The organism is Lysinibacillus sp. G1-3, assembly GCF_056322905.1.
Map to the genome: position 1 here is coordinate 57,672 of NZ_JBWHYQ010000003.1, position 57,671 is coordinate 115,342.

A 57,671-nucleotide genomic window follows, 5' to 3' on the forward strand; every position below is an offset into this window, starting at 1 on the left:
CTCGCATGATCATTATTCGTCACCTCTGTTACGAAAACACCAATGAGATAATCTCCAGAGCTGCTGTACACAATCCCAGCATCATGATCTACTGTTTCAAGACCACCTGTTTTATGAGCAAGTTTCACATCATCTACTAAATAACGACTTAATGATTCGTGTATTCGTTGGCGACTTAAAATATCGATTGTTAGCTCACAAAATGCTGGTGATAACAAGTCCCTACGATAAATTCGTGAAAATAATAGTGCCATATCACTTGCCGACGTTGTATTATCAAAGCCTTTTACAAGCTTTTCAAAATCCATCATCTTCCGTTGAATGGTTGTTTGCTTAAGCCCTATTTGACGAAAATAATGATTGAGTGCATCCATCCCTAGAAAATCGATTAATACATTTGTTGCTGTATTATCACTCGTAATAATCATCCATACTAAAAGCTCATAGATGGTACTTTGTTCTAGACGCTGCTCACTAATAACACTAAAATCAACCCACTCTTCTGGCGCTATCTCAATCTCTTGCTCTAAAGATTGGTTGTTGCTTTCTATATAGTTCAGAACAGCTAGCAGTATAGGCACCTTTATTAAGCTAGCACTAGAAAACGCGTCTTCTAGCTTTTCACTAATGAAAAATTGCTCAGTCTTACAGTCTTTCACAAACATATGCACTTTATAGGGAGCATTTTGAAGAATCTCTGTTATCGTTTGCTTCATATTTCACCTACTCTATCACTTTTATCATTTGATTCTCCGTATCCATCGTGATCGTACGACCTAGTGGCAGCGACATCGTCGGTAAGATGTGACCACAAGTGATATCCTTAATGATAGGTTTATTGAATGGACCTAAAATTTCTTGGAAAATCGTTTGTAGTGATAGGCTATGCTCTGGATGTTTTGGTTTTTCAGGACTACAATTTGTCCAAGCTCCTAGTAAGATACCTGCCACCTCATCTAGTTTGCCTGCTAGTTTTAGCTGCGTAAGCATCCGATCAACACGATGCTCACTCTCGTCTACTTCCTCTAAAAATAATATTTTGCCCTTTGTATCAATTTCATAAGATGTTCCAAGAGATGCGGTAACTAATGTTAAGTTCCCACCAATAAGCTGTCCTGTCGCTTTTCCAGCTACAAGCGTTGTCATTGTACGTCCAGGTGGATTTTCAAGACAGTAGTCAGTTCGTTCTGTTGCTGTCACACTTTCGATAAAGAAATTCCATGTATATGGATCCATCTCTGGCCGAATAAATTCTGTAGAGGGCATTGGTGTATGATATGTGACAAAGCCACATCTTTGGTTAAAAGCGATATGTAATGCTGTCACATCGCTATAGCCAGCAAATACTTTTGGGTTTGCCTTGATCATATCGAAATCCAGAAGCGGTAAAATTTTCGTTGCTCCATAACCTCCACGTATGCAGAAGATGCCATCAATAGTAGGGTCTCTAAACATTTGATTAACTTCAGAGGCTCTTAGCTCATCAGAGCCTGCTAAGTAGCCATGCCTTGCTCTACACGTTTCCCCAGCAACTACCTTAAAACCTAGTTTTTCAATACTTTTAACTGCAGGGAGAAATTTTTCTGGTGGGGTTGCACCTGAAGCACTTATCAAACCAATAGTGTCACCTTTTTTCAAAGCCTTCGGACGAATCATTTGCTTACCTCCATTGTTCGTGAAGTTCGGTATCTTTCCAATTCCTCTTCATTTGCTAATACAAAATGACCTTCCTCTATTTCGAAAAATGACGGTGGCTGAATGTCATAGTTGTGCTGTGACGGATCATAGATTTCTACGACTTTATCACGCTCCTTATAAGGATTTGGCTCAGGTACTGCCGATATTAACGCCCTTGTATACGGATGAATTGGATTAGAAAACAGCTTTTCTGTCTCAGCTAGCTCAACAATTTTACCTTTATAAATTACAGCCGTCCGGTCTGTAATAAAACGGACTACCGATAAGTCATGCGCAATGAATAAATAAGTTAAATCATTTTGCTGCTGTAAGTTTGCTAGTAAATTTAATACTTGTGCACGAATGGATACATCTAATGCTGAAATTGGTTCGTCTGCAATAATAAACTCTGGCTCCATTACTAGTGCACGTGCGATTCCGATACGTTGTCGCTGCCCTCCTGAAAATTCATGTGGGAAACGGCTAGAAAACTCCGGTAATAATCCAACATTTAACAATGCACTGCGTACCTTCTGTTGACGATCGGCTTCATTTTTGACTTTTTTTGTATTAATAAGTCCCTCGGAAATAATATAGTCTACCTTTGCTCGTTCATTTAGCGATGCCATAGGATCTTGAAAAATCATTTGGATTTTCTGTGTAATTTCTCGATCCCACTCTTTTGATATTTTGCCATTTAGCTTCTTACCGTGATACAGTATTTGTCCTTCAGTGACTTCATTGATTCGCATAATAGCTCGGCCGATTGTTGTTTTTCCAGAGCCAGATTCACCTACTAAACCGAACGTTTCACCTTTGCAAATATCAAAGCTGACATCATCAATAGCTATAAATTTATTTTTACCTTTACCAAAAACGACTTTTAAATTTTTCACCTCAACTAACATTTCTTTATGACTCATGGGCGTATCGTCTCCCTTCTGCGAAAAAGGCTTGTAATGCTTCAGGTGGCTTTACTTTCGGAGCAAGTGGATCCAATAGCCAAGTACGTGCAAAATGTGTGTCACTCACCTGAAAAAATGGAGGACGTTCCACAAAATCAATCTTTAACGCATATTGATTGCGAGGTGCAAAGGCATCTCCTTTAATTTCTTGAAAAAGATTCGGAGGAGTACCTTTGATGGAATAAAGCTGCTGTCCTTTTGAGCCTAGTTGCGGCAATGAAGAAATGAGCGCCCAAGTATAAGGATGCTTGCCATTAAAGAAAATTTCATGTGTCTTGCCCACCTCGATAATATCGCCCGCGTACATCACTGCAATACGGTCGGCAACTTTCGCAACAACGCCTAAATCATGGGTTATATAAACGGTTGTTAGTCCATATTTTTGTTGGAGATTTTTTAGCAGCTGTAAAATTTGTGCTTGGATTGTGACATCTAACGCAGTTGTTGGCTCATCACAAATTAATATTTTGGGCTTACACGCTAGTGCAATTGCTATCACGATTCGTTGACGCATACCACCGGAAAATTCGTGTGGGTATTGCTTATAGCGCTTTTCCACATCGTGAATACCAACATCTTTTAACAATTTTAAAGTTTCTTCGTATGCGGCTTTCCCCTTTAATCTCTGATGTAAATGAACACATTCCTCGATTTGCTTACCAATCGTTTTAAGCGGATTTAAAGATGTCATTGGGTCTTGTGTCACCATTGCCACTTCTTTTCCACGAATGCTTAGCCACTCCCGCTCGGTTCTATACTGTGCTAAATCTTGATTATTGTAGAGGATTTGCCCTTGATCAATGTGGCCATTTTTATCGAGCAAGCCCATGATGGATTTCATGAGAACTGATTTTCCTGAACCTGATTCGCCAACGATTGCAAGGCTTTCACCTCTGTATAAATCAAGAGAAATATTGCGAATAGCCGTTAGCACTCTTCCACGAAGTGTAAATTTAATGACAAGATTTCGGATGGTTAAAATAGGTGATTTAGTTTGTGTCACTTCCATCATCCCCCTTTATACGTGATTTTTCGGATCTGCTGCATCTGCAAATGAATTCCCAATAATATAAAATGCAATCGTAATGATACTTAATACAATACTTGGGAAAATGAGTTGATATCTTAATTCTGGAGACATCATGAGCACTCGGCCTTCATTGATTAAATTTCCTAAAGACGGCTCACTAATCGGTAGCCCTAATCCGATGTATGTTAAAAAAACTTCCGAGCCTATTGCAAATGGAATAGCTAAACTCATTCGTAGCATAATGACAGAAATAAGATAGGGTAATAGATTTTTCACTATAATTCGGTAATCAGGTGTTCCTAAACATTTTGAGGCTAAGTTATATTCACGATCTCGTAAAATAACAATTTGATTGCGTATAAACCTCGCCATTTCTACCCAACCAGTAATACACATAGCAATAATGATGGTTGAAATATTCGGTCGCAAAATATAGGACATTAAAATTAGTACGATAGTCGTCGGTATATTATCAACGACGTTGTATAGCTGCGTGATAGGTAGCTCTAATTTACGCGAAAAGCCCCAAAGCGTACCGATCGTAATGCCTACAATAGCTTCTACTAAAGCAACGACACAGCCAATAAATAGCGAGGTCCTTGTCCCTGCCCAAATACGTGACCATAAATCCTGCCCAATGGAGTTTGTTCCAAACCAAAATTCAGTGCCTGGCGCAATATTACGTGCTTGGAGACCTGTTTGCTCATCAAGATATATTTCAGTCGGTGATTTTTGCGCTGGTAAATACGGCTGTAAAATTGTAAAGGTTACGATAATAAGCACGCCAACTAATAAAAAAACAGCGATGCGGTTTTTCAAAAAGGATTTCCAAGTTGAACGCCAATAGGAGTAATTAGAGTAGGCTGTTTCTTCAGCTTGACGCTCATCCACTTCCGCAAACTCGAACAAAGTTTCACGTGATTTGTTTGAAATATTGTTTATTTCTTCTGAATACATTCCCATTAACGTACACTCTCCCCTTTCCCTAATTTAATCCGCGGATCAACAAGGGCCATTGCAATATCCCCTAAAATGAGTCCGATAATTCCAAGTGAAGAGAAAACTAGCACTAAGCCTTGTACAATCGTATTATCTTGTCGTTGTATGGCATCTACGAGTAAGCCCCCCATCCCAGGAATGGAATATAAGGATTCAATATAGATAGAGCCTGTAATCGTAAAAAGGATGGTTGCAGGTAAATATTGTGCCATCGGAATAAAGGCATTTCGTAGTACATGTTTAAACATTAATGTACGTTCTTTAACACCTTTCGCCTTTGCTAGCTTAATATAATCCTTATTTAGTTCATCCACCATATAACGCCGCATCCACATCGCATAGGAAGCAGTCGGAGCTAGTGCCATTGATGTAAGTGGTAATATCCAAGTAATGGGCTGATACTCATCAAAAAGCATTGGCAAGTGTAAAATTTCTGTAATATACATTTGAATGACTAAATAATAAACGGCGGCTGGCACTGCAACAACAATGACAATGTAGCCAGTTCCCAAACGGTCCAGCCAGCGTCCCTTCATCTGGGCCATCAATATTCCGAGCGGAACCCCAACTAATAGAGATAGTGCAACCGCACCTAAACCAAATAGTAAGGAATACATAATCTTATCTGCAATAATCGTGACGACTGGTACATCTGTCCGATATGTAACGGATTTACCTAAATCACCTTGAAACAGATTCGTGTAAAAGTTCCCCAATTGTACAAGTAATGGGTCCCGTAAACCTAAATTCGTTAAATAGATCTCTTGTTGAGCAGGAGACATCTTATCCGCTGCTGCGCCTAAATAACCTTCTTCAGGCATTAAACGGAGTAATGAAAAAACAATCGTAATAATAATAAACAGTGTTAAAACTGATTGTAATAAACGTTTACCTATATACCCCAGCATCACTTCATCCTCCTTTTTCAGAAAGACTAAAGGAGATCCCGACTTTTCTATTTCGGTATCTCCTTCATCAATACTCACTACTTTTGAATATTTATCTTGAATGGAGCCATCATGTTTTTTCAACATTAACTACCCTAATGATCGATTCATTTAACTAACAATTATCGGGACGGGATAGGGTTTTAAATAATTGAATTTTCAATTATTTTACCGCATTAGCTAACGCTTCCGCCCGTTCTTGCTCCCACTTCGCTAAAGCTTCTTTAAACTCCTCATTACTCATTGGTTTTTCTAAAACTCGCTGACCTTTAAACTTCTCGGCCGTCACACCAAATGGGGAGTATTGAGCCTCAAATGGATTTAATTTAGAAGCAACATAGCCACTACCTCCTACTGAATAAGGAATGACAAATGCCTCATCAATTAAGAACGCTTCCGCTTTCGCAAACAGCTCGTAACGTTTTGTTGTATCGATCGTCACTTTTGCTTCGTCTACTAAGTTTTGATATTTAGTTTTTCCGTTTGCTTCTGTATAACCTTCAGCTAACTCCGGTTTATTATAAGTACCGTCTGCAGTGAATGGATCCGTATACGTTGATGGATCGGCATAGTCTGGACCCCAGTTAGCTTCAAGGAATGCAAATTTACCAGGTTTACGAACCTCTGCTAAAAAGCCTGTTGATGGTCCGGCCTCTACAATAACGTCTACATAGTCAGTTCCTAATAATTTTTCAATCTGCTGTTCCACGACTTGTGAACGATTTGCCCAATCTGGACTACCAGAGTTATAAGGCATTAACACTTTTACCGGGAAAGTTACTTTCCCTTCTAATGCTTTTTTCGCTTTTTCCTTGTACTCTAATGCCTTTTCCTTATTAAAGGAGTCGGTGTTCGTTAGATTAGCTAATGGTTTTAATTGTGTATAGTCAACTCCCTCTATGTTGACAAAGTTTTTAGGCGTAATTGTGTTGCTCAGTAAATCTTTTGGATTATAAGGTTCTAACGTAAGCATCGCAGATTCACGGTCAAGCGCATGGAACAATGATTTTCGGAAATCTTTATTATTGACCGCTTTCTTCCAATTTTCAGGCTCGTATTCTGCATCAAACTGCGGATTAAAGTTTAATGCAAAGAAGTACGTATAGAAGTTATTTTGTGTTTGACGGATTTGTGTTTTTTTCTTTTCGTCTTTAAACCACTCATCAATAATAGAAGTTGGAATACTCGCTGAATCGATTTCTCCTCGTAAAAATAATTCTGGTGCTACTGTAGCCGCTTCTTTATTATATTTATAGCGAATACGATCAATCAGTACATTGTCTTTATCCCAATACTTATCATTTTTCACAAGTACTCGCTCATTTTGCGGTTCAAATTTATCTAAAATAAACGATCCGTTATAAAGGAAATTTTCACGAGTTGTACCAAAACTATCACCTTTTTCTTCTATAAACTTCCCGTTAACTGGGAAGAAGCAGACGTAGTTCAACATCGACAGGAAATAAGGTGTAGGCGTTTCTAAAGTATATTCCACTGTCTGCTTATCTACCGCCTTAATGCCTACCTTCGTAAAGTCAGTCATATCACCGTTATAGAAGGCTTCCCCATTTTTTACGACCGTCGCAATCCAAGCTGTCGATGATTCATTTTTTGCATCAAGTACATAATGTAAGCCATCTACGAAATCTTGAGCAACAACATCCGCATACTCTTTACCGTCATGTGTAACCCATTTTGCATCGTCACGAAGCTTGAACGTCCAAACAGTAGCATCTTCATTTGATGACCATTCTTTCGCTAAGCCCGGTTGCACAACACCATACTTATCATACTCAATTAATCCATCAACTAAGTTCGCTGCAACAGCAAACTCATTCGTTTCAGAAGTCTTTAAGTAATTTAGCGTTTTTATTTCCCCCGAATAAACAACCCGATACTCTGATTTTTTCTCACTTGATGAATCGTCACTACAGGCTGCACAAAGCATTACAACTAGACACGCGAAAAGCATCCAATATCTTTTCATAATAAGCATCCCCCTAGCAATCTTTTTATCTCGCATAAACGGGTAGAGATTTATATGTACCGTAAGCGAAAGCGTCAAGTACAAGACTCCCACTTCAAGATATATAAGCAGGGATTAACTACCCGTAAAAGCCCTTTTTGTTCATCAGTGGAGGATGAAACACTTCCACTGGAGAAACTACGTTGAAAATCCTACCCCAACGGCATCTGTCATCCTAATTCGATCATTTTCAAATTTTGGACCCCCAGCAATAGGATCTTTCACACATAAACTCGGTCCATCTAAATCTACCATCGTGATATTTTTCTGTGATGCGGCAAAATGTGCAGCAGCACTTACGCTAATTTTTGTCTCTAACATACAGCCAATCATGCATTGTATGTCGTTTGCCTCCGCAATGTGGCAAATTTTCTGTGCTTGATAAATGCCTCCTGATTTCATGAGCTTAATATTAATCAAATCCGCAGCTCGCTTTTCAATAATTGTATAGGCATCTTTTGCAGTGAAAACACTTTCATCCGCCAAAATATTTGTCTTTGTATTAGCCGTCACGAATTGCATTCCTACTAGATCATGGCAATGAACAGGCTGCTCAACCAATTCAACATTCGTACCTGCATCTTCAAGTGCGCCAATAATTTGTACAGCCTGCTTTGATGTCCAGCCCTGATTCGCGTCCACCCGTAATGTTATGGCGTGTCCAACTGCATCACGAATAGCAACAACTCGCTCTACATCACCTGCTGGATCTTTCCCCACCTTGATTTTTAAAATTTGAAAACCTCGCTGAACAGCGGCTATACTATCCTTCACCATTTCTTCAGAATCATTTACACTTATCGTAATATCTGTAATTAATTCTTTCCGATAGCCTCCTAGTAATTTATACAGAGGTGTTTGATAGTGTTTCGCCAATAAATCATAAACCGCCATATCTACGGCGGCTTTCGCACTGGTGTTTTGATAAATGCTGCTGTCGATTCGCTCCATGATTGCTGTCAATTCTTCAATATCCATCCCGATAACGGCTGGCTTGATATACTCTTCTATCGCGTGCGAAATGGACCCTAGAGTTTCACCAGTAATAGCAGCAGTCGGTGCCGCTTCACCGATGCCTATTTGCCCATCATCAGTGTGAACATAGACGGCAATATTGTGAATGCTATGCACTGTTCTTAAAGCTGTTTTAAACGGTGTTATAAGCGGTGCTTCTACTTTCCCTACGATAATATCTTTTATTTTCATCTATTCACCTACCTTTTCATTGCTTATGTTAAGAATTGTAATATTCGAAGCACCTCATAAAAATTATCCGTTACGAATTCCACTGTATTATGTGGTTTAAACGTAGCATTCGGATAGAACGAGTTTCGATATGCACGCGTATGATCACGATAAATGATTTCCACTACAAAGCGCTCCGGTAATGGTAATTGCAAATCTTCCCGAGGAACTTTCATTGAGTCCTCAACAAGTCGTTTCGTTTCTTTAATCGTCAGCTGTGGGCTAACACTAATAGTTGCATTTCCGATCCCTTCTTTTGTAGCAAATGTGAGGATATGATCATTGATTGATTGAATTTCCTCTGTTAACCCCACATCTCCACTAACAAATGAAACTGGAACACCATGTAAAGCAGCCGCGTACGTATTAATTAAAAATTCACTCGCATACTCCCCATTAATTTTCACATCCGCAAAAACACAAAGCGTATGTGCCAAAGGATTACGCGCACTTCCCCCTTTACTGTGGTAACCAATAAAAATCGCTCGATCAAAGCTCTTATCAAGTCCCGCGACCATACACATCGGGTCATACGTCCAACCTCGAATAATCTTGCAATTTACTGGTAAATTAGAAATATCTAGATTACGTGCTGAATCATGGGCATCCTTTAGTAAAATTTCGGTTGCTCCACCACGAATAGCCCCCTCTATAGCGGCTTCTACTTCCTTTGTCATTTGCTTTTGGAAAAACTGATAATCCGGCGCGTTTAGCTCCGTCTCACTCCATGCTGTTGTACCAGTAATTCCCTCAATATCTGCACTAATATAAACCTTCATAGAAATCGAAACTCCTTTAAATTATTGTCTTGGATAATGGCTTCCGCAGCCCCATAACTAGCTTCTTGCGCACCAACACGTCTTGCCCATGAAACATTATTAAAATCGTAATGCCACCATTCCTCTGAATAATTCGTAAAGCCAACCATCGTCATACAGTTATATAGAAGACGTCGATGTACACAGGCTTCCCAATCTTCCTCTGGCTGTTGTTCAAAATAGCGTGTCGCAGACTTTCCACTGAGTTCATCAAATGCTGAACCTAAATTTAAGGCATTCCCCTCCAAATCTCCTAGTGTCAGATCAATCGCTCCACCTGTTAAATGAGGGGCGAAATGAGCATGATCTTTGCTAGGAAACGCAACATATTTACGAGTTTCACTTACAACCTCTTGCTCAGTAAAATGGGGATAAAGCTGTGCGATTTGTTTTGAAAAACTCTTAAACAAAAATTGCTGCACTTGGAACGGACGATAGCCATCATATAAGATCATGCTAAAATTTTCAGGTAATAATAATAGTGCTTTTATCAATCGGTCATAGACACCTTGACGTAAATAAATAACTTGTAAACTATTTGGTATTTTTTGATGATAGTATATTGGCTCAATAAAAATTCTTGAATGTTCTTCTCCAATTTGAATGATTGGCTCACCATTTTCACAAATTGCTGGCGTTGATTCCCTCATTGAAGTTTTATTTGCCTCAATAGGTTGAAAAATGGGGTCATGTATAGTTCACACCTCCAATTTCAGGTTTCGATAAATTTTTTAGATAATTCAGTTTTATCGAATGTATCACACCTTAAATTTATTGACTAGATAAAAAAAAAAATCTTACAGAGTAATAGCTAATCTCTGTTTTTTAAACAAGATGCGCCAAATCATTGATGCAAGGAGTCGAAAGGGGATGTTTTTTCACCTATTTAGGAATTTTATTCGTGGATAGGGTAGAAGATTACCGAAATACAATAAAAAATGAAACCCATCACCTTCTTCAAGGTTTCCAACCATAACGTGTGGTTGATTTCCGTTCCGACTTGACGTTTTCCAGGGGCGTGCAATCAGAACGGAAATCAGCTTATATAAATGGCATACGTTTTATGAAATGACATCCACCATCTGTGATAAGCCTTAGTAATTGGTTATAAAAAATCCTCCATTTTGATATTAATCAAAACAGAGGTAAACTCTTCTAATTATTTCGAGATTACTATACGGTCCAATAGCCAAGTAAATAGTATTTTTATTACTACTTCGAGCACTAAAATTAAAAATGTTTCATGCCTATTTATAGAGCTAAAATCGATAGGCTTCAACTTTATGTCCATCTCGACCAATTGTAGTCTGTGCCTGTGATAATGAATTTAAAATGGCTTCCTCTGTTGCTTCTGCAGCTGCTGCAAATAATTGATTCATGATAGGGTGATCCTCACGTAGCTGTGTACGTGTTTCAACAAGTTGATCTGATAGATGTGCGATATGATGTGCTGTTGTAAAGCCAATGACTATATCTCCGCTGCCATGTGAAAAGTGACTGCCTGTACGTCCTAGTCCAATACCGCAACGTTTAATGACACGTGTTAGTTGACGACTACTAAGCGGAGCGTCTGTAGCAAGTACGATGATAATGGAGCCATCTGTCGGAGATAATGTCGATTCACTTTGACCGTTCGAAGTAATATATCGATGTGCTAGAAACTCTGAGCTTTGCCCGAAATTACTAAGGACCATACATCCTATCGTATAGTTCGTTGACTCATGTGTCACAATTCGGGAAGATGAACCAATTCCACCTTTATAGCCAAAGCACATCATTCCTTTTCCTGCACCAACTGCCCCTTCCTTTGCTGTTTCATTTGATGCGTTGCGGATCGCTTCCTCAGCATGTTCAGGTGTGATAGGACATTCTCGAATAGAATTTAAATAGCTATCGTTACATTCCCCGACTACGATATTAATAGTTCCTGTTGAATGACCTATTTCACTATTCGAATCTAGCATAAATTGTAACGTTCCTTGTGTTACAGCCGGAACGCCAAATGTATTCGTTAGCATAATTGGTGATTCAATAACCCCTAGTTCATTCACTTGAACGAGCCCTGTCGTTTTCCCAAAGCCATTTATGACATAGCTTGCCGCAGTAACTTTTTGCTGAAATAAATTGCCATCATGCGGTAAAATCGCCGTTACTCCTGTACAGGCATAAGCGCCGTCTTGATTCATCTTCTCATCGAGCGTTACATGACCTACATGCACGCCAGCTACATCGGTAATACAATTTTTCTCGCCAGTGGATATTGTTCCAATAACGATTCCCATTTCTCGTACTTTCATATTACTCCCCCTTATGAATCGCCATATTTACTGCAGCATTTGCATGGAGAATTGTTGTATCAAAAACAGGTACTTTCAGATCTTCCTGTTTAATAAGTAATCCAATCTCTGTACAGCCTAATATAATTCCTTGTGCTCCCGACTGCACAAGGTTTTCAATCACCTGTAAATAATATTCCTTCGATGTTTGTTCAATTTGGCCCAAACATAATTCTTCATAAATGATACGATTGACCTCAGTACGCTCGTCAACAAGTGGAACAATCACATCAATGCCAAATCCTTCTACTCTAGCTTTATAGAAATCTTGTTCCATCGTGTACTTTGTCCCAAGAAGGGCAACTTTTTGTAAACTAGCTTTTTCTATTTGATTTGCTGTCGCATCCGCTATATGTAAAATCGGTAATTGGATTTTTGCGGCAACGATATCTATAACTTTGTGCATTGTATTTGTACAAATGATAATAAAATCTGCCCCTGCACGCTCTAGAGATTGCGCGGCTTCTCCCAGCACTTGCCCCGCCTTCTCCCAATCTCCCTCAGCTTGGTAATGCTCAATTTCTTGAAAATCTACACTATACAAAATACATTTGGCTGAATGTAAGCCTCCTAATTGTGTCTTTACCTCTTGATTCATAAGACGGTAATACTCAGCAGAAGACTCCCAGCTCATACCACCAATCATGCCAATAGTTTTCATACAAATTCCCCCTTTAATTTGACTGATTACACATAATATCATGTTCATTTCTGCTCCAACTTGGTTTCAATAATTGTCATACCTATCTTTTGTTGATTAGCCTATAATTTAATTATTATACTAAAAAGCCAGCCTAAATAAGAGAATTTTCTAAAACTTCACTAATTGAAACTACCTTCCTCCATTTCTTCCGCTTTTCTTTTTAAGAAGTGTAAATATCTAATTAATAAAATGGGGATAGAACTAACAACAAGATTAATACTAATAAAAAAGAAACTGGCATCCTTATAATCAATGAATATAGAATATACAAAGCCGATTAGACCACTCAAAATCAATAAAACAATAGATGAAAACCAGGGAAACAAAAAAGTAATCATTCCTGCAAATATGATCACTAACATAATCATAACTAAAAAGTGCCAATACAAAAGTAAGTAAAACACCATACCGAACCTCCTTTTCATACAACTTGCATTTTTCTTTCATCTCATTCTATTTATCCGGTAAAATTCCTACAAAACAATCCATACTAACCAACATCTAGGGATATGTATTTCAAATATTGTAAAAATATTACGTCGCACACAAAATTAATATAATTCAGTATTTTCAAAAAGTGGATATATTACAAAAAAACAGTGTAGACTAAAGCGTATTGAGATTGGAGGAAAGCAAATGGAATGGTTAACGAATATTGTAGGTGATACTAATAATATTTTATGGACATATTGCATTATTACATTGTTAATAGCTGCTGGATTGTATTTTTCATTTGGCACAAAATTTGTCCAAATTCGACTTTTCCCTGAAATGTTTCGTTTAATAGTGGAGAAAAGAGAGGGAGATTCAGGTGTTTCTCCGTTCCAAGCCTTTACGATTAGCGCAGCCTCACGTGTAGGTACTGGGAATATTACAGGTGTTGCATTAGCAATCGGTGTAGGTGGACCTGGAGCAGTATTTTGGATGTGGATTATTGCCATCTTAGGAATGGCGACTGCCTTTATTGAAAGTACGCTTGCACAGGTGTACAAAGTAAAGGATGGCGATACGTTCCGTGGTGGACCAGCATATTATATGGAAAAAGCTTTAGGTCAACGTAAATTAGGGATTATTTTTGGTATTCTTTTAACGTTAAGCTTTGGCTTTATATTTAATGCGGTACAATCGAATACGATTGCAACTTCTGTAGGTGAGGCATTTAATATTAAGCCTGCTATCATTGGTGTTATGTTAGTTGTGTTAACGGCCATGATTATTTTTGGTGGCGTACATAGAATTGTAAAAGTTACGCAAGTACTTGTACCTGTTATGGCGGTTTTCTATTTAGCTGTAGCCCTTTTTGTTATTGTAACGAATCTGACTGAAATACCTGCCGTTTTCAAATTGATTTTCACAGAAGCGTTTGGTCTTCAGGAAGCTGCTGGTGGTGCGATTGGAGCTGCTATTATGCAAGGTGTACGCCGTGGCTTATTTTCTAATGAAGCCGGTATGGGTAGTGTCCCTAATGCTGCAGCTACAGCCAATACCTCACATCCTGCAAAGCAAGGATTAGTGCAAAGTTTAGGTGTATTTTTTGATACAATTATGATTTGTTCTGCAACAGCGTTTATTATTATTTTAGCGGGTCTATATAATACTGGTGAAAGTAATGGAATTATTCTTACACAAAATTCCTTAGCTGTACATGTAGGTGGATGGGCTCCTTACTTTATTGCAATTTCTATTATTTTCTTTGCCTTTAGTTCGATCGTTGGAAATTACTATTACGGTGAATCTAATATTGAGTTTATGAATGCACATAAAGGTTGGATGTTTGGCTACCGTATTTTAGTGCTTGCTATGGTTATGTTCGGTGCTCTTGCGCAAGTAGAGCTTGTTTGGAACTTAGCAGACCTATTCATGGGACTAATGGCTATCATCAATATTACGGTCATCTTGTTACTTGGTAAAATTGCCTTCAAAGTGTTAGACGACTTTACAATACAACGCAATGCAGGCAAAAACCCTGTATTTTATGCAAAATCAATCCCAACATTGAAAAATACTGATTGCTGGGAAGAAGATCGATAATCTATACAAAAACGCCATTCCTCAAACGGAATGGCGTTTTTGTTATGTTTATAATTAATATTTAAATTGACTAATTAGCTGTTTTAGCTCGTCTGCCATATGCGCAAGAGCTTGTGCAGAAGCATTAATTTCTTCCATCGAAGCTAATTGTTCCTCTGTAGACGCTGCAACATCCTCTGATGCAGCTGCATTTCCTTTTGCTGAAAATGCCAAATCTTCCGTAACAGCAGTTACCTCTTGTACACTTGCTGACATTTGTTCAGAGGCAGAAGATACCTCTTCCATTTTAGGAGTAATCGCCTCCATACTCGACATAATCACTTGGAACTTCGTGATAGCTTCATCCGATACATGTAGACCATTTTGAACATCCTCTGTAACTTTTGCCATGATGTTTACGGATTGTTCGGTTTCTAACTGAATGCCATGGATTAGCTCGAAAATTTGTTGTGCAGATTTCTGGGATTGCTCCGCCAGCTTTCTAACTTCATCAGCTACAACTGCAAAACCTTTTCCGTGCTCCCCTGCTCTTGCTGCCTCAATCGCTGCATTGAGAGCAAGTAAGTTCGTTTGATCTGCAATGCTTGTAATTACATCTAATATAGACGTAATTTGCTGAGAGCGTTCATGTAGTGATTGAATTTTCGTGTTGGAATCGGTCACTGATACATGAATAGATTGCATTTGATCTTTTGTATCTCGGACGGCCTTTCCACCTTCGTCTGCTTGTAACGTTGCATGCTGTGAAAGATCTGTCACTGTAGAAGAGATTTCCGCGATATGAAAAATAGCATTAGAAAGTTCTTGTAACGATTCTGCATTCTTAGTGGCACTCGTCGTTTGCGTGTCTGCGCTCGATGCAACATCTTGAATCGAAATGGCCACCTTTTCTGTCGCTATGCTCGTTTGAGTGGCATTGGCTGTTAGCTCTTCTGCCGACGATGCTACCTCTTCAGCATTTTGTTCAATTTTTTGAATAAGAGTTCTTAAACTGTCTTGCATATCATTAAAGGCTTGTCCTAGCTGTCCAATCTCGTCATGAGAAGTGATTGTCACTTTCTCTGTTAAATCACCTTTACTAATGGTTACTGCACTATCCTTGAGCGATTTAATCGGTTTTATGATTCCTTTCAAAACAAAATAGAAAACAATTGCACTTATGACAATCGCAATAATTAACACGAGTAATGTATGATTTAAAATTGGTGATGCTGATTCATCAATTTCCTTCGCAAAAATTGTTCCGGTAATTTTCCAATTCGTCAATTCGTTCGTTGTAAAGAACAAAATACGATCTTCACCTTCAAATACATATTCATACGTTCCCGATTTGCTGTCGTACATTTTGTCGCTGAAGCTTTCTTTTATTTCGCTACCTGGTTCTATAGTCGGGTCTGAAATGACCATTTTATCTTCACTAAAAATAGATGAATATCCATTTTTCCCGATACTGATAGCGTCCGAAACTTTTTGAATGTCTGTCAATTTTAAATCAATTGCCACTACCCCAGATTGATCTTTTACCTGCTGAGCAATTGTTACAATCATATCTCCTGTCGCTACATCTTTATAAGGTTTCGTTATTAAAGTTTCTCCCTTCAAAGCCATAGCTTCTTTATACCAATCTCTTTCCAAAGGATTGTAATCAGCGCTATTCGATTTTGGTTCTACAAATACTTCTCCGTCATTTGTTCCAACATAAATACTTAAAACATCTGGACTCAGCTTCATATATTCTTGAAAATTCGGTAGTATTTTAGTTTCCTTCTGTTTGTACTTAGAAGAATTTATTTCCTCGCTAAAGGTAGCGATTTCATTTATTTTCGTGCTAATAGTACTATCAATTAACGTATTCAAAATTTTTACACTTTGATCTGTACTAAAAAGTATTTCTTCTTTTATCGAATTTTTTGCTGAAAGATACGATAAGCTTCCTACAGAAATAACTGGGACTAATAGGATAAGAGCAAATAACGTGTAGAGCTTACCCTTAAAGCTTCTAAATAATTTTTTCATGCAACAGTTCTCCTCTAGTCTTCAAAATTCTTGAAATATGTATTTTTATTGTGTTTCTTTTACTGACACTTTACTTGATGATTTAGGCTCGGAAACTATGCCGCTTCCTTCTCTGTTCACAACCTACCCTTCTTTTATCGAAGAAATATCACCCTAGGTTTTTATCGGATGAAATACTTAATTTCAAACCCCTTTTTTTATTTTTTATTTAACTAGATTACAACAGCATAGCGTGTGGGTGATGTCATCTTTGCATAGTTGTTGCTGTCGCTTCGCTTTCGCACAGAGAAAACCTTGTTGCTGTCGCTTCGCTTTCGCACAGAGAAAACCTTGTTGCTGTCGCTTCGCTTTCGCACAGAGAAAATCTTGTTGCTGTCGCTTCGCTTTCGCACAGAGAAAATCTTGTTGCTGTCGCTTCGCTTTCGCACAGAGAAAATCTTGTTGCTGTCGCTTCGCTTTCGCACAGAGAAAACCAGGTGCCATCTTTCGACAACGAAAAATCAATGTAGAACCTATTTTCGGATTCTTAAAGACTAATTTTCGTTTCATTCGATTTTCTGTCCGTAGTAAATAAAAGGTTGAAAACAATATAGGCTTTTTGCATTGATGCCATTAAATCTCCGGAAATACACTACCATTATTAAATTTAGAAAATAGAATGACTTAGTCAAACAAGAAAATGTCCCAGTGTCATTTATTAGTATTGAAAAACAAAATACTCAAGGACATCTTTGCGAATATTTTCTATAGCTACAAAACAGAATCGCAAAAGCTACTATAGTTCGTTTTTTATATGAATAAAGATTTAATGAAACAAAATCCTGTTTTATTTAAAAAACAACCACTTTCTATTAACAAATGACTCAAGAAAGCGCCCATTCGTTTTGCCGAAGAGCCTTACTTTTTTTAAAATGAAACCTTAATTTCATTGACACAATAGTTTTTCAATAATATAAAATGCCACTCCCCAAAGGAGGAATGGCATTTTTTCGTACGTCTATTAATATTTAAATTGACTAATTAGCTGTTTTAGCTCATCTGCCATATGCGCAAGAGCTTGTGCAGAAGCATTAATTTCTTCCATCGAAGCTAATTGTTCCTCAGTAGACGCTGCAACATCCTCTGAAGCAGCTGCATTTCCTTTGGCTGAGAATGCCAAATCTTCCGTAACAGCAGTCACCTCTTGTACACTTGCTGACATTTGCTCAGAGGCAGAAGATACCTCTTCCATTTTAGGAGTAATCGCATCCATACTTGACATAATCACTTGGAACTTCGTGATAGCTTCATCCGATACATGTAGACCATTTTGAACATCCTCTGTAACTTTTGCCATGATGTTTACAGATTGTTCGGTTTCTAGCTGAATGCCATGGATTAGCTCGAAAATTTGTTGTGCAGATTTCTGAGATTGCTCCGCAAGCTTTCTAACTTCATCAGCAACAACTGCAAAGCCTTTTCCATGCTCTCCTGCTCTTGCTGCCTCAATCGCTGCATTGAGAGCAAGTAAGTTCGTTTGATCTGCAATGCTTGTAATTACATCTAAAATGGACGTAATTTGCTGAGAGCGTTCATGTAGTGATTGAATTTTCGTGTTGGAATCGGTCACTGATACATGAATAGATTGCATTTGATCTTTCGTATCTCGGACTGCTTTTCCACCTTCGTCCGCTTGTAGCGTTGCATGCTGTGAAAGATCTGTCACAGTAGAAGAAATCTCAGCTATATGAAGAATTGCCTTGGAAAGTTCCTGTAACGATTCTGCATTCTTAATGGCACTCGTCGTTTGCGTGTCTGCGCTCGATGCAACATCTTGAATCGAAATCGCTACCTTTTCTGTAGCAATGCTCGTTTGAGTGGCATTGGCTGTTAGCTCTTCTGCTGACGAGGCAACCTCTTCGGCATTTTGTTCAATTTTTTGAATAAGAGTTCTTAAATTGTCTTGCATATCGTTAAAGGCTTGTCCTAGCTGTCCAATCTCGTCATGAGAAGTGATTGTCACTTTCTCTGTTAAATCACCTTTACTAATGGTTACTGCACTATCCTTTAGTAATCTAATCGGTTTTATAATTGCCTTCATGACAAAAAAGAATACAATCGAGCTGATTACGATCGCAGCAATTAGTACGAGAAACGTTTTTTTCAAAATGGGTGATGCTGATTCGTCAATTTCCTTTGCAAAAATTGTTCCTGTGATTTTCCAGTTTGTCAGTTCATTCGTTGTAAAGAACAAAATGCGGTTATCACCGTCAAAGACATAATCATACGTGCCAGATTTGCTGTCGTACATTTGATTAAGGAAGCTCTCGTTTAATTCCTTACCGGCTTCTAATGTAGGATGTGAAATGACCAAATTTTTGTCACCAAAAATAGAAGGATATCCATTTTTTCCGATACTTATAGAATCTGCGACTTTTTGAATGTCTGTCAATTTCAAATCGATTGCAACTACCCCAGACTGATCTTTCACCTGACGAGCAACTGTTACGACCATATCTCCAGTCCCTGCATCTATGTAAGGATCCGTGATTAAAGTCTCACCTTTTAATTCCTTAGCTTTTTTATACCAATCCCTTTCTAAAGGATTATAATCCGCGCTATTTATTTTTGGTTCTTGGATAAATGTTCCGTCATTTGTTCCAACATAAATACTTAAAACATCTGGACTCAGCTTCATATATTCTTGAAAATTCGGTATTATTTTAGTTTCCTTCTGTTTGTACTTAGAAGAATTTATTTCCTCGCTAAAGGTAGCGATTTCATTTATTTTCGTGCTAATAGCACTATCAATTAATGTATTCAAAATTTTTACACTTTCATCTGCACTAAAAAGTATTTCTTCCTTTATCGAATTTTTTGCTGAAAGATACGATAAGCTTCCTACAGAAATAACTGGGATTAGTAAAATAAGAGCAAATAATGTGTAGAGCTTACCCTTAAAGCTTCCAAATAATCGTTTCATGCAACAGCTCTCCTTTTAACTTTACGAGTTCTTAAAAAGTCTATTGTCAATTTTGAGGTTTCTCTTAATATTCAAAGAGTCCCCAGCACACAGCCTCCCCTTCTCATATCGAATAAATTTTCTTCTTATGTTTTTATCGGACGAAATACACTTAAATTCAAACATTTTTTCATTTTTTTGATTTTCTCGACATAATTCGAGCTCTCCACGCCATTATCCACTAAACAAAGAACCCTATGAATCATTCTTTCTGTATGATTCATAGGGGTTATTTGTTAGTATTTAAATGCCTGAATGGATTCTTGTAAGTCAATCGCCATTTTTGACAAATGTGTAGAAGCAGCCGCTACTTCTTCCATCGCCGCATTTTGTTCCTCAGAGGATGCTGCAACACTTTGAACATTGCTACTCGAATTCATGGATACTTCGCTAATGTAGTCAATTTCTTTTACAAGTTTTTCAATATCTTGATGGATTGTTCGAATAGCCGCTGTAACTGATTCAGTTTGAGCTTGCACATCATTAATGGCATCGTCAATTTGAATGAAATTATCTCTTGCCACATTTACTTTTTCACGACCAACCACTACTGAATCATTACTACTGATCATATCTTCCTCGATAATTCTTGTATCTTCAGTAATTTGCAAAACAACCTTTTCAATATCTACCGCCGCTAGATTCGATTCGTCTGCTAGCTTCCGTACCTCTTCTGCCACTACAGCAAAGCCCTTACCATGCTCACCACTGCGCGCCGCTTCTATAGAGGCGTTGATCGCCAATAGATTTGTTTGGGTAGCAATATTTTTAATAACATTGACTGCTGAGACGATCGCTGCTGTATTTTCATCTAAGTCTTTAACGCGTGTACTTAGCTCTTCTGTATTATTGGCAATGTCATTCATCTGTTCAATGACATTACGAACTGAGGAACGACCTATGCTAGCCATATTTTTAGTTTCTACAGTTGCATAGTTAACATGATCAATATTCATTGATATATCATCCATCTTTTTCAAAATGTGCGAGGATAAGTTTCGTACATCACCTGTTAATGTATCCTGTTCTTCAATACCATGTGCAATATCTTGAATCGATTCTGAGACAACTTCTGTTGCCTGTGTTACTTCCATACTACTCGCTGTGAGCTGCTCGGATGTTGCTGCTACCTGTTCAGCCGAATTACCAACTTGCTTCATCGTATGTTGAAGCTTTTCTGACATCGAATTAAATGAAGCTGCCAGTTGGGCAAACTCATCTTTTGTTTTAAATTGCAGGTGCGTTTGTAGATTGCCAGTTGAGAATTTGTCCATTTCTTCTACTGTTTGCTGAATATTTTTTGCTACTCTTCGCCCAAAAACCGTCGCAATAATAATGCTTATAAGTAAGGAGACTATTGCTAGTACGGCAATCTCTTTGCCACTTCTGTCGCCCTTTTGCTTTGTAGCCTCTATACGCGCCTGCATTTCGTCCTGCTGAGCGGTTGCCATCGTTTTTCCAAACTCAACAAGCTTTAGAGAGCCTTTCCCTAAAACCGGTAATGCTAACTGCTGGGCTTGCAGTTTTTCACCACTTTGAAAAAGCGGTACAATTTGTTCATCTATAGGCTTTTCCCATGCTTCTAATTGCTTTAAAAACAGTTCAAAGTCCGTATTTTTATGTTCGAGTTCTTCAATACGCTGTATAGATTTATGTAATGTTTCTCGTATTTCCTGATGATTGTTGAGCATATCTTCTTTACCATATAACATATACCCGCGAATGGCAGCATTTGCACGAACTGTTTGAAAGGAAATATCATTATACAAATTCATTAGTTCCGTATTTTTTTCGATTTCCGCAAGTGTGTGTTTATTATCATTTAAAAAGTATATGGCAATACTAGTAATTAGTAATAGAAATACTAAAACTATACCAAATGCAAATTGCAGTTTTCGTTCTACCGTTGATTTCATACGACTCCCTCTATTCTACTATTAACATTTATCCTCTTGAGTATAGCCTAATCATATCTTTTATCCCATAAGAAGTGCGTCTTTTATCATGAATTAACACTAATTTTTTACAAAATTTAAACACATCACCAAATGTCTTGACTTCTGTAAATTTAATATGGCTATTTAAAAGCGTAGTGCAAACATAGCGGTAGCAATTACACGATGTTGGTAAACGAACGGGCTTTCATATTGCTGTTCATCGGAAACTTTACCAAAATCAGTCGAAATTATTAACAACTAAAATAAGGGAGAATAGTAGAAAATGAGTAAACCAGATTTATACGTTAGTTTAGTTGTAGGCTCTGAATGTGATATCGAATCGCTTGCAATACGCTCTGTACTTGAGTCATTTGGTGCACGAGTGACTCTTCATTTAATTGGAAGACCCAATGATTTAATGGATGTTTTGTCAGGGGAAGATTTAGACGATCGAATAGATTATTTAATTTTAAACTTCCATGGGGACGAAGGACGTTTTTGCATGCCAAAGCTAGGTGAGGATATTTATGAGGTAAATGAACCAAGGGGTGAATTTTTCGGTCCACAAGAGATCTTAAATTACTGTACATTAAAAGATGTGAACTTTTTTGCCTCTGGCTGTACTTTAGGTGAAAAGCAGCTAGCTACTGCATTTTTAAAAAGAGGTTGCCACTCCTATTTGGCCCCGGATGATTACATAGATGGTAGTGCCAATTTAATGTTTCTCATAAGATTTATGTATGAAATCATTGCTTATGGGCGCAAACAATAAGAAGCCTTTGAAATCGCAAAATCTATTGACGATGAGACTTCGATGTATCAGCTTTATTTTGCATAGAGGCAAGGAAGCAAAAAAATCGTAGCCTCACGCTACGATTTTTTATTATTGTTGATGATTTTTTAACATTGATTCTGTAAAAGCCTGAGATTGTCCCTTTGGAATACTTAATGTTTGCCACTCAGAGCCCTTTATTTGCTTTGCGATGTAAACGATTTGACCGACATGTTGTGAATAATGAGACATTTGTCTTTCAATCGCATCTATCACGGAATGCCGTTCTCCTCTTATCGTTACAACCCCTTGTAAATCAGCTTCCGTTAAACCATGTAACTCATCTAAAAATACTTGCCAGCCCTTTTCCCATACTGTCATAACCTCTTCTTTTGTCTGAAGGCTATCCGTAAATTCATCATCACGATTTCTCGTTGCTTTCTCACCATCTGTCGTTAAGAATTCCGTCCATCTCGATATCATATTTCCACTAATATGTTTTACAATCACTGCGATACTGTTTGAATCTTCATTATACGCCCAGTGCAATTGGGCCTCTTCTAGTTGGTTGAGTGTTTTATCGCCTAGCTCTTTGACACTTCTAAATCTTGTTTTGACAACATTTAAATACATTCGCGCTACCGTCATTGTTGAACCCCCCGTCCCTTTTCAACTATTTTAATATAAACAGAATATAATGTGCTATTTTGGTAACTAGTTGTTGCCTAAAATATACCGATACTCACTAGGGGTTCTTCATCACTACTGATTGCTAGCCTTCACCAATCGAGCTTTCCCAGGCAGTTTTTCTTCCACCTTACTTCTTTGCATTCGCTGAATTTATGTGCGGGATAAATTCCCTTGCAAGAGCAACCATTTTTTCTTGTGCTTCCTGTTGATCACCATTTAATTGATAGCCTATTTGATATACATAGCCATTATAATACGTAAAAAACTCATTGGCTCTTGTACTCATTTGATAAATGCGCTTGCCTGCCGCATCAAAATTATAGTATACATACGCGAAACCTTGATCTGGTGTCATCGCTCGAAAATATAAAGGATTCATGAAATTCAAACCTATATTCGTGATTTCCCCTGAAAAATCCTGACTATCCGTAACTTTATAGTATACTAAAGGATTATGATCCACATTTATTACCGTAAAATTAATATATTGACGATCCACTCCAGTGAGAGACTTTTGTTTAAAACTAAATTGAAATTGCTTTTGCAGACTACCATCTTGCATATCTGATGTTACCGCATAGACCTCTTGTATATTTGATTTAAATGGAAGAGTTTCTGGGTCTATTAGGTGGACAGCATCCCCCATAGTAGCCGCTACTGCTTGCATAGCCTCGAAGCCCTGAAGCGGCGCATAAAATTTGATATTTTCACGGTGATGTAATTGATCTGCTATTGGAAAATACTGACTGAACGTTGTCTCTGTTCCCTCAACTTCTGTTTGAAATAAATCGGTGAATGATTGTTTTTCTTCTTCATGAAGTATTTCTGTCGTTAAATGGTCAATCGGTTTCGAAGCTTGCCATGCAATAAATAGTAAAATAGAGCATGTCATCATGATGGCCAGTGCACGATACGGCCAAAGTTGCTTTGATGGATACGGATCTTCCTGAATTTGTTGTTGAACCTTTTGAATGATTGCTTCTTTATGTGCTGAGACATCCTTCAACACATGCATTGTATGCTTATCCATGGAAAAGTACCTCCCATTCAATATCATGAAGATCAATTTTTAATAATTCCTTCCCTTTTTTCAAACGTGATTTAACTGTACCTTCAGGGATTTCGAGTAGCTTAGCAATTTCTTTTATCGTCATATCCTCTAAATAAAAATACACAATAGGTTCTCGTAGCTTTAACGGTAATTTCAAAATTGCTTCATCTAAAATCGTTTGTTCATCCTGTTGAATAAGCGTATCTTGTAGAACGGATTTTTGCTTAGAGAAAAGCTTATGTTGCACTGAAATTTTCCGAAATGCCCAGCTCTTTAAATAATCCTTACATTTATTAATGGTCATGCGTGCTAAGTACGCCCTCATCTCTCCTCTTTCTTCATAATACTTTTGATGATGAAAAAATTTAATAAACACATTTTGAACGATATCCTCAGCTATTTGTAGATCTTTCGTATAGTAGTATGCGATACGAAATAAATGCTCTGTATGTAGTTCCATTAGTTGCTCTAAATATTCTGTATCAGACAAAAGCTTTCCCTCCTTCTACACTATAAACGAGGCTACAGGTATAAAAGATTAAATATAAACAAAAAAAACCGTCTCTTCATTAATTGAGACGGTTTCCTTCGAGCTATTATAAATTTTCATCAATATATGTTTCTATATCTGATGCAATCGTGTCAATAGGGACATCCTCTGGATTCTCTGCAAACCCCGAATACATTTTTACGATTACGCCATCTTTATCAACTAAGAAAAATTGATTCCCATGAACAACTTGGTCGCTGTTAGGATCATTTTTGACAATTATTTTTGTTGATTTTACAGCGAACTGCTCGATATACTTTTGTGAATAACCAGTAAGTAGATTCCATTTTGATTGATCTGGAACATTATATTTTTTCAAATAATCAGCTAATACTTCTGGTTTATCAACGTCAGGATCAACTGAAAACGCAACAATATTATAATCTTCCACACCTTTTTTCTTCAGCTTCTCTTGAACTTGCGTCATATTAAATGACATTGGTGGACAAATTGAAGTACAATTCGTGAAAATATACATACCAATCCACGGTTTTCCTTTTAAACTCTCTAAAGAAACTTTTTCTCCGCGTTGATTGACATGTTCAAAATCTGGTAATTCCAAACTATAATCTGCTTTAAACTTTGAATTTCCACACGCACTCAGCACAGTTGCAAATGCAAAAAGTAAAACAAGCCCAATTATTTTATTTCTCATCTTTAACACGCTCCCCACTTACACTATCCTCATCCTATCGTACGATGGAAATATTGACAAGGACACTCAAGTGACAGCTTTCGTACATCTTTGTGAAATCGATTTCACTTTAACGAAACAAGCGCATCATGAATGGCATCTAATTTCACTTCTACTCGGTGCAGTAAATAAAACGACACTAAAATAGGAAAACCGATATCCGATATCATGTTTAACCACTGTTCCATGTTGCTCCCTCCTTCACTGCTGATAATTAAAACTAATATTGTTAAAAATGGTCCTTGCAGTACATGCTGCAAAGACCATTTCTTAGTTATTCGATTTCTAAATCAAATTCTGTTACTTGACGATCAACGATGCGAGCCCCAGTCATTGTAACCAGAGTGCCAGCTTGTCCTTCAAAAACATTTTTAGCGATGATCGTTTGCATTACCTTTTGAATTTCTTCCGCTGTTATCTTTGGCTTCGGTGCATCAATCGCAAATGTTGCTGTTTTCCCTGCTGCTGTTTCAAATTGCAGTTCTAAAACTTGTGTCATAGCTTTCCCTCCTTAGGATAAATCTGTTGTTTCTTGTTTTACAATGCTATCTAGTGAATGTGAAGATAGACTTGCAATGGCTTTTGCAACAGCTACTAAATCTTCTGCCGAATGCGAGCTGTTCAAATTTCGGTACGTTTTTGTTGTGAACATAGGCTCGTTTTGGGCATCGTGTCCAGCGACATACTTTAAGCGCAGTGTAGCACCTACGAAATTGACTTTTGCCATGGAGTTCACCTCCTTTCTTACACAATATATACTGACTTATTGCTAAAAAAGGGACATTTAGGATGAATTTTTTTATGTAAGCTTTTATAATAGAGTGAGAGAAGGCAAAGAGGTGAACGATTTGTTAAGTGGTTGGTTTTTATGGTTTATCCTATTTTGGGTAGTTGTACTTATTTCATTTATGGCGATAGGCGGATTTTTCATGTTCCGCAAATTTTTAAAGGCATTACCGAAGCAGGACGGTAAATCTGATTTAGATTGGCAGGAGTATTATTTAGATAAAACCATTCATTTATGGGGACAACCTGAGAAAGAGCTTTTATATGAACTTGTAAGCCCTGTACCTGAGCTTTTTAGACAAGTAGCAAAGGAAAAAATTGCAGGGAAAATTGGAGAACTTGCAATAGAAGAAAAGGCATCTGCTATTAACCATGATTTAATTATACGTGGCTATATTCAAGCAACGCCTAAGCGCGACCATAAATTTTTACGTAAGAAATTAGATGAAATGCAGATTGACATTTCTCCATATGAACATCTATTTGAATGAAGAAACGCTGCACAAAATCGTTGTGCAGCGTTTTCAATTCCCTTGCTAAGTTTAATTCACATCTTTTCCAATCCCCCCTTTCTGAATCTATCCGTCACCTTGGCTCTTTTATCCGTCGATTTTGCCTTTCATTCCGTCGCTTGAACGACTCTTTCCGTCACTTTGGCAATCCTATCCGTCGCTCTGTTTTCTATCCTTCACCTCGGCTCTTTTATCCGTCGTTTCTTTCCGTCGTTCTGACGACTCTTTCCGTCACTTCCGCAATTCTATCCGCCGCCCTGTTTTCTATCCTTCACCTTGGCAATCCTTTCCGTCGGCCTGTTTCCTATCCTTCACTTTGGTTCTTCTTTCCGTCGCTAGTACTACTCTATCCATCAGCCAAAATGCATAAAAAAACTACACTAGATAAAATCTCTAGTGTAGTTCTTCCATTAATAATTCTTCAGCGGAATTGTTTTTTTGATTTTTATAAACTGAATAAGCATAGCGATTCGCCAAGGAAGTAACATCGCGAACGCTAGAATCCAAAACATTCCTGCTAATTCACCAACGTCAATGGAGTTACTTAATATTACTTTTGCAACTATACGGAACACTAATAGTCCGATTAGTATAAAAACGAATGCCTTTGAACGTTTTAAATAAATATCTTGGCCTTTTACTTCAAATTTAGAAGTGGCAATTAAGATTGTCGAGAATACCATGCCGACTGCTGCCGCTTCAAGAATTTGCATGGGTGGCACTCGAAATTGTTCGAATAAAAACATTAACGCACCTGTAGACATCGCTATAGGTGGAATGATAATTTTCTTCTCATTTGTCGGTTTCTTAGACGCTCGCATACGTATAACCATGACAAAGGTACCCATAAAAATGGCCATTATGGTCGAACCTATTACATAATAGTGAGAAGGGATATTGCTAAACATAAAAAATCCTCCTCTAATGTCATTAACAATTTTGTCCAAGTAATTGATCAACTACAGCTTTTAATCTTTCTGGCTCGAAAGGCTTTGTCATAAAATCCTTTGCTCCACTTTCAATTGCTTCCACAATTAACTTTTGTTGCCCTAAAGCTGTAATCATAATTATTTTTGCATCTGGAAATTCAGGAATGATTTCTTTTACCGCTGCAATACCTGTCATAACGGGCATTGTTACATCCATCGTTACAAGATCTGGTTGTAACTCACGATACATAGCCACAGCTTCCTTACCATTTGCTGCCTTACCGACTACCTCATAACCCCATTCAGTAAACATATTACTTATTGCAACACGCATAAAGAGCGTATCATCCACTACTAAAACTGTAGGCACATGTTCATCTCCCTCCACGTTAAGGTATGGTATGCCACTTTAGTTTAGCAGATTAGAAGCCTGTAAATCCACCGAAAATAGGCTCTAAAATGCGTGTTATATACGTTAATCCATCAAAGAATAACACGACACCAACGGCAATCATAATATAGCCACCGATTTTCACAATTTTTTGGCTGTGTGTACGAATCCAAGTCATCCGCGCTATAAAGAAAGATAACAAGAAGAACGGAATTGCAAAGCCTAAGAAATAAGCTAACATATAGCTAAAACCTGAACTTGGATTTGCACCAGCTAATGCTATAATCGATGCTAAAATTGGGCCAGTACACGGCGTCCAACCAGCCGCAAAGGCTATTCCGATAAATACTGATCCCAAATAACCAGATGGGCGGTTTTTAAATTGGAATTTTCGATCCTTCATTAAAAAGTCAATTTGTAGTAATCCCACAATCATTAAACCAAATACTACGATTAAGATAGCACCAACCTGACGTAATAATGTTTGATAATTAAGGAAGAACTCCGCCGCTAACGATGTCCCTAGTCCAATCATAATAAAGATAATTGAAAATCCTAGTAAAAAGAAGAGGGTATGCAAAATAGCACGTTTTTGCATCATACCTCGTTCCGCTTTTAGCTCATCTAATGTCATCCCCGTTATGTATGATAAGAATGCGGGATATAACGGTAGAGTACATGGTGAAATAAAGCTTAAAAAACCTGCACCTAAAGCTAAAAATAAGTTAATATCAGTTTCCATATTTTCTCACTCGCTCCTTACAGTTACTGCCTCCATCGTACCAAAAAACACTGTAAATTGCGCCCTTCCTGTTTGTGAACGTTTCATGGCAAAAAGGTGTTGAAAAAGTGAAGTTATATGAAGTTCTATTATACTAGTATACAAATTTATTATTCAAACTTTATTACATCAACGTGATGTAGTTCATATACTTTTGCATTATGCGCTCCCCTTATATTATCTGTCAACAATATTTATCATTTTTCCGCATTCCAAGTTATAACATTTTACGCCTATTCAAAAGGCACTAGTACAGTGCTTTCATGCAGGTGCATAGCTTTATTGTAGACTGTACAAAGTCTTTACTGTTAAATAGTGAGAAAATTTCTTTTCTTCATGTATAATAAAAACAAAAGATCCATTGATAGAAATAAATGAGGTGTAGTCCTTGGAATTAAGAAAAATTAAACCGAAAAAAATATATGAGGAAGTAACCGAAATCCTCTATGAAAAAATTAGAGCTGGCGAACTAAAACCTGGTGACCGACTTGATTCAGTAGAACAACTTGCAGAACAATTACAAGTAAGTAGATCTGCCATCCGAGAAGCTCTTTCCGCTTTAAAAGCAATGGGGCTTATTGAAATTAAGCAAGGCTCAGGTACTTTTGTTAAAAGTAATCAATCCAATCAGCTCGATTTCCCCTTATCAACTGCCATTTTAACAAATAAGCAAGATATCTCACATTTGTTAGAAGTACGCAAAATTATTGAAGTAGGAACAGCGGCTAGCGCAGCCATTCATCGAACAGACGAAGACCTACAGTCAATGATGCAAATTTTAGATGAAATGAAACATTCACAAGGTAATGGTGAGCTAGGTGAAAAAGCAGATTTTCAATTTCACGCGGCCATTTCTGCAGCATCCCAAAATCCCCTACTTGCAACTTTATTAGACCAAGTTTCAGGTTTAATGTTTGAAACGATGAAAGAGACACGACGAATTTGGTTGTACTCAAAAAAAATAACAAGTGAAAAGTTATATGATGAACATATGCAAATTTTCCTCGCAATAAAACAGCAAAATGAAGAACATGCAAAACATGCTATGGCTTCACATTTAAGTAATGTGGAAAAAGTTTTATTGCAATATTTCGAAACAACAGAAACTAAAAAATAACCGAAGCTGCCTAGTTTTTATAATAGGCAGCTCTTTATTTTTCCGAAAATTTAAAATAAATACCTTTCATTCATCTGAAAAGTTGTAGTATTATAAAAACAATACATTTACTCGTTAAGTCATCAGATGACCTGTTGATTAGTAGTTCAAGGGGTAAGAGAGACAAAAAGGAGCGGTTATTATGAAAGTTACACTTTTTGCGACTTGTTTAGTTGATATGTTTCAAGGTGATGTAGGAAAAGCTGTTGTCGAAGTTCTTGAAAGGCTTGGCTGTGATCTAGACTTCCCTGAAAATCAAATTTGCTGTGGGCAGCCTGCCTATAATAGTGGCTATGTAAAAGAATCTAAAAATGCTATGAGGAAGATGATCACAACATTTGAACATGCCGAATACGTCGTCTCCCCTTCTGGTTCTTGTGCTTATATGTTTAAGGAATACCCAGAAGTATTTAAGGGAGATCCTGTTTGGGAGCCTAAAGCGCAAGCATTGGCAAATAAAACATATGAATTTACAGAGTTTATCGTAGATGTATTAAAGATCGAGGATGTAGGCGCACATTTAGAGGGCAAGGCTACTTATCATACTTCCTGTCATATGACACGTTTGCTCGGTGTTACAGAAGCACCGTTTAAATTATTAAATCAAGTCAAAGGTTTACAGTATGTCGAACTCCCAGGTAAAGATCGATGCTGTGGATTTGGCGGTACATTTTCAGTGAAAATGGGCAATATTTCAGGAGCAATGGTCAATGAGAAAGTCCAGAATGTTGAAGAAACAGAGGCAGACATTTTAATCGGAGCTGATGCTGGTTGTTTAATCAATATCGGTGGACGAATTAATCGACAAAGTAAGCCTATTAAAGTTATGCATATTGCAGAAGTATTAAATTGCCGCTAGGAGGGGGTAAAAAAATGTCCATGAAAACAAGTGATGACCACTTTAATCATCGAGTATCGAAAGAATTAGAAAATACTTTTATGCGCGGAGCAGTGTCAAGCGCACAGGAACGCTTTCAAACACGTCGGCTAAAACAAGCTGATGAGCTCGGACATTGGGAGGAATGGCGTTCTCACGGAGAAGAAATTCGAAAGAATGTACTTGCGAATTTAGATTACTACTTGTATCAGCTAAGTGAAAATGTCTCTAAAAGAGGTGGACATGTTTACTTTGCGCAAACAGCAAAAGAAGCGACGGACTATATTCAAAGTATCGCTAAAAAGAACAAGGCTGCTAAGATTGTGAAATCAAAATCTATGGTGACGGAGGAAATTGATTTAAACGCTGCTTTAGAAGAGCTCGGTTGTGAAGTCATTGAAACAGATCTTGGAGAATACATTTTGCAAGTAGATGATCACGAGCCCCCCTCTCACATCGTTGCCCCAGCTTTGCATAAAAATAAAGAACAGATTCGTGATATTTTCAAAGAAAAACAAGGCTATGCGAAAAGTGAAAAGCCTGAGGAAATAGCTTTATATGTACGTGAAAAATTAAGGAATGAATATTTAACAGCAGATATAGGCATTACAGGCTGTAACTTTGCTATTGCAGAGAGCGGATCGATTACACTCGTGACGAATGAAGGGAATGCAGATCTAGTGACAGCCTTGCCCAAAACGCAAATTACGGTAATGGGGATGGAGAGAATTGTTCCTACATTTGAAGAGATGGAAGTGCTAGTAAGCTTATTAACAAGAAGTGCAGTTGGGCAAAAGTTAACAAGCTATATTACAACATTAACAGGGACCAAAGATGAAGGTGATACAGATGGACCAGAGGAATTCCATTTAGTCATCGTTGATAATGGGCGTTCTAATATTTTAGGCAGTGAGTTCCAGCCTATATTACAATGTATTCGCTGTGCAGCCTGTGTGAATGCTTGTCCTGTTTATCGTCATGTTGGTGGGCATTCTTATGGTTCTATCTATTCTGGGCCAGTAGGTGTCGTTCTTTCGCCATTATTAGGTGGCTATGAAGATTTTAAAGAGTTACCATATGCCTCCACATTATGTGGCGCCTGCACGGATGCTTGCCCTGTTAAAATACCGTTACATCAGCTTATTCATAGACATCGTCAAGTAATTGTTGAAAACGAAGGTAAAGCTCCTGTATCAGAAAAGCTATTAATGAAGGCCTTTGGTTTAGGTGCTTCCTCCCCTACCTTATATAAAATGGCGACAAAAATGGCTTCACCAGCAATGGCCCCTTTTACTAAAGATCAAAAAATCTCAAATGGTCCAGGCCCACTAAAAGCATGGACGGAAGCAAGAGATTTTCCAGCACCAAATAAGGATAATTTCCGTGACTGGTTTAAACACCGCCAAAAAGGAGGCGATGAATGATGGCAGGTACTATTGAAAATAGAGATGTATTTTTATCAAAAATCGCAAAACAGCTTGGGCGTGAGCCAAAAACAGAAATGGAGCGACCGACATGGCAATATCAACCTCAAGATCGTGTCCTAAAAGAAGCGACAAAAGATGAGTTAGTAGAGGTTTTAGTTGATCAATGCAAAAATATTCATACGGATATTGTCCTTACAAATACAGCAAATCTTCCAGTAGACTTACAAAAAGTAATTGAGAATTATGGAAGTCAATCTGTTATAACATGGAAAGACGAACGTTTTAAGGGCTTTGGTCTATCATCACTAATGACCGAGCAATGGCCTCAAGCAAATATTCAACTGTACGAATGGGATTCGGAGCAACCACAGGAAAATATTCGACAGGCTGAAAAAGCTAATATCGGCATTACGATTAGTGAAATAACATTAGCAGAATCAGGGACTGCTGTACTTTTTAGTAGTAAGGATAAAGGTAGATCTGTCAGCTTTTTACCCGAGAACTCTATTATTTTAATTCCGAAAAGTACGATTGTTCCACGGATGACGCAAGCAGCCCGCTTAATTAGTGAAAAAGTCAGAAATGGCGGGCAAATTGCCTCCTGTATCAACTTTATAACAGGACCAAGTAATTCAGCAGATATCGAAATGATTCTTATTGTTGGTTTACATGGACCCATGAAAGCAACTTATATTGTGATTGAGGATCAGTAAATCTTGTTGAATGAAGAAAACCAGGCATACTTCACATTGTGAAGAGATGCCTGGTTTTCTTCTAATGATATATGCAAAGCGATACATTAATTTGTTACGCTTTCAGTTACTACCTTTTGTTCATAAAACTCTGGATGTGCTTCTTTTAAGACAGATGTTCGTAGCATAACTAGTGCTATCGTTACGATAATTGCACTTGTGACAAGTAAAATAACCGTTGCCGGGAAAGTATCGTACAAGATACCGTAAACAACCATACCGATCGGCATCATTGACATTGCCATTGTTTCCATTAATCCTAATACACGTCCGCGGTATTCTTCTGAAATTAGCTTTTGCATATAAACCATAATCGGCATGTTAATTCCCATCTCAAAAATAGCGAAAATAAAGTAAATTACAATATAAAAGATAACCATCGTTAAATACGATAAATTCGTTATTAATGGAACAATCGCCAACCCTAAACTGCTAGCCAACAGTATTAGGCTGAATTTAGAAAAACGTAGTGGGGCCTTTACCTCTGCCCGTGTTGCAAAATAGACGGAAGCAATAAGCATACCAACTGCGCCTGATGCCTCTACAAAACCAAAATGAGTTGCTTTTACTTTTAATAATTCAATAATAATGTAAGTCCCCCCTACAACGATGGCAGAGAAGAACAAATTAATCCATAACGAAACCCACATAATTGTTTTTATTACTCTTTGTTGCTTAATATATCGAAAGCCACTAGTAAGCCCAGCCCACATCTTTTCTTTCTCTTCCATTTTTCCCCTTGTACTATACAGAGTAAAATTCATTGTGGCTTCTAAGCAAAACGTAATCACATATGCCACCATATGTACAAGTAAAAATGCCTCCATGGAGAAAAATCCATACATCATTCCACCGATTACTGGTCCTCCAATTGCTGCGATGGACACTGACATTTGATTAAATGACATTGCTTTTTGTAGACGTTCTGGATCTACTAGTGTTGCGATTGAAGAAGTAAATGTTACACCCGAAAAGGCAGAGCAAATTGTATTAAAAACTGTTGCAATATAAATAGCATACACCGACAAACCGACCATTTCTGTATAAAGTAGTAACCCAGCAACGGTCAAAATTGTACCTGATTGCGCTATTAAAATTGTGCGTTTCTTTGAATAATTATCAGCTACATAACCAGCCAGAGGCGCGACCAATGCACGAGGTAAAATGGAACAGATCATCGTTGTCGCAAAACTCATCGCTGACCCTGTCAGTGCCAAAATATATAAACCTATTCCAAATGATAAAACATGAGACCCTAACTGCGAGATCATTTTGCTGGCTGTAAATGTCCATAAATGATACGTTGCCTTTTTATACTTTTGCGCTTCATTCATCTAAAATCCCTCCATATTTTTAATTAGGTTAAAAAGTTTAATTTGATTAAACAAAATATAACATAGCTACCACTTTTCACGCAAGCAAAAGTTTAATATAATTAAACAAAATAATATTACTCACTTTTAACGAAAAAGGAGGCGCGGCAATGGACTCTTTAGGCACGCGAATTCGTAAATTAAGGAAGGAACAAAAATTAACATTAGAGGCACTTGCCGGTGATCGTCTAACAAAGGGCATGTTAAGCCAAATTGAAAATGATAAGGCCAAGCCTTCGATGGAAAGTCTTGATTATATAGCGGAACGTTTAGGCGTCAAAGCAAGTGAATTACTTGAACAAGTAACCCCCTCTTCCATACGTCAACTTTTAGAGCAGGTGGAAATTTTATTTGCTGAATTAAAACTTGGTAATACAAATAATGTACAGCAAATCGTAGAGATGATTAAGCCTTATATAGAAGATCTTTCGCTTAGTTATGAGGCAGGGCGTTTACTGTATATATATGCAGCAGCACAACATCATGCAAGATTAACGACATGGGCATCACCGCTTCAACAAGCACGCATTATGTTTAAAGAAATTAATTTACTAAGCCATTGGTTTGAAACTTATATATTAGAGTTGGGCATATTATCGGAAGAAAGAAACTACAAAATGGGTTATTCTTGTATTTTGCAGGCAAAAGAAGAGGCTGAACAGGAAAATTACCAATTAGATTCGCGAGATACTGTGAAAATGGCGTATTATATTAGCGTTTTTCAGTTAGCAATTGGTGAATATGAAGAAGGAAAACAACTCATTTATGAGACCATTACCGATGCACATAAAAATCAATTTTACTCTTATATAGATGATATGTATCGTATTGGGGCTTTTTGTGCCATGATTGACCATGATTTTGAGCAAGTAGAGCATATGCTGAAGAAGCTTGAGCAGTATCGGATTTTTGTCGAACAAGTGGATGTCGACGCTTTTATATTTGGATTACGTGCACATTACTATAACAGTTACACTCACGATTATAAGCAGGCACTAGAGGAAATAGAACGTTTTGGAATACTTATGCATGAGGGCTCAATAAAACTAGATAAAAACTTTTACTATTCAGAAAAAGGGAAATCCTTGTATTTGCTGGGTCAATATGAAGAAGCTAAGGAAGCATTTGAACATTTCTCAAATGTTCCCCCATTCATCTTACATCCATTTGACATATTAAGCTTAAATGAGTGCTTTTCTTATAAAGCGCTTTGCTATGCACATTTCGGAGAATTAACAACTGCCTACGAAATCGCCAAAATGGCTTATACGGATTCTCAAGATTTAATCGATCTACCTTATAAACAAAAAATTGAAGAAACTTATTATTCAATTAAAGCACAAATAAATTCGGTTCAATAAATTTTAAAGGGATTGCACTTTGACAAATGTGCAATCCCTATTTTTTAGCTCAATTTATTATTTCTAATTTCCTTCTGTATATTGCGAAGTGCTTTTTTCGAACCGCGCTCTATATCATGCTGAAGCTTTCGATCTTTATAGTCCACAAACAATGTCTCTAAATCATATCCTTCTGGGTATAATTCTGTTGCTGGTAGCTCTAATGCCAAGCGTTTAACATTTACTTTTAGGAATTCTCTCTCATAGAACACGGCAACATTAAAGAAATTATCCATTTCTTCATAAACGATTCCAACGTCATCATGATCTAACAGCTTTACTCGATCTCCCTTTTTAAATTCATACTTTCCTGTTGTCCTCACATTTTCAATCTTTGGCTTCCGTATTTTACTGTCACTTACGCGTTTTAAATGATAATCCTTACTGTCAATATAGCCTTTAGCTCTTTGTAATACTGTTTCACGTATATTCATTTTCTTAGAAATCCATAGCGCATTACTCTCTCCAGATGTTCCGATCATTAATTTATACAACGGTTCCAATGTTTCACTATTAAAACGCATAGCCGCATTCATAAAATCACTATGCATTTCAGAGAAACGCTTAATTTCTCCATAATGAGTAGTTGCCACTGTAATACAGCCCATATGATAAAACTCCTCCAAGATGGAAATGGCCAGCGCTGCTCCTTCATTTGGTTCCGTACCGCTACCTATTTCATCAAACAGCAAAAGAGTATTATTATTGGATGCCCTCATAATATCCGAAAGGTTTTTCATATGGGATGAAAACGTACTAAGTGCATTTTCAATACTTTGATTATCACCAATGTCTACAAAAACATGATCGAATATAGCTATTTCAGTCCCTTTATCCGCAACAATATGGAAGCCTGACATTGTAGCCAATGTTAATAAGCCAATGGTTTTTAGGACAACTGTTTTTCCGCCAGCATTCGGCCCTGTAATGATTAGGCTACGATAGTCTTTACCAATTTCGAAATGAAGTGGCACCGCCTCACCTGTTAACAGTGGATGCTTACAATTGACGAGCTTTATATAGCCAACATCGTTTAAGCTTGGCTCTACACCTCCAATATGCTTGCTAAACTTGGCTTTAGCAAACACCATATCATATTGGCTAATTAACTCCATGTTGATGTTGATTTCACGGACATGTTCCATCAGGAGCCCCGATAATGTCGCCAAAATCTGATATTCCTCCACCGCTTCCTCTGCCTTCAAAGTGGCCAATTCCACATTTAATTTAGAGACAACACTTGGCTCCATAAAGACTGTAGCACCTTTTGATGAAATCTCTACTATCGTCCCATGCACATGGTTTTTATAAGAAGCCTTAATAGGAATCGTGTATCGATCATCCTTCTTACTTATAAAAAATTCCTGGATATATGTTTTATTTGCACTGCTATTCAAAAATTTAGTTAAACGGTCTTTAATTTTTTCCTCTGTTGTTTCGATATGATTTCGGATACGCTTTAATTCTCTACTAGCAGCTGAATCGACACGATTTGCTTTAATCGCAAAATTTATCTCCTCTTCCACACTTTTAAATTCAGACATCGAATTAGCATAGGATGCAAGTACGGGTGCAAAAAACTCCTTTTCCAGCATAAATTTTTTAATTTTTCTACAGCCTCTTAAAAAATCTGAGATGCTAACTAATTCACTTGGGTCTAAAATGATCCCCTTTTCAAGCTTTTGAATAGTATTGTCAATATTGGATACCCCTAAAAACGGGACATGACCTTCCGCATCTAATATTGCTCGTGCCTCAGTCGTTTCATTCAAACGATTTTTAACAACTGTCAAATTTGGGCTCGGTGTTAATTTATCTAATAACTGTTTACCTAATCCACTGACACAGTATGATTTAACGATATCCTTCAATTCATTGTATTGTAACTTCTCAAAAGTAGTATGATTCATTGTTAATGTCTCCTCACTATGATTTTCTAGAATCATTCATGAAGATACCTACTCATTAGATAGCAATGATTTTTATATTCAGTTAAAAAGACAAAAAAAGCTGCGGGAGAACCCACAGCTTTTACATTACAAGGCATGTGTAAAAAGCATCATGAAAAAGACTTCATCTACATGAAGTTTAGTCAGTGCATTACACGCTTTATAAAGTATTGTAGGTATCTTCATAGGTATCGAAATAAATCCACGACTAAATAAAGGGTGATATACTGACATAAATCCCCTGGCGTCTTTAAATTTATTTCATTAAGTTGTTCCTATTTAAAACCTACCGCACTCATCAAAAGCACCTCTCATTAATTATCATTGTTATCTAATTTGTCATCATCTTACTATATGCTGGTAAAAAAGTAAAGGTACTTATGTTTAATGTGATTTATTTTAAAAAAACAACCCTTTTTATCATTTTGTTTAACAGTAATTGGATATATATTGCAAACAACCCTTTTCCCTTTACCAAGATATTAATTCTATAAGTATTACGATGATCGATCAACAATGAGACCATTGCTTAATATGTATCACGGTTTAAAGCTCTTTTGGAAAATTTCTTTTCATCTAAAATTATGATATTTTAGAATATAGTATATAAAAAAACATTAATAAAATTAATATTACTTAAGTTTTTCATATGAGAAGGTGGTTTTTTCATATATGGATATTAGACAGCTGCGATATTTCATAGCAATTGTAGAAGAAAGAAAAATTTCTGCTGCCGCTGAAAGGCTTCATATCTCCCAGCCTCCACTAAGCCAGCAACTGAAAACAATGGAAAATGAATTAGAAACGAAATTAATAGAGAGAACTGGGAAATTTTTAGAAATTACAGAAGCCGGAAGGGCCTTATATAAGTACGCGCTACAAATGACTCAGTTAATGGAAGAAGCCAGAATGGAGGTAAAAGAAGTCGGAAACGGGGAAAGCGGAAGACTAACGATAGGTATCAATACTTTTTCGGTAACCGGATTACAAGACATACTTCACCAATTTCACAAAAAATATCCTAAGGTTACATATACAATTCAACAAAATGAGTCATCTCATCTTTGTCAATTAGTGAGAGACAGGATTGTAGAGCTGGCGATTATTCGATTACCCCTCGAGTTAGATGATTTTTCAGCTATTCATCTTTATACAGAACCTTTTTACTTTATTACTTCAAATAAAAAGCAGCCTTTTAATCATCAGATTATGCTTACTGACATTCAAAACTACCCGCTGATATTACCGAGTACAGAAGGATTAGGAGTGCATTATATGATTTTGGAAGCATTTGCGAAAGCTCAACTACATCCGAATATTATTGCCGAGTGCTCTGATATCTCCCTATTATTAGATTTAGTTGCTTGTAACTTTGGGGAGGCTATTGTTCCGGAAACCGTCATTAAACAATACAAAAACTACAATATCCAAGCTTTCAAAATTACAGATACAGAGCTTTCTGCATCCACGGGCTTGATATGGCTGAAGGAACATCATCTATCAAAAACCGCTCAAAACTTTACAAAACTGTTAACTAGGCACCATCAGCAAAACACGGATTTACAGGGTCAATGATATTCTAACATTCAAAATCCCAATCTCTCATAAGTCATAATTGAGAAATTGGGATTTATTTATTCAACTATATGGCCCTTTCATGTTAAAGAACACTGATCGATTATAGTAGAATTAAAAGATTGACCTCAATCTTTAATACTGAATCACATTTTTCCGATGCTTTATTTGTTACCAAAATCTCAATAAAAACAATCACACTATTTATCATTAATAGCCCATTTGCATGCCATCAAACATTGCAAAAGCACCTAAAAGGGAGACCACTAACAAACTACACATTTAGCAGGTCCTCCAGAAGAAGTCCCAAAGATTTTCTTCCCTATATTTCTCCTGCAACTACATTACCTTTAAACATCGTAGCAGTTCTATTGGATCTTCTAGCAATAGCCTTTGCAGAGCAAGAGGCTTCAACAAAGACAATGTTTGCTTCGTCTCCGACTCTTGGCCAAATCTGATTGCCTTCATTGTTCAACGTAGTTTTCCCGTCAGTTATAAATCCAAGTGTTTGTGACAAAGAACGTTCATCAGCCCACCCTGAAATTTCTGCCAAACGACTAACACGCTCCAAAATGTCTCCGTTTCCAAATGGGGACCAGACATCGAAAATATTATCGCATCCAACAGAAACTTGGACTCCTTTCTTGTGCAATAAGCCTACAGGTGGAAATTTTCTTCCAATCGGCACGCTAGTAATGATAGAAATACCTGCATCAGCCAAAATTTCAGCCATTTCTTCTGCATGTGCCTTTGAGATTTCCCCAAGTCCAAATGCATGACTGATTGCTACTTTACCTTGCAAACCTGCTTCTTTCGTTAATGCTGCCAATCTTTTCATAGTATAGACACCGAGGTGATCCGGATCATGTAAATGTAGGTCGATTCCCGCACCCCCTTCAATAGCAAGGTCAACCATATCATGTAATGATTTTTCGATATTACCATCAACTGTAGCTGGATCGACTCCTCCTACCAACGTTGCTCCCTGACGTAGACTTTCCCTTACTAAATCATGTGCCTTTGTACGTAACAAACCGTGTTGCGGGAAGGCAACAATTTCATATGATAATTTACCTTCAAATGTTTGTAATGCTTTTTGAACCTCTTCTAAATTTTTTAATCCAACTTCTGGATATATGTCCACATGGGTACGAACGTGTGTTACCCCAGCGTTCAAGTATATATCCAGTAATTTTTCTGCCCGTTCTTGCGTGGTTATTTTTAGAGAAGAGAGTATTTTTTTCTCGATTTCGAGTCGTTCATAAATATGATTAACTGGCGTTACTGCACGCCATTCATCACCAAGCAATGTTTTATCTAAATGACAATGTTTTTCGGTAAAAGATGGTAGAAGTAACAACTGTTTTACATCCTTTTGTGGGAAATCGTCTGAAATTGTTTCATTAGCAGAGATAATTTTCGCGATTTTCCCATCCTGGATTAACAGGTGGCGGCAATCTGTCTTCGTGCCGGTTACCATATCGCTTTCTATTTGGTATTTACTCTCTACTAGGGCGTTTGTTAGCCAAAATGTTTTATCCATATTATCTACCCTTTCTTATGTAAATCATGAAAGTTTGTCTGTAACAAAATTTCCAGCAAACACTACTGCCTTTCTGTTTGCTCTCCTTGCAACCGCTTCAGCTGAACAACTTGCATCAACTAAAACGAAATCAGCATTGTCACCGACTTTTGGCCAAGCAAGTTCCCCTTCTTTATTTAACGGGGTTATGCCACCGGTAATATACCGAAGCGTTTGTCCTAGTGAGCGTTCATCTCTTAAACCGAAGCGCTCTGCCAATGTTCCTGCCTTTTCTAAGCTGTCTCCTTTTCCAAAAGGAGACCAGTGATCCATAACGCTGTCAACACCAAGAGACACATTGACACCTTTCTCTTGAAGTAATGGGATTGGTATTGTATGACCAATTGGAACGGAAGATGCAATTGAAATTCCTTGTTTGGCTAGTAGTTCAGCCACTTCGCTTACTTCCGCACGTGATATATCTGCAAATGCCAATGCATGACTAATTGTGACTCTACCTTGCCATCCAGCTTCTTGTGTTAGAGCTGCAAGCCGTTTAAAGGTAAAGATACCTAGATGACCACCATCATGTAAATGTAGATCAATATCTGCATTTGCTTCAACAGCAAGCTCCATTACAGTTTGCAAAGATTTTTCAAGATCTCCGTCAATGGTTGCTGGGTCGACACCACCTACAAGAGAAGCCCCATTGCGCAGGGCTTCTCTAACAAGTTGAACGGAGTCACTACGCAATAATCCATGTTGTGGGAAAGCAACGATTTCAACTGTAGCTTTTTCTTTATAAGCTTCCACAGCTCGTACAGTTGCCTCAAGATTTTTTAAGCCAATGACTGGGTCGACATTACAATGTGCACGAATATGAGTTGACCCTTTACTAGTTAGCAAGTTCAGTAACTTTTCAGCCCTTTCTGTGGCAACAGGAAGTAGTTTTGGAAGCAATAGTTCTTCCTCCTCCAGACGAGTGAAAATTCCCTTCGTCGGAATGGAGGGTGCTTTCCATGGTCCGCCATAGTAGGTTTTGTCAAGATGTACATGCATATCTCTAAAGGAAGGCAACATCAAATAGTTTTTTGCGTCCTTCACAGGGAAAATTGTTTCTAAGGGCTTGTCCACCGAAACAATATCTGTTATTTTTCCTGCTGTAACTTGAACGTGAAAGCTTTCCGTTTCAGTACCTGTAACTGTACCATCTAGATATTGGTAGCCGGTCTCCAATTGAACATTCTTTAACCAATATGTTTTATCTGTCAATTCCTTTTCCTCCTCGCTTGTTACTGCGCGTTTATTTATTTAATTCATTCCAGTGTTGGTATTCTTTGATGTCGTCTTTATGTTGATGCTGTTCCCTCTTTTATTGATAATGTTATCATTGTATAAAATATATTAAAAATATTAAAAAAATTACTTTTCGTTAGGTTTTTGATATATCGGAAGATAAAAATCACAATCATATGCGTTTTGGAGAAATCTTTCGGCAGTTTTTGGGAAGTATTTTATACTATATTCCTATCAATTTGTCTTATCTGTTCGGGGCATGCATGCTACATGTTAGTAGCTTCATATCGTTAAGAAGTAAAAATGGAGCAATTAATCCAAGAACATAAGGTTTTGATTGTCACTAAGTGAGAGGTTATTATCTAATGGTTCCTTTTTTTGAAAAAGTAAAACGGTTCTAAGCTTAAAGTATTAAATTGAAAAATCAATAATTTGGTAATGTTTTTTTGGGGAGTTAAGTTCTGTCAGGTACACTCAATTTACATCGGCGAAATCAAAAATAATTATTGAATTAGAAGGTGGAAAAATGATTTAGAAAGCAAATAAATCAACACCTTTACTGGATTGACAATAGCATTATCACCGTGCAGTACAAGTGACAACGCAAATGAACCAAAGAAAGAAACAAAATAGTCATCTGTATCAAGATGAATATGAGGAAGTTCCATTAATCGATCCCGCCCTATAGTTGAAGATTTCAAAATATAAAAAGTGACGACGCATACATACGTTTAGACTGAAGTAAACTATATTATAAAAACACAAATGATTTTTTGTGCTTTATTAAGTTTTATTTGACTCTTCAATTGGAGTTGGATAATCACAGGATAAGGTACGAATTTATAAAAAGAAGGAGAGATACGATGTTCGATCAAGTTGCGTATTTTATTTTTCAAGCCCTAGTAATTCTAACGGTTTTGGTTGTTGTGATTGGACTCCCTCTTGGGGATACACTGTTAAGAAAAAAATAAGACTGCATCTAGTTAATTATTATAGGTAATATATTATCTGCATAATTTTATTCATTTAAGTCGATAGTGCAACAGTGTTCCAAATACCACTAAAACACTACTAGGCCTTACTTTTGAAGAAAGTGCATAAAAACATGTATAAATAAGGTTCACAAAGAAAGCCATGAAACGTTGATAGTACAACATTCGTGGCTTTTGTGGCGTGTCCAAACTTTCATTTCATTTCATTTCATTTCTTTTGCTACGAAATACAATTCTTTACTTTCATTGTTCATATTTAGCTCACCCTCATAATTTTTGGTAAAGAGTATAATTTGTACACTGTATACTTGGTCTCCGTTAGGATAAAGGGCGAACCCTTTTTCGCAATGATCATTTGCAATATACTCCTATAATTTGTAAGAAGGTATGATATAATTAAATTTACAAAATTAAACAAACAGTCCATTTTGCGGAACAAGGATTAGAAATTTTTAAAAAAAGAGTTAGCATTTGTGAATACTTTGTATACCCTATTTTAAGAATTATGGAAATGATATTAGGAATGTTCTAGGATGTGTGAAAATAGCTTTTCATAGGAGAGGAGATAAAAAAAATGATTGAATTACGAAAAATAACCGGGGATAACATAGATGAAGTAATAGCACTTGAAGTGGGAGAAAACCAGAAAGATTTTATACAAACTACTAACCTCAGAAGCTTTGGAGACGCTCATATGTTGAACGCAGACGGGATACCAGCGACTCCCATTGCCATTTATGCCGATGGAGTTGCGGTTGGATTTTTGATGTATATTTATGATACGTTGGATCATGAATCATTTGAAAATGAAGTTTTTTACGGGAAGAAGAGCTATTTTATTTGGCATATTATGATTGATATGAGTTACCAAGGGAAAGGATATGGCAAACTTGCTTTTGAAAAAATGTTGATGGATGTTGAAACTATGCCAAATGGAGAAGCAGAATATGTAACCCTCTTTTATCGAACAAGTAATGTCATAGCTAAAACATTATACGCTTCATTTGGTTTCGTAGATACAGGAATCATTCAGGATAATTCGATGCTGGCGATTAAATATCTAGATGGGAAAATAACAGAATCCTTAGTAGAATAGGATCTCTCGGAAAGAAATGAAAGCTATCAACGTCTCGACCCATAATAACACAAATATCCAGAAGAAAAAAAACGATTTTGTTAACTCTGTCTTAGCACAAATATACTATCTAATCGGGCTCGATTGTTTTAAAATTACAAGTTCGTTGTAAATCCTCATAAATCTGAAGCTCCCTCAACATAATGTCCAGTTTTATCTGTAGGCATCTCCTTTTAATAAAGATATAAAAACTTATGTGTAAGTTTTCGACAATTGAACAATTGATCTCCTTATTCTTCATACTTTCTTATTTCCTACACAATCTGGCCCGATTGATGAACACAAGTTAAACAACATTCTGCTCGACCATTCTTCATTTTTATTAATCTCAATTGATAGTTTCTATTTGTGTGAAATGCTAGGATACTATCCCAATTCTATAGAAACATTGAATGGCAAAAAGCTCTTTACCTCCCCTCACATTGCAGGGACTTTTCTAAAAACAAAAACAGTAGTACAATCCAAAGGCAAGGTTTGTACTACTAACATTCGTGTATTTAATTATGCAGATTTATGATGAGCCCTTCTCACTTCAATGATTTTCGATCCTGAAAACAGTAGTAAGGCAGCCCAAATAATGCTAAATGCCAAAAGCTCTATTTGACTAAACGGTTCCTTAAAAAGTACGATCCCTATAACTAACGTAATCGTTGGCGATACGTATTGAATAAAGCCTAATAAATAGAGTGGAATATTTTGTGCACCTTTCGCAAATAAAATTAACGGTACTGCTGTCACGATACCACTTACAATCATGAGGATGTCTGTTTTCACATCAACATGTAAAAAAGAGGCATGATTCGTTGTAAAGAGGTAAACATAATAGCCTAATGCAAACGGTAAAATAAATAACGTTTCTATGGCTAGACCTCTTGTCGCATCAAGCTTAATTTTCTTTTTCAGAACACCATAAATTGCGAAGGATATAGCAATAAGAAGTGCAACCCATGGGATTGATCCATAATTTATCGTTAAAATAATTACAGCAATAAAGGCAATTCCGGTAGCCACCCATTGCGCACGATTAAGTGCTTCTTTAAAGAAAATAACCCCTAAAATAACTGACAGTAAAGGATTAATATAATAGCCTAAGCTCGTTTCAATTAAGTGATTATGGTTAACTGCCCAAATATATAAATACCAGTTCATCGAAATAACAAATGAAGCTCCAGCAAGCTGCCAAAAATGCTTTTGGTGTGACCACAAATATTTTAAGTCTGCGAGAAGATCCTTGCGCATTCCAAATACTATTACTGCTAGTACCGTAAAGACAAAGGACCAAATGACGCGCGATAATAAAATTTCCATACTCGGTACATGTTCAAGTAGTTTCCAATAAAGCGGAAATGCACCCCAAAAAGCATAGGCGAAAAATGCTGCTAGAACTCCTTTTTTCTCATTTGACATTGCCTCTAACTCTCCTACTCCATATGAATCTATACGACTTTGCGTATTATACCATTAAAAGAATAGACTTATTATAGGACTTTGAGTGGAAACTGTAAATGCCCAATTTTAATAAATTGACATGTATATTGTTACTTTTTTATTTCAGATTCAAGCTCAGAAATATATTTGCGCACCGTACTATAACTAATATCAGGATTAATTTGACGTTTAATACGAATATGAATCTCTTTAATACCGACACCTTGCTCTCGCATATCGCGAATCATACATTTTAAAGGACCTGACAATGATTCCTTTGACAGCGCAGTATATTTACTTAATTCAATTAGTAGCTCTGTATTTTGTCGGCGAATTTCCTTGAGCTCTTCTACGACGCAATTATATTCTGTTAACTTTTTTTGTAAGACGGCGTTTTGCTTCTTTATTTTTTGCATGTCTTCCACAAGCTCTAAATTTTGTTTCTTTAAAATTTTCCTCTCTTGCTCTAAGATTGTGTGCTTTTCATCTAAATCTATATGCAAGGCATTGAACAGTTCTTCTATATGCGTTAATTCATGGTAGCGACTTTTTATTACGAGCATTAGTTTTTCTGTCGTATTAATCGCAAGTGCTCCATCATTTAAAGACTCACAAGATAATAAAGTTGGATTCATTTTGCTCATCATCTTTTCTTTCTCCATGATTGATTGTTTTATATAATCGAATTTCAGTGTTTAGCATCTTTCCTCTTCCTTTTCTCTGATAATGATTCTCATTTACTTTATCATAATGAGGAATTTCAATTTTGTCAAAAAATAAAAAAACTTCTTGCAAGATAAGATTGCAAGAAGCTTTACATTTACATTTTTTTCAGTTTTTCATATTCAAGTTGTAAACGTTCAATACGTTTACGGCCTTCCTCACGATTTCTTGCTGTTTCTGCTTGAATTTGCTTCGTTTCTTGAATACCTGACATAATTGTTTGCCATGTTGTTTCAATTGTTTCGATTTTAATGCTCGGGCTACCAGCCACTCGTGCGATATTAACGCTATTTTTACTAATATTTTCTGCATTTTTGACAAGCATTTCATTTGTACGACGGTCTAATTCACTCATTGAATCAGAAATTAGTTTTTGGCGCTTTAACGTCACCGCATGAATAAGCCCTTGCTTGAATATAGGAATTGTCGTCACAAATGCAGAGTTAATTTTAGCAATTAAATGGTTATTACCTTGCTGCATTAATCGAATTTGTGGAGCAGACTGGAATGATACTTGTTGTGCCATTTCTAAATCATAACGACGTTGTTCTAGTAAATCAACGGCACGTACCATCGTTTCATATTCCATTGCTGCTAATTGATCGCCAGTTTGTGCTTTTTGCTCTAGTGCTGGTAACGATGAACGCACTTCATCTGTTTTCACTTCAATTGCTGCTATAAATTTACTTAGCGTTTGGAAATAGTTTAAGTTTTGATCATATAAATTCTCAAGATCAATAGTATTTCGCTTCATTTCACCTTCGTATTTTTGAACTTCACGGAAAATAACGTCAACTTCTTTATTCATGCTGTCATATTTGGATAGAAACTTTTCTAATTGTTCCTTTCCTTTACTGAACAGCTTCGTAAGGAAGCCTCCTTTTTGTTCCTCCGCAAAATCTTGAGGATCAAATTTATCCATAATTCTATTTAAATTATTTAATAATACACTTGATTCCTCAAGCTTACTTGTTTTCATCGTTGCTAGCATTTTATCTGAAAAGGTAGAAATACCATTCGCCGTTTCTTTTCCGAGTTCTAGCATAGCAATTTGATCTTTCTCATCAATTTTTTGTGCTAATGCATGAACCTCAGGATCTTGCTTAAGCGCAAGTTGATTTTGAGCAATTTGTGATAGCTCTTGCTCAGAAACAAGCACTGGTTTTTGTGCTTGCTCCGCCTGTAATAATGGATTAGGTTGTAATAATGGATTTTCTGATGCGAATGGATCCTTTGATTTCAATAGGTCGTTGTCAAATTCAGACATAAAGTTTTACCCCCTGCAATTTATCTCTTTTACTTACATACGTTTCCAAGCTAAAAAAGTTTCATTTTAGTCAAGCATCTGCAAAATAAGAGTCACTAAATGTAGGAAAACTCTCGAGATGCTCTAGTTGATTTTCTTATGGGCAAGGCGTTAAATAGGTGATTATTTAATAAAGATTCAATCCTTGCTTGAGAAAACAATACTTCACTCTCTACTACAAATTATAGCTTGTTTCATTCAGAAATTCGACTGAATCCACGAAATACTTTACATCGTTTTCTAGTATTTACATATTTGCACTAAAAAAGCAGCTACTAAATGTAGCTGCTTTCACCATCATGTTGTCACTTTTAGTACGGTCTTAATTTTTTGAATAACGCCACCTGAACTATAAGTTAGCACACTGCGTTTATAGAATGAAATACTGAATAAGTAAGCCACAATAATTGTCGCTATTAAAATACCTAATGATAAAAGTGGTACCATCACTCCTATATCAGTAGCCCCGATACGCATCGGCATGATCATTCCAGACGTAAATGGAATATAAGAGAATATCTTAATGATCATTGTATCCGGATTCCCCATTCCCGATAACATAACATAGAAACCAATTAATGTAATCATCATGGCTGGCATTAATACTTGACCTGCCTCTTCAACTTTAGACACTAAAGAACCGAATAGTGCGCCAACAATTAAATAAAGAATAATTGTTAATAGTAAGAATAGCACAGCATATATGACATAACCAATCGATAATTCACTAACGATACTAGCTGCCATATCCCAAATAATGCCGTTCTTCGCAAATTTCGCATAGATTAGGAAGACCACTATAATAATACCCATCTGTGTTAAGGCGAGTAATAATACACCAGCAATTTTTGCTTTAAAATGGGTAGCTGGTTTAACACTTACTAGTAGCATTTCCATTGCACGTGAACCTTTTTCAGTCGCAATTTCCGTTGTAATCATCGATAGGAATGTAGAAATAAAGAAATAAATTAAAATACCTACTGCATAAGATACAAATTGTCCCGATTGTTTTTCTTCTTCGCTTTTACCACCTGTAGACTCTGTATTTAAGTTTTTATCAGTAATAATCGTTTTGGCATCCATAATTTGTGCTGCTTGGTTTGGTGTTAATGATAACTGTTGTACAGCATAATTTTGGCCAGCAAGTTGCAATATCGAATTTATCGCACCTTGATCATTTAATTTCAACGGTGTGAAAGTGGTAATTTCAGCATGTAGCTGTCCATCTTGATCTGTTATTTTAACGATTGCATCTAGCTTTTCGTCTTTGACCTTTTTCTCTAGCTCCGATATATTCGATTCATTTTGTATAAATTCCATATCACCATTCGATACAAAGAGACTACTTAAATCAGCTGTTGTTTCATTGACGATTGCAATTTGTTGCGCTTGATCATCACCTGTAAAAAGCTCTTTAATATCTGACCAGAAAACTGCAACGGACATCCCGAGTATATAAATGACTGTCATTACTACAAAGGATTTTGATTTTATTTTTGATGTGTAAAGCTGTTTCATTAATAAATTAAACTTCGACAACGTTGCCACCTACCTTATCTTTAAAGATCTCATCTAACGATAAATAATCTAAGCTGAATTTTTCTATATATTTACCATTGGAAAGCTTCTCGAAAATACTTTGTGCATAGCTCTCATCCTCCAGAGTAAGCACAGTTTGCTCTTTCTCCACTCGGACATCTTTGACTCCTTCTAGTGTCAACAATTGAGTTGTCGACCACTCTGTACGCACTGCTAATCTCGTTTTTCCGTATTGTTTCTTTAAATCTAGTAAACTACCTGAAAATAGAGAGACTCCACGTTTTAATAGACAAAGATGATCACATAGCTCCTCTACATTATCCATCTGGTGACTAGAGAACAAAATCGTTGTGCCCTGTTCTTTTAAATGTAATATTGCATCTTTCAGTAAATCTTTATTCACAGGATCCAGTCCACTGAATGGTTCGTCTAGTATTAAGAACTGCGGTTTATGAATAAAGCTAGCAATCAGTTGTACTTTTTGCTGATTCCCTTTTGACAACGTTTCAGCCTTATCTTTTCGTCTTTCTTCGAGCTCAAATCGATTAATCCAATAATCAATCTCCTTCTTTAACTCCGACTTCTTCATGCCACGTAGCTCGCCGAAAAAGTAAAGCTGATCTTCTACCTTCATCGTCGGAAAAATGCCTCGTTCCTCTGGTAAATAGCCAAGTACATCACGGTTAATGGCATTAACGGGTTTGCCATCCCATGTGATCGTACCAGCCGTTGTCTCTTGTAAATCTAGTATCATTCGGAACGTCGTTGTTTTACCAGCTCCGTTTTGTCCAATCAGGCCAAAAATCTCCCCTTTTTCAATCGTAAAGTTTAGATTATCGACTGCTGTGAAATCTTTGTATTTCTTTGTGACACGCTCTAATTGTAATGTCATTCTTTTTCCTCCTACGCTTCAAATATATGTAATTCTCTTTGCAGTCCTTTTTTACGTCTTTCAACCTTCAAAATTTGTGTACACATTATTATTACGACTACAAAATTTATAGATGATACTCCCGTGGTTAAAATTATTTCTGTTGATTCACCAAGTAAAATATAAAGATTGATAAATCCAATTAATAAATTAAGAAATGTTGCAGCAATAAAAAGGCGGCTTATAAATGTTAAATATTTTATTTTCGAAGAACTATCTGAAAATAATTCAAATGGACCTTCTGATTTCTTTTTTCGGTAATAAGCCCATACTCCAAATTTTGAAACAAACTCAATATTCATCGTCTCTAAAAAATCAAAGTAATCCTGCTTTTTACCTTTGACTAGTTCATTGCGATATATGTATTGACTAGGTTCCCCTTTTTCAAAAATAAAGTATCCCACCATTGTACGCTTTAGATGCCAACCTTGTGCCGCCATATCATTAACCCATGCTTCTTCCTTTTCATAATCAAGAAAAAAACGATACACTCTTTTTCTCACAAAATTCCACCTCCCATCTAAATCTTACAAAATTGATGTGAACTCCTGGTTAAATATGCGCCTTGATAATAGCCGTAATACCGTAGCATTTTCTTTGTTTAATTATTTAATTTTTCTGATTTCCCGGAAAATAATTTCTAAGCAGATATTCATCCCAATCTGATAAACTTTTCATCCAGGTTGGCAAATAGACAACCAGACTTTTTAGTTATTTCCTATACTAATCTGTATACAGATCCAAATCCTTCTTTAATTTATGGCGCACACGCATAAGTTTTAATAATGGAATTGAAAATAATACGACTACAAGAATATTAGTGATATTCATTGATAATTTAATCCAGTCTATTGCCTGTGCTGAAAAAATTCCACTCAGTCCAATTACAGCTATAACCAAATTTAGGAGGATGAGTGATAGTAGCACTGAAATTTTTTGAGACAGCTTACTAATTTTATTTTTCTTATCAGAGTAAAGTTCAAAAGGACCATCATTTGCTGACTTTCTAAAGAATACGAAATGACCAGAACGATCTACCTGTTCAATTCCCGAGGAATTTAGAAATTCTAAGTATTCGTCTTCATATGAGGTACCAAATCGCTCCAATTCATCATGCCGATAAATATAGCTACCTGGTTCCCCACGCTCGAACGTAAAACGTATCCAAGTAAACTTTTTCAAATGCCAACCTTGGTTTGCCATATCGTTAACCCATCTCTCAATATCATAAGGGTTAACAACCAATCGATATTTATCCATTCGTTCCATCATCCTTTGTTATACGGATACCATTGTCAAAAAGTTCCCTTAATCTCAAAATTTCATATTCAATGACTTTTTTTCCACTTTTAGTAATGATGTATTCCTTTTTTCGACCGTCACCACCTAGCGCTTCAATCCATCCTCGTTCGAGTAATGTTTTGATTGCTCCATAAATCGTACCCGCTCCAAGGCGGACTCGACCATTACTCATTTCCTCTACCAGTTGCATGATGCCGTAACCATGCCTAGCATCAAATAACGCTAATAAAATATAATAAACGCCCTCTGTTAAAGGCGGATGCTCTTGCGTCATACGAATCCCCCTTTTATATCGCCTAACAATATATCGTCAGCTGATACATTTAGAATATATCAGCTGACGATATAGTTGTCAATGTTATTTTTTCCATAAAAAGTTATTAACACACTTAGTGTAGTACTATTAGGTTGTTTTGATTCACATTTAGTAATATTCCTGATTACTGTAACATTGGCCATTTCTACTATCGTCATAGCTTTAAAAAGATCAAAAGTAAAAAGCAAAAGTGAGCAAATTTCCCCCACTACTGTTCAATAATATTGTTAAAAAAGCGATGTACTAATGTTGAGTTAGTACATCGATTTTTTAATAAAATCATAAAACAGTGAAGATACCTTTGCTAAGATGCGGTACTTTAAATAAAGGTGCTTTCCGTTCCAGGCAATCTCTTTCCCGTGGGTGAGAGTCGAGCCACCACCTTCTCTTATATTGTTGCTGTCGGAACGGAAATCACTCCCTCGGTTTGCCGATGAGTCCTTTAATACTTTTCACCAATCCGCAAAATAGCAGCAAGTTGTTTATTTAAGGTACCTACGCTGTCCTCAAAATCTTGGCGATACCATTGAATGATTAGGCCGATGATTGCATTTGCTTGATACGCACTATAATATTCAATGGATATCTCATCATGTATTTCATTATGGATTGTGATATCCCTTTTTAGCAAAGAGAAAATTCCATCAAATAACATATAATAGTAGGTCAGCGGTACATTTTTTGAAAAAACAATGCGATAAAACATTTTAAAGCGCTCAATATGATGAAAAATACGAATAGTATTTGGATCTATTTGATTTTTATCCATTGTTGTTACTGCACGGTACGGTTCCTCGTAGGAATTATTCAAATCCTCCATAATTTCCTGAAAGTATTCCTCAAATAGCCCTTCCTTTTGCTCATAGTGCAAGTAGAAGGTACCTCTATTCACCTTTGCCATCCGACAAATTTCTGCGATGGTAATGTTCTCTAAAGGCTTCTTACTCAGTAATGTTAGTAAAGCATTATGTAATGCTTGCTTCGTTTTGACAACTCGTAAATCGTTAGCGCTCAAATAATTTATCCCCTTATTAAACAGATTTTTTATATATGTTGATTACTGAACAGTTTATAGTATTTTGCATATTGAAATCGCTTACAAAGCTATTATATTATTTTAATGAACACATGTTCAATATCTAACATAATATATCCTAGAAATCACTGGGACAAACGCTGGTGAAAGAACATAATTTATAGGAGGTTTTTGTGATGAGATTAGAAGGTAAAGTAGCAATCGTAACAGGTGCTGCGTCAGGTATGGGTAAAGCTATTGCAGAGGGTTATGCGAAAGAGGGAGCAAAGGTCGTAGTTTCTGATTTAAATATAGAAGGTGCACAAGCTGTTGTCGAAGGCATCAAAGCTGCAGGTGGCTCAGCATTCGCCATTCAAACAAACGTTGCATCAACAGAAGATTTACAACGCTTATTTGATGAAACAAAAAATGCTTATGGCAAATTAGATATTTTAGTGAATAATGCGGGTATTATGGATGGAATGGAGCCAATTGGTGAAGTTTCTGATGAGCGTTGGGACAAAGTGTTCGCGGTAAATACAACTGCTGTTATGCGTTCAATGCGTATGGCGACAGAAATTTTCCTTGCTCAAGGACATGGTGTATTTGTCAATAATATTTCTGCTGGCGGTCTCTATGGTGCTCGTGCTGGAGCTGCTTACACTGCTTCTAAGCATGCCGTTGTTGGGCTAACAAAAAACACAGCATTTATGTATGCAGATAAAAATATTCGCTGCAACGGAATCGCTCCAGGTGCAGTTATAACAAACATTGCTTCTACAATGACAAACGTGAGCCAAACAGGTGCAGCTCGCCAATCACTAGGTATGGCCATCAACCCACGAGCTGGAAAACCTGAGGAAATTGCTCAGCTTGCTATTTTCCTGGGCTCAGATGAAGCAAGTTTTGTCAACGGACAAGTAATTGCTGTTGATGGTGGCTGGACAGCTTACTAAGATTCAACATAAGAGAAAGCACGCACATGTAAAATTCATTGTGCGTGCTTTCTCTCATTTAAAATTCATTTTTATGATTTCTTACTGGGAGTAAGCATCCAATAAATGCCCCAATTAACGCTGGTAATATCCACCCTAAGCCTATGTCGTAAAATGGTAAAAGGTTCGAATAAGCTTTCTCAATTGCATCAAAAATAGTTAGCTTCGCCGACGGAATGCTATCTACTAATGCTTTATAGCCATCAATGACACTAATAAAAATTGTGAAAATCATAGCAACCGCATATACCGGTTGTTTATTTTTAAATAGTGATGAGCATAATGCAAGGACAATTAAGACAATTGCTATTGGATAGAGGAACATCAGCACTGGAATGGCAAACTTAATAATATTCGTTAATCCGAAGTTGGCAATTGTAAATGACATAACACACAAGATTAATACAAACCATTTATAGCTAATTTTCGGAAATACTTCATGGAAAAATTCACTACAAGATGTGATTAAGCCAATACTTGTCTTTAAACAAGCAAGGACAATAATAACTGCTAATAAAATAGCCCCGAATGATCCAAAATAGTGATCTGCCACTGCGGCAAAAATTAAACCACCGTTATCAAATGTACCAACAGCTTCCACACTCGACGCTCCCATATACGTGATTAAACCGTATATTAACATCATTAAAGCCATGGCAAAAATACCAGATTTCCACGTTGCTTTAGCAATTTCTTTTCTTTCCGTTATTCCTGCGCTTTTAATTGCATTAATGACGACAATACCAAAAGCTAGTGAAGCTAACGCATCCATTGTGTTATAGCCTTCTTTAAAGCCTGTCATAAATGCTGAATCAATATAATCCCCCAGAGGCTGTTGGAAATGCCCCATCGGTTTTACAATACTAATTATAATTAAAATAAATAACACAATTAGAAATGCTGGTGTTAAATATTTTCCGATATAATCCATAATTTTCGCTGGATTCAATGAGAAATAATAAACGATGGCAAAAAATACAAAGCTAAATAAAGCGAGTAAAAGTGTTGTATGTTCAGCTTGTATATATGGTTCAAAGCCAACTACAAAAGGAACTGTCGCTGTACGAGGAATCGCAAAAAAAGGACCAATCGTTAAATAGAGAGCTAATGAAAAGATGATACCGAATAATGGATGAACGCGGCTCGCTAAGTCACGCAAACCGTTACTACCTGACAAACCAATAGCTAAAATACCTAGAAAAGGTAAACCGATAGCTGTTACTAAAAATCCAATTAAGCCAAGCCAAAAGTTAGTCCCAGCTAATTGTCCAAGCTGAATTGGAAAGATAAGATTCCCTGCTCCAAAATACAGTCCGAAAAGCATCGTACCGATGACTGCATATGTTGAAAAAGGTATTTTCTGTTGCATTTTGATGAACTCCTTAGATGTATTTAACTATTGCGAACAATTTAAATGAAGAGATTTTTCACTATAATTCCACTATATTAACATAGCTTTTATTTGAAAAACAATAGTTGTTTTTTCTTTTAGAATTGTTAATTGTACAGTTCCTAGCATTAAACAGGCAAAACTAAAAGAGCTGTCTGCTGACAGCCCCTTAGTTTGCTACAGACCACTCTATATGATCTAAAAACTTATATACGTCCTCATACACTTTTTCGCGCTCTTTATCTAATGTAATAATATGACCTGAATTTTCATACCAAATAATCTCTTTATCGTCTGTTTCCACGGTATTTAAAATAAACGGTGCACTTTCTTGATAAAGCTCATCATCTAATGAACCTTGTAATACTAATGTAGGTGCTTTGATTGTAGATAAATCATCGCGTGTTTCTGTCGTTAAACGTGTCACACCATCTAATGAATCCTTAGGTGTAATTCGTAATTCATGTAATTCTGAAATGATTTGATCTTTTGATTTATTTTCAAAATGTTTATATAAACGAGCGTAATGATATAAACGTGTAAATAATCCTTTTGAGTTATCGCGTGTGATTGGTGCACACATGGCAACACATGCTTTCACAGGGAATGTCTCTGCTACTTTTAACGAAAATACGCCGCCAAGCGAAATTCCTACTACCGCGATTTCTTCATAGCCATTACTCTTTAGGAAGTTATAACCTTCCACAACATCATTCCACCAGTCTTCTGGTTTTGTTTCAAGTAATGCTTCTGGTTCTACACCATGCCCACTATAAATCGGTGCATGAACCGTATAACCACGTTTTGATAAAAATTCTCCTAGCTTTTTCACATCTTTTGTGCTACCTGTGAATCCATGCAGTAATAGTACGGCTTTTTTGCCTCCCTCAATTGTTAGAGGTTGTGGCTTAGATAAATTCATTTTATAATATCCCCTTCACGGAAATTTGTAATTGTGTAATTTATGTGTCTATCTTAACACCCTTTATTCATAATGTACAATTTATAGTTTTTATCATATTAATGTGTTTCGTGCATTAATGATGTGAGGTTAACGGCTGTACTATCACACTTTCAGCTACTTTCATTTTTCATTTCTCTTTTTAAGTGCTCCATCCTTTTTAAATTTTTTTGGCGCCTATACTTCCTAGTCTTTTACCGTTATAATGCAGTTAACTCAAAAATAACGAGAATAGAGGTGAAAAAATGGAGTGGCAGCAATTGGAGTATTTCGTAACGGTAGCTAAACTTGAGCATATGACTCGTGCAGCTGAAGCATTAGCGATTTCTCAGCCAGCATTAAGTCGCTCTATTTCAAAGCTTGAAGAGGAATTAGGAGTACCCTTATTCGACCGTCAAGGACGCTCGATTATGCTCAACCGATATGGCGAGCTTTTTTTGTATCGGGTCCAACGCATGCGTAAAGAGTACGAAAAAGCAGTGATTGAATTACAGGAGCTGAATAACCCAGAGCTAGGAGATGTATCACTCGGATTTTTACATACTCTAGGGACTAGCATTGTACCTGACTTGATCCGTTCCTTCCGTCAGAAGCATCCGCATATACGCTTTCACTTTACACAAAATTACTCACACTCCCAGTTGAAGCAATTACTTGCGGGAGAGTTAGATCTTTGCTTACTCGCAGCGATTGACACGGAGCCACCTGTTTGTTGGAAAGAGCTATGGCGAGACGAGCTTTTTATTATGGTGCCGATTGACCATCCACTCGCCAACCGTAAAAGCATCAAAATGAAGGAACTTGAACATGAAAATTTTGTTCTGTTGAAAAAGGGTTACGCATTACGCCGCACAGCGGATAAATTATTAAATGCTGCAGGTATCAAACCGAAAATTACGTTTGAAGGTGATGAGGTATCTACAGTTGCTGGTTTTGTAAGTGCTGGGCTTGGCGTGTCGTTGCTACCTGTTGATGAAGACTTGAATCCAAATAAATTGGCGAAAATTCGTGTTGAGGATATGGTTTGTGAACGGACCATAGGTATGGCTTGGATTGAAAATCGATACCTTTCACCATCAGCACGACAATTTCAGCAATTTGTATTCGATTTTTACGAAAAGAAGTAATCTTTTATTCATATAAAATGGTCTAAAACATTAAAGTGAGTAACAATTGTTACTCGCTTTTCTTTATATTCAATTGCGGAAAAGTTAATCCTTTACATGACTTTTCACATTAAGCCAATTTTCTTGAACTAAAAAAACCACCTTCTCCGAATGAAAGGTGGTTACTGGAAGCAGTTTTATTATTTTTCCCCTACATATTTTACTTGATACGAATACATATCTGTTGTATCTCCATCAAACTCAAAAAGTCCCTGCTTTGCAAGTGTCATTAGTCGTTTTTCCACAAACTCTTCACCT

53 protein-coding genes and 4 pseudogenes (2 of these 57 cut by a window edge) are annotated in these 57,671 nt (G+C 36.9%); 13 read left to right on the plus strand and 44 right to left on the minus strand.

Features of this window, described 5'->3' with window-relative positions; genetic code table 11:
- From ACVYAD_RS03635 to ACVYAD_RS03690, 12 genes are all read right to left on the minus strand, one after another.
- On the minus strand, positions 1–716 hold the 5' portion of the coding sequence (locus ACVYAD_RS03635; protein ID WP_349658643.1) for a serine hydrolase. Its footprint begins 70 nt before the window's first position; the window shows 716 of its 786 coding nt (coding positions 1–716); the start codon lies at positions 714–716; the stop codon falls past the left edge of the window.
- Positions 717–723: 7 nt separating this feature from the next.
- Positions 724–1,656: a S66 peptidase family protein gene (locus tag ACVYAD_RS03640; RefSeq protein ID WP_476424670.1), complete on the minus strand. Its 933-nt coding sequence runs from the start codon at positions 1,654–1,656 to the stop codon at positions 724–726.
- Positions 1,653–2,600: an ATP-binding cassette domain-containing protein gene (locus ACVYAD_RS03645; RefSeq protein WP_476424672.1), complete on the minus strand. Its 948-nt coding sequence runs from the start codon at positions 2,598–2,600 to the stop codon at positions 1,653–1,655. Before ACVYAD_RS03645 ends, ACVYAD_RS03640 begins: the two co-directional genes overlap by 4 nt.
- On the minus strand, positions 2,590–3,654 hold the full coding sequence (locus tag ACVYAD_RS03650) for an ABC transporter ATP-binding protein (RefSeq protein WP_476424673.1): 1,065 nt from the start codon (positions 3,652–3,654) through the stop codon (positions 2,590–2,592). The genes ACVYAD_RS03645 and ACVYAD_RS03650 overlap by 11 nt, the downstream gene beginning before the upstream one ends.
- A 6-nt stretch (positions 3,655–3,660) precedes the next feature.
- Positions 3,661–4,635: an ABC transporter permease gene (locus tag ACVYAD_RS03655; RefSeq protein ID WP_476424674.1), complete on the minus strand. Its 975-nt coding sequence runs from the start codon at positions 4,633–4,635 to the stop codon at positions 3,661–3,663.
- Positions 4,635–5,705 carry an ABC transporter permease gene (locus ACVYAD_RS03660; protein WP_476424676.1) on the minus strand — a complete coding sequence of 357 codons (1,071 nt, stop codon included), beginning with the start codon at positions 5,703–5,705 and terminating at the stop codon, positions 4,635–4,637. Before ACVYAD_RS03660 ends, ACVYAD_RS03655 begins: the two co-directional genes overlap by 1 nt.
- A 76-nt stretch (positions 5,706–5,781) precedes the next feature.
- Complete coding sequence (locus ACVYAD_RS03665; RefSeq protein ID WP_476424678.1) at positions 5,782–7,605, minus strand: peptide ABC transporter substrate-binding protein; 1,824 nt, start codon at positions 7,603–7,605, stop codon at positions 5,782–5,784.
- A 177-nt stretch (positions 7,606–7,782) separates the two neighbouring features.
- Positions 7,783–8,850: a dipeptide epimerase gene (locus ACVYAD_RS03670; protein WP_476424680.1), complete on the minus strand. Its 1,068-nt coding sequence runs from the start codon at positions 8,848–8,850 to the stop codon at positions 7,783–7,785.
- A gap of 23 nt (positions 8,851–8,873) precedes the next feature.
- Complete coding sequence (locus ACVYAD_RS03675; protein WP_476424682.1) at positions 8,874–9,668, minus strand: M55 family metallopeptidase; 795 nt, start codon at positions 9,666–9,668, stop codon at positions 8,874–8,876.
- Positions 9,665–10,357, minus strand: a complete 693-nt coding sequence (locus tag ACVYAD_RS03680; protein WP_476424684.1) for a M15 family metallopeptidase — start codon at positions 10,355–10,357, stop codon at positions 9,665–9,667. Before ACVYAD_RS03680 ends, ACVYAD_RS03675 begins: the two co-directional genes overlap by 4 nt.
- 609 nt (positions 10,358–10,966) lie before the next feature.
- On the minus strand, positions 10,967–12,004 hold the full coding sequence (locus ACVYAD_RS03685) for a DmpA family aminopeptidase (protein WP_476424686.1): 1,038 nt from the start codon (positions 12,002–12,004) through the stop codon (positions 10,967–10,969).
- Position 12,005: 1 nt separating this feature from the next.
- Positions 12,006–12,704: an aspartate/glutamate racemase family protein gene (locus tag ACVYAD_RS03690; RefSeq protein WP_476424688.1), complete on the minus strand. Its 699-nt coding sequence runs from the start codon at positions 12,702–12,704 to the stop codon at positions 12,006–12,008.
- Between the two features lie 678 nt (positions 12,705–13,382).
- On the opposite strand from ACVYAD_RS03690, the gene ACVYAD_RS03695 reads away from it, so the two are divergent.
- The gene (locus ACVYAD_RS03695; protein WP_476424690.1) at positions 13,383–14,777 is read left to right on the plus strand and encodes an alanine/glycine:cation symporter family protein; all 1,395 of its coding nucleotides are present in this window, start codon (positions 13,383–13,385) and stop codon (positions 14,775–14,777) included.
- A gap of 54 nt (positions 14,778–14,831) precedes the next feature.
- On the opposite strand, the gene ACVYAD_RS03700 is transcribed toward ACVYAD_RS03695, so the two are convergent.
- Together ACVYAD_RS03700 and ACVYAD_RS03705 are read right to left on the minus strand one after the other, a co-directional pair.
- On the minus strand, positions 14,832–16,793 hold the full coding sequence (locus ACVYAD_RS03700; protein ID WP_476424692.1) for a methyl-accepting chemotaxis protein: 1,962 nt from the start codon (positions 16,791–16,793) through the stop codon (positions 14,832–14,834).
- 204 nt (positions 16,794–16,997) lie between these two features.
- The gene (locus ACVYAD_RS03705; RefSeq protein WP_476424940.1) at positions 16,998–17,342 is read right to left on the minus strand and encodes a hypothetical protein; all 345 of its coding nucleotides are present in this window, start codon (positions 17,340–17,342) and stop codon (positions 16,998–17,000) included.
- On the opposite strand from ACVYAD_RS03705, the pseudogene ACVYAD_RS03710 reads away from it, so the two are divergent.
- A pseudogene (locus ACVYAD_RS03710) lies at positions 17,275–17,450 on the plus strand (transposase); the annotation flags it as partial. The gene ACVYAD_RS03705 and the pseudogene ACVYAD_RS03710 sit on opposite strands and share 68 nt — an antisense overlap.
- A 343-nt stretch (positions 17,451–17,793) precedes the next feature.
- On the opposite strand, the pseudogene ACVYAD_RS03715 reads toward ACVYAD_RS03710, so the two are convergent.
- The 3 genes and pseudogenes from ACVYAD_RS03715 to ACVYAD_RS03725 form a co-directional block, all read right to left on the minus strand.
- Positions 17,794–18,474: pseudogene (locus tag ACVYAD_RS03715) on the minus strand (methyl-accepting chemotaxis protein); the annotation flags it as partial.
- 258 nt (positions 18,475–18,732) lie between these two features.
- Positions 18,733–19,755, minus strand: a pseudogene (locus ACVYAD_RS03720) (HAMP domain-containing protein); the annotation flags it as partial.
- A gap of 275 nt (positions 19,756–20,030) precedes the next feature.
- Complete coding sequence (locus ACVYAD_RS03725; RefSeq protein ID WP_476424694.1) at positions 20,031–21,710, minus strand: methyl-accepting chemotaxis protein; 1,680 nt, start codon at positions 21,708–21,710, stop codon at positions 20,031–20,033.
- 304 nt (positions 21,711–22,014) lie between these two features.
- Between ACVYAD_RS03725 and ACVYAD_RS03730 the strand changes: the two are divergent.
- Positions 22,015–22,569 (plus strand): annotated as a pseudogene (locus tag ACVYAD_RS03730) (delta-aminolevulinic acid dehydratase).
- Between the two features lie 45 nt (positions 22,570–22,614).
- Here the strand turns inward: ACVYAD_RS03730 and ACVYAD_RS03735 are convergent.
- From ACVYAD_RS03735 to ACVYAD_RS03765, 7 genes are all read right to left on the minus strand, one after another.
- Positions 22,615–23,151, minus strand: a complete 537-nt coding sequence (locus ACVYAD_RS03735) for a DUF1572 family protein (protein ID WP_476424696.1) — start codon at positions 23,149–23,151, stop codon at positions 22,615–22,617.
- Positions 23,152–23,320: 169 nt separating this feature from the next.
- Positions 23,321–24,223 carry a hypothetical protein gene (locus tag ACVYAD_RS03740; protein ID WP_349658662.1) on the minus strand — a complete coding sequence of 301 codons (903 nt, stop codon included), beginning with the start codon at positions 24,221–24,223 and terminating at the stop codon, positions 23,321–23,323.
- Positions 24,216–24,734 (minus strand): RNA polymerase sigma factor, encoded by a 519-nt coding sequence (locus ACVYAD_RS03745; protein ID WP_476424699.1) that lies wholly within the window; start codon positions 24,732–24,734, stop codon positions 24,216–24,218. The genes ACVYAD_RS03740 and ACVYAD_RS03745 overlap by 8 nt, the downstream gene beginning before the upstream one ends.
- Positions 24,735–24,840: 106 nt before the next feature.
- On the minus strand, positions 24,841–25,449 hold the full coding sequence (locus ACVYAD_RS03750) for an SCO family protein (RefSeq protein WP_476424701.1): 609 nt from the start codon (positions 25,447–25,449) through the stop codon (positions 24,841–24,843).
- A gap of 104 nt (positions 25,450–25,553) precedes the next feature.
- The gene (locus ACVYAD_RS03755; RefSeq protein ID WP_082337366.1) at positions 25,554–25,676 is read right to left on the minus strand and encodes a YvrJ family protein; all 123 of its coding nucleotides are present in this window, start codon (positions 25,674–25,676) and stop codon (positions 25,554–25,556) included.
- An 86-nt stretch (positions 25,677–25,762) separates the two neighbouring features.
- Positions 25,763–25,987 carry a DUF2922 domain-containing protein gene (locus ACVYAD_RS03760; protein ID WP_476424703.1) on the minus strand — a complete coding sequence of 75 codons (225 nt, stop codon included), beginning with the start codon at positions 25,985–25,987 and terminating at the stop codon, positions 25,763–25,765.
- A 12-nt stretch (positions 25,988–25,999) separates the two neighbouring features.
- Entirely contained in the window at positions 26,000–26,215 is a 216-nt protein-coding gene (locus ACVYAD_RS03765) for a DUF1659 domain-containing protein (RefSeq protein WP_349658666.1), read from the minus strand.
- A gap of 121 nt (positions 26,216–26,336) precedes the next feature.
- On the opposite strand from ACVYAD_RS03765, the gene ACVYAD_RS03770 reads away from it, so the two are divergent.
- The gene (locus ACVYAD_RS03770; protein WP_476424930.1) at positions 26,337–26,765 is read left to right on the plus strand and encodes a DUF2621 domain-containing protein; all 429 of its coding nucleotides are present in this window, start codon (positions 26,337–26,339) and stop codon (positions 26,763–26,765) included.
- A gap of 431 nt (positions 26,766–27,196) precedes the next feature.
- Here the strand turns inward: ACVYAD_RS03770 and ACVYAD_RS03775 are convergent, their stop codons facing one another.
- From ACVYAD_RS03775 to ACVYAD_RS03785, 3 genes are read right to left on the minus strand one after another with little or no spacing between them, the layout of a single operon-like run.
- On the minus strand, positions 27,197–27,694 hold the full coding sequence (locus ACVYAD_RS03775; RefSeq protein WP_349658731.1) for a CcdC family protein: 498 nt from the start codon (positions 27,692–27,694) through the stop codon (positions 27,197–27,199).
- 22 nt (positions 27,695–27,716) lie between these two features.
- Positions 27,717–28,103, minus strand: a complete 387-nt coding sequence (locus tag ACVYAD_RS03780; RefSeq protein ID WP_079560127.1) for a response regulator — start codon at positions 28,101–28,103, stop codon at positions 27,717–27,719.
- A 34-nt stretch (positions 28,104–28,137) separates the two neighbouring features.
- Positions 28,138–28,848 (minus strand): cytochrome c biogenesis CcdA family protein, encoded by a 711-nt coding sequence (locus ACVYAD_RS03785; RefSeq protein WP_349658732.1) that lies wholly within the window; start codon positions 28,846–28,848, stop codon positions 28,138–28,140.
- A gap of 427 nt (positions 28,849–29,275) precedes the next feature.
- Here ACVYAD_RS03785 and ACVYAD_RS03790 point away from each other — a divergent pair, with 427 nt between their 5' ends.
- The 4 genes from ACVYAD_RS03790 to ACVYAD_RS03805 all read left to right on the plus strand — a co-directional run bounded on the left by ACVYAD_RS03790 (position 29,276) and on the right by ACVYAD_RS03805 (position 33,060).
- The gene (locus ACVYAD_RS03790) at positions 29,276–30,004 is read left to right on the plus strand and encodes a FadR/GntR family transcriptional regulator (RefSeq protein WP_476424705.1); all 729 of its coding nucleotides are present in this window, start codon (positions 29,276–29,278) and stop codon (positions 30,002–30,004) included.
- 181 nt (positions 30,005–30,185) lie between these two features.
- Positions 30,186–30,902, plus strand: a complete 717-nt coding sequence (locus ACVYAD_RS03795) for a (Fe-S)-binding protein (protein ID WP_349658734.1) — start codon at positions 30,186–30,188, stop codon at positions 30,900–30,902.
- A 14-nt stretch (positions 30,903–30,916) separates the two neighbouring features.
- Positions 30,917–32,344 (plus strand): LutB/LldF family L-lactate oxidation iron-sulfur protein, encoded by a 1,428-nt coding sequence (locus ACVYAD_RS03800; protein ID WP_476424707.1) that lies wholly within the window; start codon positions 30,917–30,919, stop codon positions 32,342–32,344.
- The gene (locus ACVYAD_RS03805) at positions 32,344–33,060 is read left to right on the plus strand and encodes a LutC/YkgG family protein (protein WP_476424932.1); all 717 of its coding nucleotides are present in this window, start codon (positions 32,344–32,346) and stop codon (positions 33,058–33,060) included. Before ACVYAD_RS03800 ends, ACVYAD_RS03805 begins: the two co-directional genes overlap by 1 nt.
- 86 nt (positions 33,061–33,146) lie before the next feature.
- Here the strand turns inward: ACVYAD_RS03805 and ACVYAD_RS03810 are convergent, their stop codons facing one another.
- On the minus strand, positions 33,147–34,433 hold the full coding sequence (locus ACVYAD_RS03810; RefSeq protein ID WP_476424708.1) for an MFS transporter: 1,287 nt from the start codon (positions 34,431–34,433) through the stop codon (positions 33,147–33,149).
- Positions 34,434–34,582: 149 nt separating this feature from the next.
- Between ACVYAD_RS03810 and ACVYAD_RS03815 the strand changes: the two genes are divergently transcribed.
- Complete coding sequence (locus tag ACVYAD_RS03815) at positions 34,583–35,833, plus strand: helix-turn-helix domain-containing protein (RefSeq protein WP_476424710.1); 1,251 nt, start codon at positions 34,583–34,585, stop codon at positions 35,831–35,833.
- Positions 35,834–35,877: 44 nt separating this feature from the next.
- On the opposite strand, the gene ACVYAD_RS03820 is transcribed toward ACVYAD_RS03815, so the two are convergent.
- Positions 35,878–37,782 carry an endonuclease MutS2 gene (locus ACVYAD_RS03820; protein ID WP_476424712.1) on the minus strand — a complete coding sequence of 635 codons (1,905 nt, stop codon included), beginning with the start codon at positions 37,780–37,782 and terminating at the stop codon, positions 35,878–35,880.
- A 711-nt stretch (positions 37,783–38,493) separates the two neighbouring features.
- Here ACVYAD_RS03820 and ACVYAD_RS03825 point away from each other — a divergent pair.
- Positions 38,494–39,396 carry a LysR family transcriptional regulator gene (locus tag ACVYAD_RS03825; RefSeq protein ID WP_476424714.1) on the plus strand — a complete coding sequence of 301 codons (903 nt, stop codon included), beginning with the start codon at positions 38,494–38,496 and terminating at the stop codon, positions 39,394–39,396.
- A gap of 322 nt (positions 39,397–39,718) precedes the next feature.
- On the opposite strand, the gene ACVYAD_RS03830 is transcribed toward ACVYAD_RS03825, so the two are convergent.
- The 3 genes from ACVYAD_RS03830 to ACVYAD_RS03840 all read right to left on the minus strand — a co-directional run bounded on the left by ACVYAD_RS03830 (position 39,719) and on the right by ACVYAD_RS03840 (position 42,882).
- On the minus strand, positions 39,719–40,939 hold the full coding sequence (locus ACVYAD_RS03830) for an amidohydrolase (RefSeq protein ID WP_476424716.1): 1,221 nt from the start codon (positions 40,937–40,939) through the stop codon (positions 39,719–39,721).
- A 24-nt stretch (positions 40,940–40,963) separates the two neighbouring features.
- Positions 40,964–42,190, minus strand: coding sequence for an amidohydrolase (locus ACVYAD_RS03835; protein WP_476424718.1), 1,227 nt, complete (start codon positions 42,188–42,190; stop codon positions 40,964–40,966).
- Positions 42,191–42,717: 527 nt separating this feature from the next.
- On the minus strand, positions 42,718–42,882 hold the full coding sequence (locus ACVYAD_RS03840; protein ID WP_476424719.1) for a hypothetical protein: 165 nt from the start codon (positions 42,880–42,882) through the stop codon (positions 42,718–42,720).
- Positions 42,883–43,780: 898 nt separating this feature from the next.
- Here ACVYAD_RS03840 and ACVYAD_RS03845 point away from each other — a divergent pair.
- Entirely contained in the window at positions 43,781–44,302 is a 522-nt protein-coding gene (locus ACVYAD_RS03845) for a GNAT family N-acetyltransferase (protein WP_476424721.1), read from the plus strand.
- 540 nt (positions 44,303–44,842) lie between these two features.
- On the opposite strand, the gene rarD is transcribed toward ACVYAD_RS03845, so the two are convergent.
- The 9 genes from rarD to ACVYAD_RS03890 form a co-directional block, all read right to left on the minus strand.
- Positions 44,843–45,748, minus strand: a complete 906-nt coding sequence (gene rarD / locus ACVYAD_RS03850) for an EamA family transporter RarD (protein WP_349658745.1) — start codon at positions 45,746–45,748, stop codon at positions 44,843–44,845.
- A gap of 131 nt (positions 45,749–45,879) precedes the next feature.
- Positions 45,880–46,416, minus strand: a complete 537-nt coding sequence (locus ACVYAD_RS03855) for a hypothetical protein (protein ID WP_349658746.1) — start codon at positions 46,414–46,416, stop codon at positions 45,880–45,882.
- 173 nt (positions 46,417–46,589) lie between these two features.
- A complete protein-coding gene (locus ACVYAD_RS03860; RefSeq protein WP_476424724.1) occupies positions 46,590–47,759 on the minus strand; it encodes a toxic anion resistance protein in 1,170 nt (389 codons plus the stop codon).
- A 336-nt stretch (positions 47,760–48,095) separates the two neighbouring features.
- A complete protein-coding gene (locus ACVYAD_RS03865) occupies positions 48,096–49,337 on the minus strand; it encodes an ABC transporter permease (RefSeq protein WP_476424726.1) in 1,242 nt (413 codons plus the stop codon).
- Positions 49,324–50,229: an ABC transporter ATP-binding protein gene (locus tag ACVYAD_RS03870; protein WP_197144072.1), complete on the minus strand. Its 906-nt coding sequence runs from the start codon at positions 50,227–50,229 to the stop codon at positions 49,324–49,326. The genes ACVYAD_RS03865 and ACVYAD_RS03870 overlap by 14 nt, the downstream gene beginning before the upstream one ends.
- An 11-nt stretch (positions 50,230–50,240) precedes the next feature.
- Positions 50,241–50,771 carry a DUF2812 domain-containing protein gene (locus ACVYAD_RS03875; protein ID WP_476424728.1) on the minus strand — a complete coding sequence of 177 codons (531 nt, stop codon included), beginning with the start codon at positions 50,769–50,771 and terminating at the stop codon, positions 50,241–50,243.
- 220 nt (positions 50,772–50,991) lie between these two features.
- Positions 50,992–51,528 carry a DUF2812 domain-containing protein gene (locus tag ACVYAD_RS03880; RefSeq protein WP_476424730.1) on the minus strand — a complete coding sequence of 179 codons (537 nt, stop codon included), beginning with the start codon at positions 51,526–51,528 and terminating at the stop codon, positions 50,992–50,994.
- Positions 51,521–51,844, minus strand: a complete 324-nt coding sequence (locus ACVYAD_RS03885; protein WP_349658751.1) for a PadR family transcriptional regulator — start codon at positions 51,842–51,844, stop codon at positions 51,521–51,523. The genes ACVYAD_RS03880 and ACVYAD_RS03885 overlap by 8 nt, the downstream gene beginning before the upstream one ends.
- A 484-nt stretch (positions 51,845–52,328) precedes the next feature.
- The gene (locus ACVYAD_RS03890) at positions 52,329–52,901 is read right to left on the minus strand and encodes a TetR/AcrR family transcriptional regulator (protein ID WP_349658752.1); all 573 of its coding nucleotides are present in this window, start codon (positions 52,899–52,901) and stop codon (positions 52,329–52,331) included.
- A gap of 197 nt (positions 52,902–53,098) precedes the next feature.
- Here ACVYAD_RS03890 and ACVYAD_RS03895 point away from each other — a divergent pair, with 197 nt between their 5' ends.
- Positions 53,099–53,857 carry an SDR family oxidoreductase gene (locus ACVYAD_RS03895; protein ID WP_476424732.1) on the plus strand — a complete coding sequence of 253 codons (759 nt, stop codon included), beginning with the start codon at positions 53,099–53,101 and terminating at the stop codon, positions 53,855–53,857.
- A 58-nt stretch (positions 53,858–53,915) separates the two neighbouring features.
- Here ACVYAD_RS03895 and brnQ read toward each other — a convergent pair whose 3' ends face one another.
- Entirely contained in the window at positions 53,916–55,265 is a 1,350-nt protein-coding gene (gene brnQ / locus ACVYAD_RS03900; RefSeq protein WP_476424734.1) for a branched-chain amino acid transport system II carrier protein, read from the minus strand.
- A gap of 190 nt (positions 55,266–55,455) precedes the next feature.
- Positions 55,456–56,208: an alpha/beta hydrolase gene (locus tag ACVYAD_RS03905; protein ID WP_349658755.1), complete on the minus strand. Its 753-nt coding sequence runs from the start codon at positions 56,206–56,208 to the stop codon at positions 55,456–55,458.
- A gap of 284 nt (positions 56,209–56,492) precedes the next feature.
- On the opposite strand from ACVYAD_RS03905, the gene ACVYAD_RS03910 reads away from it, so the two are divergent.
- Positions 56,493–57,374 (plus strand): LysR family transcriptional regulator, encoded by an 882-nt coding sequence (locus ACVYAD_RS03910; protein WP_349658756.1) that lies wholly within the window; start codon positions 56,493–56,495, stop codon positions 57,372–57,374.
- Between the two features lie 179 nt (positions 57,375–57,553).
- On the opposite strand, the gene ACVYAD_RS03915 is transcribed toward ACVYAD_RS03910, so the two are convergent.
- Positions 57,554–57,671 carry the final stretch of a DUF1835 domain-containing protein gene (locus ACVYAD_RS03915; protein ID WP_476424736.1) on the minus strand. 683 nt of this gene lie beyond the right edge of the window, so the window shows 118 of its 801 coding nt (coding positions 684–801); its start codon lies beyond the right edge, outside the window — the gene reads right to left on this strand; the stop codon is at positions 57,554–57,556.

What these genes read in the sequence shown, in the direction of transcription:
- ACVYAD_RS03755 (WP_082337366.1), bottom strand. Translation starts at nt 25,676, where the DNA reads ATGGAACAGTGGTTAAACATGATATCGGATATCGGTTTTCCTATTTTA.
- ACVYAD_RS03810 (WP_476424708.1), bottom strand. Translation starts at nt 34,433, where the DNA reads ATGAATGAAGCGCAAAAGTATAAAAAGGCAACGTATCATTTATGGACA.
- ACVYAD_RS03805 (WP_476424932.1), top strand. Translation starts at nt 32,344, where the DNA reads ATGGCAGGTACTATTGAAAATAGAGATGTATTTTTATCAAAAATCGCA.
- ACVYAD_RS03820 (WP_476424712.1), bottom strand. Translation starts at nt 37,782, where the DNA reads ATGAATCATACTACTTTTGAGAAGTTACAATACAATGAATTGAAGGAT.
- ACVYAD_RS03785 (WP_349658732.1), bottom strand. Translation starts at nt 28,848, where the DNA reads ATGGAAACTGATATTAACTTATTTTTAGCTTTAGGTGCAGGTTTTTTA.
- ACVYAD_RS03840 (WP_476424719.1), bottom strand. Translation starts at nt 42,882, where the DNA reads ATGGAACTTCCTCATATTCATCTTGATACAGATGACTATTTTGTTTCT.
- ACVYAD_RS03795 (WP_349658734.1), top strand. Translation starts at nt 30,186, where the DNA reads ATGAAAGTTACACTTTTTGCGACTTGTTTAGTTGATATGTTTCAAGGT.
- ACVYAD_RS03885 (WP_349658751.1), bottom strand. Translation starts at nt 51,844, where the DNA reads ATGACGCAAGAGCATCCGCCTTTAACAGAGGGCGTTTATTATATTTTA.
- ACVYAD_RS03760 (WP_476424703.1), bottom strand. Translation starts at nt 25,987, where the DNA reads ATGACACAAGTTTTAGAACTGCAATTTGAAACAGCAGCAGGGAAAACA.
- ACVYAD_RS03905 (WP_349658755.1), bottom strand. Translation starts at nt 56,208, where the DNA reads ATGAATTTATCTAAGCCACAACCTCTAACAATTGAGGGAGGCAAAAAA.
- ACVYAD_RS03765 (WP_349658666.1), bottom strand. Translation starts at nt 26,215, where the DNA reads ATGGCAAAAGTCAATTTCGTAGGTGCTACACTGCGCTTAAAGTATGTC.
- ACVYAD_RS03690 (WP_476424688.1), bottom strand. Translation starts at nt 12,704, where the DNA reads ATGAAAACTATTGGCATGATTGGTGGTATGAGCTGGGAGTCTTCTGCT.
- ACVYAD_RS03895 (WP_476424732.1), top strand. Translation starts at nt 53,099, where the DNA reads ATGAGATTAGAAGGTAAAGTAGCAATCGTAACAGGTGCTGCGTCAGGT.
- ACVYAD_RS03830 (WP_476424716.1), bottom strand. Translation starts at nt 40,939, where the DNA reads ATGGATAAAACATTTTGGCTAACAAACGCCCTAGTAGAGAGTAAATAC.
- ACVYAD_RS03655 (WP_476424674.1), bottom strand. Translation starts at nt 4,635, where the DNA reads ATGGGAATGTATTCAGAAGAAATAAACAATATTTCAAACAAATCACGT.
- ACVYAD_RS03725 (WP_476424694.1), bottom strand. Translation starts at nt 21,710, where the DNA reads ATGAAATCAACGGTAGAACGAAAACTGCAATTTGCATTTGGTATAGTT.
- ACVYAD_RS03870 (WP_197144072.1), bottom strand. Translation starts at nt 50,229, where the DNA reads ATGACATTACAATTAGAGCGTGTCACAAAGAAATACAAAGATTTCACA.
- ACVYAD_RS03800 (WP_476424707.1), top strand. Translation starts at nt 30,917, where the DNA reads ATGTCCATGAAAACAAGTGATGACCACTTTAATCATCGAGTATCGAAA.
- ACVYAD_RS03645 (WP_476424672.1), bottom strand. Translation starts at nt 2,600, where the DNA reads ATGAGTCATAAAGAAATGTTAGTTGAGGTGAAAAATTTAAAAGTCGTT.
- ACVYAD_RS03825 (WP_476424714.1), top strand. Translation starts at nt 38,494, where the DNA reads ATGGATATTAGACAGCTGCGATATTTCATAGCAATTGTAGAAGAAAGA.
- brnQ (WP_476424734.1), bottom strand. Translation starts at nt 55,265, where the DNA reads ATGCAACAGAAAATACCTTTTTCAACATATGCAGTCATCGGTACGATG.
- ACVYAD_RS03880 (WP_476424730.1), bottom strand. Translation starts at nt 51,528, where the DNA reads ATGGATAAATATCGATTGGTTGTTAACCCTTATGATATTGAGAGATGG.
- ACVYAD_RS03860 (WP_476424724.1), bottom strand. Translation starts at nt 47,759, where the DNA reads ATGTCTGAATTTGACAACGACCTATTGAAATCAAAGGATCCATTCGCA.
- ACVYAD_RS03750 (WP_476424701.1), bottom strand. Translation starts at nt 25,449, where the DNA reads ATGAGAAATAAAATAATTGGGCTTGTTTTACTTTTTGCATTTGCAACT.
- ACVYAD_RS03700 (WP_476424692.1), bottom strand. Translation starts at nt 16,793, where the DNA reads ATGAAAAAATTATTTAGAAGCTTTAAGGGTAAGCTCTACACGTTATTT.
- ACVYAD_RS03665 (WP_476424678.1), bottom strand. Translation starts at nt 7,605, where the DNA reads ATGAAAAGATATTGGATGCTTTTCGCGTGTCTAGTTGTAATGCTTTGT.
- ACVYAD_RS03670 (WP_476424680.1), bottom strand. Translation starts at nt 8,850, where the DNA reads ATGAAAATAAAAGATATTATCGTAGGGAAAGTAGAAGCACCGCTTATA.
- ACVYAD_RS03735 (WP_476424696.1), bottom strand. Translation starts at nt 23,151, where the DNA reads ATGACGGTAGCGCGAATGTATTTAAATGTTGTCAAAACAAGATTTAGA.
- ACVYAD_RS03640 (WP_476424670.1), bottom strand. Translation starts at nt 1,656, where the DNA reads ATGATTCGTCCGAAGGCTTTGAAAAAAGGTGACACTATTGGTTTGATA.
- ACVYAD_RS03650 (WP_476424673.1), bottom strand. Translation starts at nt 3,654, where the DNA reads ATGATGGAAGTGACACAAACTAAATCACCTATTTTAACCATCCGAAAT.
- ACVYAD_RS03845 (WP_476424721.1), top strand. Translation starts at nt 43,781, where the DNA reads ATGATTGAATTACGAAAAATAACCGGGGATAACATAGATGAAGTAATA.
- ACVYAD_RS03775 (WP_349658731.1), bottom strand. Translation starts at nt 27,694, where the DNA reads ATGTTTAGCAATATCCCTTCTCACTATTATGTAATAGGTTCGACCATA.
- ACVYAD_RS03855 (WP_349658746.1), bottom strand. Translation starts at nt 46,416, where the DNA reads ATGATGAGCAAAATGAATCCAACTTTATTATCTTGTGAGTCTTTAAAT.
- ACVYAD_RS03705 (WP_476424940.1), bottom strand. Translation starts at nt 17,342, where the DNA reads ATGAAACGAAAATTAGTCTTTAAGAATCCGAAAATAGGTTCTACATTG.
- rarD (WP_349658745.1), bottom strand. Translation starts at nt 45,748, where the DNA reads ATGTCAAATGAGAAAAAAGGAGTTCTAGCAGCATTTTTCGCCTATGCT.
- ACVYAD_RS03740 (WP_349658662.1), bottom strand. Translation starts at nt 24,223, where the DNA reads ATGGATAAGCATACAATGCATGTGTTGAAGGATGTCTCAGCACATAAA.
- ACVYAD_RS03815 (WP_476424710.1), top strand. Translation starts at nt 34,583, where the DNA reads ATGGACTCTTTAGGCACGCGAATTCGTAAATTAAGGAAGGAACAAAAA.
- ACVYAD_RS03680 (WP_476424684.1), bottom strand. Translation starts at nt 10,357, where the DNA reads ATGAGGGAATCAACGCCAGCAATTTGTGAAAATGGTGAGCCAATCATT.
- ACVYAD_RS03685 (WP_476424686.1), bottom strand. Translation starts at nt 12,004, where the DNA reads ATGAAAGTACGAGAAATGGGAATCGTTATTGGAACAATATCCACTGGC.
- ACVYAD_RS03695 (WP_476424690.1), top strand. Translation starts at nt 13,383, where the DNA reads ATGGAATGGTTAACGAATATTGTAGGTGATACTAATAATATTTTATGG.
- ACVYAD_RS03910 (WP_349658756.1), top strand. Translation starts at nt 56,493, where the DNA reads ATGGAGTGGCAGCAATTGGAGTATTTCGTAACGGTAGCTAAACTTGAG.
- ACVYAD_RS03675 (WP_476424682.1), bottom strand. Translation starts at nt 9,668, where the DNA reads ATGAAGGTTTATATTAGTGCAGATATTGAGGGAATTACTGGTACAACA.
- ACVYAD_RS03660 (WP_476424676.1), bottom strand. Translation starts at nt 5,705, where the DNA reads ATGTTGAAAAAACATGATGGCTCCATTCAAGATAAATATTCAAAAGTA.